The organism is Streptosporangium sp. NPDC003464 (assembly GCF_053588315.1).
Genome location: NZ_JBSFPS010000013.1, coordinates 1 through 54,576 on the forward strand (window position 1 = coordinate 1; position 54,576 = coordinate 54,576).

Here is a 54,576-nt window from a genome sequence, read left to right on the forward strand (position 1 = left end):
CACACCGGTCCTGGACGCCCGGCCCCGCGGCCACCCGCGGGCCCGGGGCCGCGGGTGGGGGAGGGCCTTACCGGGGGCGCTCTTCCCCTGTGGTCCGGCCGGCCCCGGCTACGGCATCTTCTCGGCGGCGAGCCCCAGCGGCACGTACAGGTGGGGTTCGGCGGTGACGATCGGCCATCCGGTCTGCACGGCGATCAGGCAGCAGTGCGCGGCGCACACGTCGCGGCGCAGCTCGGGGTGGGGGGCGACCAGATAGGCGGCGTTCTCGAGGTCGACCCTGTCGCTGAGCGCGTGGAGCGCGATCCCGGGGGAGGTCACCAGGTCGAAGAGTGTCTGCTGGGCCGCGGGGCGCAGGGCGATGGTCACCTGGTAGGCCGAGGCGGGGACCGCCAGGGTGGCGCCGTCGCGCGTGGCGACGTTCAGCAGCGTCCGCCGGTAGACCTCGGGAGCGGCCGAGTATTGCAGCAGCGCGGAATGGTCGAAGATCTTGCCGTTCACGCGCTGGCCCGTGCCGGGTCCTCGTCGCCGTGCCAGAACTGCTCCATGCGGGAAACGAGCGAGGGGTCGTGTCTGCGCATCTCCTCGACCGCCCGGCCGGCCTCGGCGATCTGGCCGGGGGTGGCAATGCGCACGGCCGAGACGAAGGTGCCGTACAGCCTCGCCCTGAGCTCATCGGGTCCGGGGGTCCGTGACTGCGCCTGATCACTCATGCCCTTCACCATAGCGTGACAGGTTCTTTCCCTCGCGGTTAACGCCTCTCCGGCTCCAGAGCTATTGATCTACATTGTAAAGGCGCCCGGCCGGTTCCAAGATCATTTACAGCGGACTAAAGACTCAATCCCCAAAGAACAGGAGCTTTCGCGGGCCTGAGGGGAGCGGGGTGGTTCCGACCCGGCGGGTGGGTGAGGTACGGCCGTACGGCCGCGCCCGCCGGGCCTTCTCAGGAGAGGGTGCGGGCGCGGGGGCGCAGGGCGCCGGCCGAGGCGGCCATGAAGGCGGCCAGCAGGGCGGGGATGGCCAGGGCGCCGGGCAGGCCGATGATCTCGGCGGCGCCGCCGATGATGGCGGGCCCGGCGACGAGTCCGGCGTAGCCGACGGTGGCGACCTGGGCGATGGCCTCTCCCGCGCGGGCGGGGTCGTGGTTTCCGGCGGCGGAGAAGACCTGGGGGACGATGGTGGCCAGGCCGAGGCCGAACAGGGCGAAGCCGGTGATGGCGACGGGGATCTGGCCGATGAGCAGGGCGGTGGCCAGGCCGAGGGCGGCGATGAGGCCGGAGTAGCGGACCAGGCGGACGGGGCCGAGGTGGAGGGCGAGGCGGTCTCCGGCGAAGCGGCCGACGGTCATGGCGGTGGAGAAGACGGCGAAGCCGAGGGCGGCGATGCCTTGGGGGGCGTGGAGGTCTTCGAAGAGGTAGACGGCGGTCCAGTCGACGGCTGCGCCTTCGCCGACGAGTCCGGCGAAGGCGACGACGCCCATGAGGACGATCCAGCCTGACCAGCGGGCGCGGGTGGGGGGTGTGGTGGGTCGGGTGGTGGGGTGGGGGGTGGGCAGGAGGTGGCGTCGGGCGTAGAGGGAGATGAGGGCGAGGGGGATGCCGGTGGCGGCCAGGGTGGTGCCGGCGCTGAGGTCGAGCCAGGCGAACAGTCCGCCGATGCCTGCGCCGATGAGGCCGCCGACGCTGTACATGCCGTGGAAGGAGGACATGATGGGGCGGCGGTAGGCGCGTTCGACTTCGACGCCGTGGGCGTTCATGGCGACGTCGAGGGAGGCGTTGATGAGGCCGTACAGGAACAGGGCGGTGATGAGGAGGGGGAGGGTGGGGGCGTAGCCGGGGGGGATGAGGGCGAGGGAGGTGGCGACGGCGGCGGGGGTGAGGAGGCGGGCGCTGCCGAGGCGGTCGGTGAGGCGTCCGGCGAAGCGCATGCCGATGACGAGGCCGGCGGCGATGGCCAGGAGGCCGTAGCTGAGTTGTCCGTCGCTGAGGCCGAGGTCGTGTTTGACAGCGGGGATGCGGGCGGCCCAGGCGCCGGAGGCGGTGCCGAGGAGGGTGAAGAAGTAGGACACGGCTCGGCGGGCGTTGGTGGCCTGCTGGGTGGGTGTGTCGCTCACGGGTGTCCCTGGGGGGTGGTCGGCTCAGGGTGTCGTCCGGTCAGGTGGGTTTGGTCATCCTGTTTTCAGGTGGTCTTGGTTGCTGGTGAGGGTGAGGGCGGCGGCCTGGATCTTGTCCATGACGGTGGACAGGTCGTGGAGGGTGGGGGTGTCGAGGAGTTGGAGGAGGCGGCGGAAGTCGGCGAGGCCGGCGTCGGCGAGCTGTTCGGTGAGGGCGTGGCCGGCGGGGGTGAGTTCGACGCGGCGGATGCGGCGGTCGTTGGGGTCTTCGCGGCGGGTGACGAGGCCGTGGCCGATGAGGCGGTCGACGATGCCGGTGACGGTGCCGAGGCCGACGCCGAGGTGGTGGGCGAGGTCCTGGCCGGAGGCGGAGTCCTGGAAGGACAGGATCATGACGACCTTGAGTTGGCGCATGGTGAGGTTGGAGTCGAACAGGGGTGAGGGGGGGCGGTGCTGGGCGAGGAGTCGTCCCAGGTCGCGTTGGATTGCGCCGATCCGGTGGATCAGCTGGTCGCGTTCGTCGTTCACACTCACCTCTCGCTTCCTGAGAAGGTTATCAGGATTGCTAGAGGTCGTTAAATATTCGTGCAATGCGAAGTGTTAGTGTGGGCAAAACTTATTGTGACGTCCCCTTTAGGAGTCCGCCCCCATGACCGCCTTGGCCAGGTTGAGCCTTGCCAACCGCAGCCTCGTCATAATGATCGCGGTCGTGTTGAGCGCGTTCGGCGCCTTCGCGATCCCGTCGCTGAAACAGCAGTTGCTGCCCTCGCTCTCCTTCCCCGGCGCGTTCGTGGTCGCCGCTTATCCGGGTGCCTCCCCTGAGATCGTGGAGGAGCAGGTCACCGAGCCGATCGAGAACAGCTTCCAGGGGGTGGAGGGTGTCACGGAGGTGACGTCCACCTCGGCTGAGGGGGTGTCGCAGGTTCAGGTGGCGTTCGAGTACGGCACCGACATCGACGCGGCGGTCGGGGAGATGCAGCAGGCGGTGTCGCGGATCGGCGCCCAGCTGCCGGACGGGGTGGATCCGCAGGTGCTGGCGGGCGGGACCGATGACATCCCGGTGCTGGTGCTGGCGGTGGAGGCCGGCGGTGACGAGCGGGCGATGGCTGATCGGCTTGAGCGGATCATGGTGCCGGAGCTGCAGGGCATCGAGGGTGTCCGTGAGGCCACGGTGACCGGTACGCGGGAGGAGACCGTGGTGGTCACTCCGGATGCCAAGAAGCTGGCGGCGCGGGGGTTGGCGCCGACGGCGGTGACCGATGCGCTGCGGGGCAACGGTCAGCCGGTCCCGGCGGGGAGTCTGGTGGAGGACAAGGCGTCGCTGACGGTTCAGGTGGGCCGGCGGATCGCCTCGGTGGAGGATCTGCGTAATCTCTATCTGGTGCCTGCGGCTCCGGTGCAGGCGCAGGTGCCGCAGCAGGCGCAGCTTCAGCAGCTTCAGCAGGGTCGTCAGGCGCCGGGTCAGGGTGCGGCGCTGCCGCAGCAGGTGCGGCGTCCGGCGGCGCCGCAGCCGGTGAAGCTGGGTGAGGTGGCCGATGTCGAGCGGTCGCCTGCGCAGCGTACTTCGTTGACGCGTACCAATGGTGAGCCGAGCCTCGGGGTGTCGGTGACGATGACGCCTGACGGCAACGCGGTGGCGATCTCTCATGCGGTGCGGGAGAAGTTGCCGGAGATGGTGCGGGCGGTCGGTGATTCCTCCGAGGTGACGGTGGTCTTCGATCAGGCGCCGTATGTGGAGCGTTCGATCGAGGATCTGACGACTGAGGGTCTGCTGGGGCTGGCCTTCGCGGTGCTGGTCATTTTGGTCTTCTTGTTGTCGGTGCGTTCGACGCTGGTGACGGCGGTGTCGATCCCGCTGTCGGTGGTGATCGCGTTGATGGCGCTGTGGCTGGGGGATTACTCCCTCAACATGCTGACGCTGGGGGCGCTGACGATCGCGGTGGGCCGGGTGGTGGACGACTCGATCGTGGTGTTGGAGAACATCAAGCGGCATCTGGGGTATGGCGAGGCCAAGCGTGACGCCGTTGTGGCGGGTGTGCGTGAGGTGAGCGGGGCGGTGACGGCCTCGACGTTGACGACGGTGGCGGTGTTCTTGCCGATCGCGGTGGTCGGCGGCATGGTGGGGCAGTTGTTCGCGCCGTTCGCGATCACGGTGACGGTGGCGTTGCTGGCGTCGTTGCTGGTGTCGTTGACGGTGATCCCGGTGCTGGCGTACTGGTTTTTGAAGGCGCCGGTGCTCAGTGCGGAGCAGGCGCGTGTGGTGCGTGAGGAGGCCGAGGCCAAGGAGCTGCGTAGTCCGTTGCAGCGGGCTTATCTGCCGGTTCTGCGGTTCGCGACGCGGCGGCGGCTGGTCACGGTCCTGGTCGGTGTTGTGGTCTTCGTGGGGACGATGGGGCTGGCCGGGCGGTTGGAGACCAACTTCTTGGACTCCTCGGGTCAGAACACGGTCTCCATCAGTCAGCGGATGCCGGCCGGTACGGATCTGGCGACCACGGACGCGGCGGCCAAGAAGGTGGAGGAGGTGCTGTCGTCTTTCGAGGAGGTGGAGGATTACCAGGTCAACGTGGGCTCCGGTGGCGGGTTCATGGGGGCGGCCAGTGGCGGTGGCGGTGATCGGGCCTCTTATTCGGTGACGGTGGCCGAGGGGGTCGACACCGCTGTGCTGGAGGGGGAGCTGCGTGATCGGCTCAAGGGGCTGGCGGATGCCGGTGAGATCACTGTGGGTGGCGCTCAGGGGGGTCCGGGGGGTGGTTCGACCAACCAGCTTCAGGTGATCGTGCAGGCTCCGGACGATGCGACGCTGCGCAGCGCCGCTGAGGCGGTGCGTGGTGTGATGGCCGGTCTGGGTGGGTTGCGGGATGTCTCGTCCAACCTGGAGGCCAGTGCTGAGCGTGTCGAGGTCCGGGTGGATCGCAGGAAGGCGGCGGCCAAGGGGCTGACCGAGGCGCAGATCGGTCAGTTGGTGGCGCAGCGCTTCCGTGGTGCTCCGCTGGGTCAGGTGACCGTGGACGGGCGGGCCAGTGATCTGATCGTGCGGACCGGTGAGGCGCCGCAGGATGTGAAGGCGATCGGTGCTCTGAAGCTGCCCAGTGCGGCTGGGGAGGTCGAGCTGGCGGATGTGGCGAAGGTGGCCAAGGTCGAGGGTCCGACGCAGGTGACGCGGATCGACGGTGAGCGCAGTGCGACGGTCTCGGGTACGGCCACCGGCAGTGATCTGGGCAGTGTGACGTCGGCTCTGACGGCGAAGCTGGAGGCTCTGGCGTTGCCGGCGGGGGCGGGTTTCACCATTGGTGGTGTCAGTGCCGACCAGGCGGAGGCGTTCGGTCAGTTGGGGCTGGCGATGCTGGCGGCCATCGCGATCGTCTTCATGATCATGGTGGCGACGTTCCGGAGTTTTGTGCAGCCGTTGGTGCTGCTGGTGTCGGTGCCGTTCGCGGCGACGGGTGCGATCGGTCTGTTGCTGGCGACGGGCACTCCGATGGGGGTCCCGGCGTTGATCGGCATGTTGATGCTGATCGGTATCGTGGTGACCAACGCCATCGTGCTGATCGATCTGGTCAACCAGTACCGGCAGCAGGGGCTGGGCGTGGTGGAGGCGGTGATGGAGGGTGGCCGGCGGCGTCTGCGGCCGATCCTGATGACCGCGGTGGCGACGATCTTCGCGTTGATCCCGATGGCGCTGGGTCTGACGGGGTCGGGCGGGTTCATCTCCCAGCCGCTGGCGATCGTGGTGATCGGTGGTCTGCTGTCGTCGACGCTGCTGACGCTGGTGTTGGTGCCGACGTTGTATGTGATGGTGGAGCGGACCAAGGAGCGGTTCGGCCGGCGTTCGGCGGGGGGCAGGCACGGGGCCGAGGTGAAGGTCTATGACGCCGGTGAGCTGACCGCGACGCGGTAGCGGGCTCTGCCGGGCGCCGGTGAAGGGGTGTGCCGGTCGCCGCGTGGTGGTCTTTGCGCCGCGCGGTGGCCGGCTTTTCCGGTTCGGGGCGGGGTGGTGTCGGGCGGGTGGGGGTGACCCTGTGCGGGGCGTGGTGGCGGGGCGGCAATAGACTGACGCAACGTGAGTGCCAAGCCGCGTATCCCCAATGTCCTGGCCGCCCGCTATGCCTCGGTGGAGCTGGCCCGTCTGTGGTCTCCTGAGTACAAGGTGGTGGCCGAGCGCCGCCTGTGGCTGGCGGTGCTGGCCGTGCAGGCGGAGCTCGGGGTGTCGGTGCCCGCTCAGGCGGTGGCCGACTACGAGAAGGTCGTCGAGCAGGTGGATCTGGCCTCCATCGCCGAGCGGGAGCGGGTGACCCGTCATGATGTGAAGGCCCGTATCGAGGAGTTCAACGCCCTGGCCGGGCATGAGCACGTGCACAAGGGGATGACCTCGCGTGATCTGACGGAGAATGTCGAGCAGCTGCAGATCCGCGACAGCCTGCTGGTGGTGCGGGATCGGTGTGTGGCGTTGCTGGCGCGGCTGGGGGCGCTGGCGGCCGAGCATTCGGGCACGGTGATGGCGGGGCGTTCGCACAATGTGGCGGCGCAGTCGACCACGCTGGGCAAGCGTTTCGCGTCGGCGGCCGATGAGCTGCTGGTGGCTTTCGCCCGGTTGGAGGAGTTGATCGGCCGTTATCCGCTGCGGGGTGTGAAGGGCCCGGTGGGCACCGCTCAGGACATGCTGGATCTGCTGGGCGGTGACCGGGGCAGGCTGGCGGAGCTGGAGGACCGGGTGGCGGCGCATCTGGGGTTCGCGCACCGGCTGACCAGTGTGGGGCAGGTCTATCCTCGTTCGCTGGACTACGAGGTGGTCACGGCGCTGGTGCAGCTGGCCGCGGCCCCTTCCTCGCTGGCCAAGACGGTCCGGTTGATGGCCGGGCACGAGCTGGTCACCGAGGGTTTCGCCGAGGGTCAGGTCGGCTCTTCGGCGATGCCGCACAAGATGAACACCCGTTCGTGTGAGCGGGTCAACGGCCTGACGGTGGTCTTGCGCGGGTATGCCTCCATGACCGGTGAGCTGGCGGGTGACCAGTGGAACGAGGGGGATGTGTCCTGCTCGGTGGTGCGGCGGGTGGCGCTGCCGGATGCGTTCTTCGCCTTCGACGGGCTGGTGGAGACGATGTTGACGGTGCTTTCGGAGTTCGGGGCGTTCCCGGCGGTCATCGCGGCCGAGCTGGACCGGTATCTGCCGTTCCTGGCGACGACGAAGATGCTGATGGCCGCGGTGCGGGCGGGGGTGGGCCGGGAGAGCGCCCATGAGCTGATCAAGGAGCACGCGGTCGCTTCGGCGCTGGCGATGCGTGAGCGGGGCGCCGGTAACGAGCTGCTGGACCGGCTGGCGGCCGATGAGCGTTTCCCGCTGGATGCTGCGGGGCTGGCCGGGCTGCTGGAGCAGCGGATCGCCTTCACCGGGGCGGCGGCCGAGCAGGTGGAGTCGGTGGTGGCGCGGATCGGGGAGATCACCGCCCGTTATCCGGCGGCGGCCGCTTACACCCCTGGGGCGATCCTCTGAACGCTGTGGAGCTGAGGGCCGCCGCCGAGGTGGCGGCGGCCTGCGATGACGACACGCTGGTGGTGTGGGCGGCGCAGGGCATGCGCGGCGGGGTGCGGGCGTGGGCGCTGGGGGAGGCCGTGGCGGTGGCGAGCCCGGATCTGAACCGGCGTGACCGTCTGACGGTGCGCGGTGGGGCGGGCGAGGTGGCCGCCGTGCTGCGGCTGGCGCTGCCGGAGCTGGGGCCGTCGTATCGGCTGCTGGGGGAGCGGGCGCTGGTGGCGGAGCTGTCGGAGCGGCTGCCCTGGGTGGGGCAGATGTGGTCGTTCGAGTGGATGGACTCCGGCCCGGTGGCGGCTGCGCGGGCCGCGGCGGGGCCGGCGGGGTGGCTGCGGGACGCCGATGCGGAGGTGGGCGCGCTGCTGGCGGAGGCGTCGCCGTCGTCGTGGGCGGTGCCGGGGCTGGCGGGGGTCCGCCGCTGGGCGGGGCTGCGCGCCGACGGCGGGGCGTTGGTGGCCGCGGCGGCTGATGCCTGGTCCTGTCCTGAGGTGGGGTTCGTCGCCGGGGTGGCCACCGCCGCCGCCCATCGCGGCCGGGGGTACGGCCGGCAGGTGTGCGGGTTCGTCTTCGCCGCGCTGGCGGCCGAGCACGGGCGGGTGGCGTTGATGGTCGACAGTGACAATCGGGCGGCGATCGGCCTGTACGAGGGGCTGGGGATGCGGGGCCGGACGGTGGCGGCGGCGACGTTGGGAGGGTGAGCCGGAGCGCGGTGGCGGCGGTTTCCGCGGGGTGGGGGAGCGGGGGGGAAAACCTGGTGCGTCGGGCGGTCACGCCCGGCAAAGTGGACGGAATGATGTCCAGTTTTGTGCCTGGTCTGGAGCTTTCGCGTACCTTCTATGCGCAGGTCGTGCGGCCGTTGGTCGCCGACGTTCCCCACAGTGCGGCGTTGGTCGGGCCCGGCTCGGAGGTGCTGGCGTTCGACACCGAGCGCTCCACCGACCATGACTGGGGGCCGCGGGTGGTGCTGTTCGTGGCCCCCGAGGCCGTCGGGCCGGTGCGGGAGTCGGTCACCGCGGCGCTGCCGCCGCTCTTCGGCGGCTATCCCACCGCCTTCGGCGCCGGGCACGGCGTGGAGGTCACCGGCGCCGCCGCCTGGCTGCGCGGGCGGCTGGGGTTCGATCCGCTGGAGGGGGTGGGGGCGCTGGACTGGCTGGCCACGCCCTGGCAGCGGCTGGCGGAGGTCACCTGCGGGGAGGTCTTCCACGACGGGCTGGAGGTGCTGGAGGGCGCCCGCGCCGCGCTGCGCTGGTATCCCGGTGACCTGTGGCGGTATGTGCTGGCCTGTCAGTGGCGGCGCCTGGCCCAGCGGGAGGCCTTCCCCGGCCGGTGCGGGGAGGTCGGTGACGATCTCGGTTCGGCCGTGCTGACCGCGGGCCTGGCCGATGACCTGATGCGGCTGGTGCTGCTGATGCGCCGCCGCTACCCGCCGTACGGCAAATGGCTCGGCAGTGCCTTCGCCCGCCTGCCGGGTACGGCCGAGCTCGGTGACGCGCTGTCGGGTGCGCTGGGCGCCGGGGACTGGCGGAGCCGGCAGCGGCATCTGGGCCGCGCTTATGAGCGGGTGGCCCAGATGCACAACCGGCTGGGCCTGGGCGAGATCCTGGAGACCACGACGCGGGCCTATCACCGGCGGCCGTTCGAGGTCATCGACGCCCAGCGGTTCGCCGACGCGCTCACCGCCTCGGTCGCCGACCCGTGGGTGCGGGCGCTGCCGCCGACCGGTTCGGTCGACCAGTTCGGCGGCTCCACCGATCTGCTGATGTGCCCGCGGCGGTGCCGGGCGGTGACGCGGGCCGTACTGGAAGGCGGTGAGGGGGGCGAGGGGGGTCTTTAGGCGGCGACCGGCTCGCGGGCGGCGGCCAGCATGCGCCGCTCGAACCACAGCGAGGTGAACGGGGGCACCGCGCACGCCAGGCCCAGCACGACCGTGCCGGCACTCCAGCGGGCCTCGCGGGCGGCGGCCAGCACTCCGGCGACGTACAGCACGAACAGCGCGCCGTGGATCGGGCCGAAGATCTTCACCCCGAGGTCGCCCGAGTCCACGATGTATTTGAAGAACATGCCGACGAGCAACCCCGCCCACGAACACGCCTCGGCGATCGCCACATAACGGAACAGACGCAGTGCGGTCGGCACAGCGGACACCTCTCCTCAGGTCGGGAACGCCCCCAGCTTAGGGGGAGGGGGGACAGGTCCCGCCGCCGGTGCCGGCGATCACCGCCGGCCGGAGGGGTGAGCGTCCTGCCCCGCCCGTGCCATGGCGCGGGCGGGGCAGGGGAGGGGGTCAGCTCCGGGCGCGGTCGGCGTTGGCGTGGACGGCCTGGCGGATGTAGGCGCTCAGCCCGGCCGCCACCTGCTCGTAGCCGGCCGCGAAGCGGGGGTCGGCCACATACATGTCGGCCAGGCCGCGGTGGATGTCGTAGGAGCAGTCGTAGCACCAGCGGGTGATGTGCGCCCGGTGCCGTTCGGCCAGCTCCATCGCCCGCTCGCCGTCGGCCGGCAGGCCGCCGGCGAGGGCCTCGGCGAATTCCGCCACCGTCTGGGCGGCCTCGGCCTTGAAACGCGTCCAGTCGTCCTTGGTCATCGCGGCCATGCGCCGCCGCGACTGCGTGTAGGGCTCGGTGCCGCCCCAGCGGTCACGCGCCTCAGCGTCATACTTTTCCGGGACGAAATCCCCGAAAACGGTGAAGCGTTCCTCGGGGGTCAACGAGATGTCCATGCTGTGCGCCTCCATGGCGTGTTCCACGGCCGCGGCCATCGCCCGCAGCCGGCCGATGCGCCGGGTGAGCAGCTCGTGCTGGCGCCGCAGGTGCGTCAGTGTGTCGGCGCCGGACTCGCCGAGGATGACGGCGATCTCCTCCAGGGGGAAGCCGAGCTCACGGTAGAACAGCACGTGCTGCAGCCGCTGCAGGTCCGCCTGGCTGTAGCGGCGGTAGCCGGCGGCGGTGCGCCGCCCGGGCGGCATCAGGCCGATGTCGTCGTAGTGGTGCAGCGTGCGCACGCTCACCCCGGCGAGCCGGGCCACCTGCCCGACCGAGTAGTCCATGGAGTCCACGGCGCCCCTTCGCTGTCGTCTCCTGCCGGGGTGACCCTGACCCAGCATGAACCCTCCCGTTACGGGAGGGTCAACCCGCCCCGGGGGAGCCGGCGCACCGGCTCACCCGAGGCGGCCTCCCGCGGAGCGTGAGCCCTCGGACGGAGGATGAGCCATCGGCTATCGCCAGCACCAGACCCGGCCGCAGCGCCATCCCGCGCCCGGGACGGCCCCGGTTGGGCACGTGCGGGTCCTCGTGCATGGCCCGGCCGAGGCCGTGCCCGCCGAAGTCCTCGGGGACCTCGCAGTCGGCCTGACGCCCGACCCGCGCCACGGCGTGAGCGACGCTGCCCAGGCGCCCTCCCGGCACGCACGCGGCGATCGCCGCCTGCAGCGTGGCCTCGGCGGTGGCGATCAGCTCCAGGTCGGCGCGGTGGGCCGGGCCGACCTGAAGCTGATCGCCGAGTCTGCCGCCCAGCCGTCCAGGTAGGCGCCGCAGTCGACGCTCAGCCGGTAGCCGTCAGGGACGCCGTCACCTCGACCGCGGACTTGGTCTCCACCATGTGCCGCGCTCCCGGCTGCCCGATACATATACCGGTATTGTTATCACGGTTGCTAGGGTGGTCGGCATGGTGCGACCTCCACTGACCCAGCTCGACCACGAACGCGGCCACCGCCTGGGCGCGATCCTGCGCCAGGCACGCGGCCCCCGCAGCATGGCCGAGGTGGCCGCCGCCGCGGGACTGTCGGCCGAGACCCTCCGCAAGATCGAGACCGGCCGGGTGCCGACCCCGGCCTTCTTCACCATCGCCGCCCTCGCCCACGCCCTGGGCATCTCCCTGGACGTCCTGGCCGAGGTGGCCGCCGCCGAACACGCCGCCTGAGCGGCCCCGGACGGCGGTGAACTGGCCTACATCCGTGACGGGCTCTGCATCGCGGCCGGGGTGACCAACGCGCTGAAGAGGGCCCCGGCGCGGGCGAGTCCCGCGGCCGCACGGCCTCACCAGCGCGGCCACCTCACCGGCCGCCCGAGGGCCTCCGCAGCAGCGGATGCGACCGCATCGCCACCTCCAGCTCACCGGGCAGCTCGTCACGGTAACGGCCCAGCGTCGCCAGGTCGCTGTGGCCCAGCACCCGGCGTACGGCGTCCATGTCCACCGCGTCGGCCAGCAGATGGGTGGCGGTGGTGTGGCGCAGGCCGTGCGGGGTCACCGAACGCCGCCGGTCGGGATCCACCAGCCGCTGCACCCGGTCGATCACCGCCTGCACGTCCCCCCGCGCCAGGCGCTTGCCCCGCCACGACAGCAGCAGCGCCTTGTCCGGCGACTCGGCCCGGCCCCGTGCCAGGTAGACCTCCAGCACCTGCGCGACGTCATCGGGCAGCGGCACATCACGCGTCTTGCCGCCCTTGCCGAAGATCCGCCAGTAACGCACCCCGTCGTTGGTGTAGAAATCCTCCACGTTCGCCCGCACCAGCTCCGAGACGCGCGGCCCCATCGTCGACAGCAGCAGCACGATCAGCGCATCCCGCAACTCGGTGCGCTGGTCACGCCGCCGGCTCCGGCCGTCGGCGGCCGGCCCCTCAGCGATAGGCGGCCCCTCGGCGGCGGCCGGCCCCTCAGTGGCCGGCTCCTCGGTGGCGGGCGCCTGCCCCCGCGGCACCACCCGGCCCTCAACCGCCCGGCCGTCACCGGCGCTGAGATCACGGGCCGCACCGATCAGCCCCTGGGCCTGCTCACGCGTCAGCGCCCGCCGCTCCGGACGCAACCCCCCACGCTCCCGGGCCGTGATCGTCGCCAGCGCCATCGGATTGACCTGCACCCAACCCGCCAGCATCGCATGCTTGAACAGCGCCGACACCGACCGCCGGAAGCGCGCCTGCGAGGAGGCCGACTGCAGCCCGGCACCCGGCTCGGCCCGCCGGCCGTCGGGCTTACGGGCGAAGGCCAGCAAAATCGCGTCCACGTCCTCGCCGGTCAGATCATCGAGGACCTGCCCCTCACCCGCCAGCCGTACGAACGTGGCCACATCCCGCGCGTAGACCTCCGCCGTCGCCGCCGACAGCGCACCCGTCAGCGTCTTGGCGCGGATCAGCTCCACATAACGATCGGCCGACTCCTGCACGGTGAGGCGATTCAGATCCACTGGCCGCATGGTCGCAACGACACCCTTCTCCTCCAACGCGCCGAGTCGTCGTGCCGACCGTAGCGGCCGGCACCGACAACACCCGCCCCGGGGCCCATGACGTGCCGGGGGAGCGGGCCCTCACCGCCTGCCCGCAACCTGCCCGGCCTCACCCCCGCCCACCCGCGGGAAAACCGCACCCAGACCACACCCCACCCCTACGCAGACGATCACACATGACCGCCCCCGCAGCGCCTATACGGAAGTCTCACCCTTCTCAGAAACCTCACCCCTCTCAAGGGCGATCACGGAAGGCACGGTTCCGGCGGACTCCCACGCATCCAGGGAGGCCGAGCGGGCCCGATCCGATTGCCGCGACCGTAGGATCACCCCATGCCGAATCTCGGACCCGTGGAGCTGCTGGTGCTGCTGGTGGTCATGGCAGCCCTGGCCGCCTTACTGATCACCACACTGATACGGCTCTCCACCCGCGGGCGACCCCCCACCGCGCAAACGCGGCAACAGCTCAGCGCCCCGCAGCTTCAACAGCAGGCCGGCGAGCTGATCGACGCCGGCAAACCCATCGCCGCGGTCAAACTCGTCCGCGAGCAGACCGGCCTCGACCTCAAAGACGCCAAGCGATACGTCGACGACCTGCGCGCCGGCCGGGCGCCCCGGCCGCCCCAGCCCCGCTACGGCGCAGCCCCGCCGCTGCCACCCGGTCCCGGCGCCGACCTGGCCACCCGGGTGCGCCTGCTCAGCGCCGACGGCCGCAGAGAGCAGGCCGTCCTGCTGGTACGGGGCGAGACCGGCATGAGCGAGCCCGAAGCCCGGCGCTTCGTCGAGTCCATCCAGGCCTGAACCCCGGCACGCCCCCAGGCGCTGCGCCCGCACAGCCGTCCGCCCACGGCGGCCCTGCCGGACGGGAGGGCGGGGGAGCAGCCCACCCGGACGGCACGGTGCCGTCACCCGGGCACCCGACGGCCGGCGGCTACATGTAGGGGCGGGCGACCGCGACCAGCTCGGCGACGGCGTCAGCGGTCCTGACCGGCAGCGCCGACGGGGGAGTGCGCTCACGCACGTCCTCGGTCCTGATCGCCATCACCGCCGGGGGACTGCCCAGGTCGCCGTAGCGGCCGGCGACCGCCTCGGTGATCACCTCGCGCACGCCGGCGACCACCTCCTTGGGCGAGTGCCGCACCCCCGAGATCGACAGGTAACCGATCAGCGCCGCGAAGCGCAGCTCCTCTGCCATCGACACGGTCGACCCGCCGTCATGCGCCGGCGGACCCGGCCGATCCAGCCAGAACACCCCGCCGTGCAGGAAGCCCGAATAGGACGCCTCGCCATCCCCGAGCGTCCGCACCGTGTCGGCCAGCAGGGACCCGAACTCGGCCAGATCCGCATCCGGCGGCAGATCGGTGGTGACCAGCAGCGGCACTATCAGCGAATCCAGCATCGGCAGCATCCCTCCACGAGTCGGCCCATCGTAGGATGCCGCACCGACAATCTCGGCGAGCCCGTCGCCCCCGGCGCGTCGGCACCCCAATCCGCCCCGCGCCACGCCAGGCCGCGCCACGCTGGGCTGGGCTGGGCCACGTGGCGCGGACCGGCCCGGGGCATAGCCCGCCCCGGGCCGTGCAAGCCCTCGGCAGCCCTCCGCGCCCGTCCTGTGCCCTGTGTCCCGGGAGCCGGAAGGGCGGAGACGCGGAGCCGCGGAGCCAGGGCAAGAAGACGGAGCCGTGAGCCGTGGAAGGGCCGGAGCCCCGCGATGACCTCACATTCATCCGCCCCCACGCGTTGACCAGATATGAGCAGACGCCACCGGCCGGGCGCCCGCCGCAACGGATCGGCCGTTCCCCGCACCCACCCGGCCCGGACCGGCGAGAACACCGAGAGCACCAAAACCGCCCGGACCACCGACACCAGCACCGGCAGGACACGGATCGGCCGTTCCCCGCACCCACCCGGCCCGGACCGGCGAGAACACCGAGAGCACCAAAACCGCCCGGACCACCGACACCAGCACCGGCAGGACAGCGCCATGAGAACACACACGACGATCGACTCACCGATGGGGACCCTCACCCTCGTCGCCACCGACGGCGTCCTCAGCGGCACCTACATGCAAGACCACCGCCACATGCCCGACCCCGCCACCTTCGGCCCGAAAGTCACCTCCGGCTTCGAGGAGGCCACCGAACAGCTCACCCAGTACTTCGCCGGACAGCGCAAGACCTTCACCCTCCGCACCCACCTGACCGGCAGCCACTTCCAGCGCCGCATCTGGCAGGCGCTCACCACCATCCCCTACGGACACACCGTCACCTACGCCGAACTCGCCGCCGAGATCGGCAGCCCCGAGGCGATCCGCGCCGTGGGCGCCGCCAACGGCGCCAACCCCATCGCCGTCGTGGTGCCCTGCCACCGCGTCCTCGGCGCCGACGGCAACCTCACCGGATTCTCCGGCGGCCTGGCCCGCAAACAGTTCCTGCTCGACCTCGAACGCCCCGCACCCTGGCGACAAGGACAACTCTTTTGACACCACCACCTCACATCCGACCCGCCCGCGACGTTTACCCAACGTGAGACAGCATCCCTTCGAAACGATCGTGGCCGAGCACGGGCCTGCCGTGCTACGCGTGTGCCGCGCCGTCCTGGGCCCCACCACCGCCGCCGAAGACGCCTGGTCGGAGACGTTCCTGTCGGCGATGCAGGCATACCCCACCCTGCAGGCCGACAGCAACATCGAAGCGTGGCTGGTCACCATCGCCCACCGCAAAGCCATCGACCAGCTCCGCGCCGAGAAGCGACGGGCCGTCCCCACCGAGCACCTGCCGGAGACACCCGCCAAGGACGGCGTGCCCGGCGAAGGGGAGCCGGAGCTGTGGAAGGCCCTGCACGCCCTGCCGCTCAAACAGCGCCAGACCATCGCCTACCACTACCTCGCCGGCCTGCCGTACGCCGAAGTCGCCCACCTCCTGGGCGGCAGCCCACAGGCCGCCAGGCGAGCGGCCGCCGACGGCATCGCCAAACTACGCAAGAGCTACCTCGAAGGAGAGGACCGATGACGACCACACCCGCGACGCCGGCCGGCGACGGCGAGCTGCTGGCCCGCCTGACCGAGACCGACCAGGCCACCCAGGAGCGCCTGCACGCCCGCCTGGCCGCGGCCGCCGAACGCGCCGGGATCCTCGACGTCGCCTACCGCACCCTCGACACCCCCGTCGGGCCGCTGCTGCTGGCCGCAACCGAACGCGGCCTGGTCCGCGTCGCCTACGCCCGCGAGGACCACGACAAGGTCCTGCAGCAGCTGGCCGGCAGCCTCAGCCCCCGCCTGCTACGCGCCCCCGCCCGCCTGGAGAACGCCACCCGGCAGATCGAGGAGTACTTCACCGGCCGGCGCAACCTGTTCGACCTGCCACTGGACCTGCGCCTGGCCCACGGCTTCCGCCGTACCGTCCTGACGCACCTGAGCGAGATCGGCTACGGCACGACCGCCAGCTACGCGGCCGTGGCCGCCGCCGCGGGCAGCCCGAAAGCCGTACGCGCCGTCGGAACCGCCTGCGCCACCAACCCCCTGCCGGTCATCGTCCCCTGTCACCGCGTCGTACGCAGCGACGGCACCCTCGGCCAGTACGTCGGCGGCACCGACGCCAAGAAAGTCCTGCTGGCCCTGGAGGCCACCCCATGAACACCGCACCCCACCGGCGGGCGTCCGGACGGGCGGCGCGGACACCTCACCCCGGCAGGGACAGCAACCACTCGGCCTGACGTCCGGCCGTACCCGGCCGAGCACGGGGACGGTCCAGAAGCACCAGCCGCCCCACAGACAGTCGGCCAGGTCACCCTCTCCCGTCCCGAAGACAGGCCCACACCCGCCGCCGCCCCCTGCCGGCCGACACCACACCGGCCCCGCCCCCAGACGGACAACCGAGCCGCGGCGGAGCGGACGCGCCGGCCACGGTGGACGATCCGCGGCCGATACGTTGAAGTTGCCACCATGAAACAGCGGGGGAGCAGACCCAGACACACGACGACGGGCGCGATCTCACTGATCGGAGGAGCGGCCGCCGGCGGCGCCGCGCTCCTGACCCGGCAGGCGGCCGCCCCCGACCTGACGGCCTACGTGCCACTGCCCGGCGTGCTGGGCCTGACGGCCGTGGTGCTCGCGGCCCTGGGCGCCGGCCTCATCCTGAAACGCCCCGGCCCGGCCGACCACACGCGGCTACGCGTCCTGCCGTGGTGGTGGGTCCTCATCGGCGCCGTACTCATCACCGTGTCCATCTGGGCCACCACAGCCGCCCTGCTGTCGCTGGCCGACAGCGCGCCACAGGCCGCCAGACGCGTGGAGCTGCGGGTGGAGGCGGTGAAGACCGGCCTGACCGTGGGCGCCGGAGCCGCAGGACTGGTGGCGCTGCTGCTCGGAGCGCGCCGCCAGTGGCTGGGGGAGCGCACCCAGGCCCACCAGGAGTACGACGCCGCCGAAAAACGCCTCACCGAGCTCTACACCAAGGCCGGCGACCAGCTCGGGCACGACAAGGCCGCCGTACGGCTGGCCGGCCTGCACGCCCTCGGACGCCTCGCCCACGACACCCCCGGGCACCGCCAGACGATCACCGATGTGATCTGCGCCTACCTCCGCATGCCCGCCACCCCGTCCGGGACTCCAACCGGGCCCCCGGACCCCGCCGACCACCAGGAGGCGGCCACACCCCCCGCCGACCCCCAGGAACTCCAGGTCCGCGCCACCGCCCAGCGGATACTCGCCGAACACCTGCGCTGGAGCAGGGACGAGCCGCTGCCGCCCGGCACCTTCTGGCCCGGCATCGACCTCGACCTCACCGGCGCGCATCTGCTCGACCTCGACCTCAGCCGGTGCCGGATACGCCAGGCGACCTTCGACGGCGCCACCCTCGAAGGACTCACCCGCTTCGACGGCGCCACCTTCGACGCAGAGGCGACGTTCACCGCGGCCGTCTTCACCCGCGGCGCGGATCCACGCGAGGCCAACCACAGGGCGGGATTCGAAAAGACCCTGTTCAACGGCACAGCGACCTTCCGCGCAACCGTCTTCGCCCTCCGCGCGGACTTCACCGGCGCGACCTTCGGCGAGGCAGCCCTGTTCGGCCAGGCCGAATTCGCCGACCGGGCGGTCTTCCGGGCCGCCTCCTTCACCGCGCAGGCGTCCTTCGGCGCGGCCGCCTTCAACGGCGAGGCCGTCTTCCGGCAGGCCGCCTTCTCAGGCGGAGTCTCCTTCCAGCAGGCCGTCTTCGCAGACGCCCCCGCCCTGTGGGAGGCCACGGCCCAGATCTCCTGCGCCGCCGGACGCCTGTGGCCCGAAGGCTGGAGGGAGGACCCCCTGGGCGACGGATCCGGCCGGGCCCAGCTGATCCAGCCGCCCCCGCAGAGCAGCGGACCACCCGGCGAGCCGTCCGGCGTGGGATCGGTGCCGGCGCCCGACACCGACACCGATCCCACGCCGGCGCGGGATCGACCCGCCGCCGAGACGTGAGCGCGGTCACATCACCCCCTGCCGATCCGTGTCACCGCGGCACCGGGAAAAAGGGGGGCGGCCATCGGTGACGCGACAGGGGCGGCGCCCAGCACGGTCCCTGATGATCACAGGCCGGGCCGGGGCGTCAGGGGACACGTCCTGGTCGTCATCAACGGGCCGGTCGGCAGCGCGGCCGGAACGAGCTCACCGGCCAGGGCCGGCAGGTGCGGGTGGCCGCCTCGACGTGGCCGGTGACCTCACCGGTGTGGACATGGTCAACTTTCCGTCCGGTGCGCCGGAGGCCCGATCCGGCCACGCCTCGGGCAACGTCGAGCTGGTGTGGTGTGGGCCGGGACGCCGAAGGTGTGTCCGGTCCGGTCTGTCCTAAGGCGGGGCAGCGGGAGATGCCTCGAATATGGTCATTTTTATACCAAACAGAATTCACCTTCTGTCTGGTATGAGATTGATGGGTGCCGATAGGGGGGCCGGGATGGACTGTCCCGTCCCATCCGAACTGATCCGGTTGACCTCTCCTGCATGGCCTGGCCCGGATTCCGCGTACGGTCTTGCGCGATCCGTCCGGTGGGCGCCGCAGGCGGGCCTGCCGTGCGGGGCGAGAAAAATGATCTTCGGTCCATGGTCGGCGGGATGATGATCTTCCGGTCCGCGCCCGGCGGGATCCGGTCCGTCTTCCTCTGTTCCGTTCTTCCACGGTAAGCCGGAGCAATCTGCAAGTTTCCCGCAGTAAGTCCGATTCGTACTGCTTTCGGGCTGGAGGCCGTGCGGCCGCGTTCCCTGAGGTCGGTCGCCGCGCCCGGTCGTCGCCGTTCCCGCGGCCGGGGCGCGTGCCGCCGGCGTAGGCGCAGGGCGCTTGCGGGGCGCCGGGGTCGGGTGCCGGGTGCCGCTCCGGGGCGTGGTGCGGTTTCGGGTGTGCGGGGTGGCCTGCCTCTGCCGCTGTCTCTTGCTGCCAGGTTTGGCCTACTCCCCCGCGCGATACCGTGTCGGGGCATTTGACGCTATGTGTCCAATATATGACAGTGTGTGTCAGGTTCTGTGATGTCAGACAGAGGCAGGCGGGCCGGGGGCCGGACGCCGGTGCCTGGCTGACGGCGGTCGTCAGCCGCATCGCCTGGACCTGTTTGTCGGTGACGTCCGGGCCGGCCGTGGGCTGGGGCGTTACCGGTAGTGGTGCCGCCGCTCCCCCGGTCTGCGGGACCGGGTCGGTGGCTCGACGGGCGGCGCCGCCCGTGACGTTCGGGACGTGGGCGGCTCGTCAGGGCTGCAGGTCGGTCACTCCTTTGCCGCTCGGTATGTCGAGCGGTACGGAGACCTGGTCATGCGCGATCAGCCAGTTGCCGTCGATCTTCCGGAAGCAGAAAGTGGCCCGGACCCACATGCCGTCCGTCGCCGTCCTGTTCTTCAGTGTGCCGCTCAGCCGGCCGAAGCAGTGGCCGAACGCCACGTCGTCGCCCACGGTGAGGGTCAGGTCGCGGATCTCGTAGTTCACGTCCTGGAAGAGCGTGAAGACGTTGTTCCAGTTCTTCAGTTTCGCCTCTGTCCCTACGTGCTGCAGTGGCGGTTCGATGTCGAAGGAGACGACGTCGGGTGTGTAAAGCCGCTTGAGGCCCTCGAGATCCTTGGTCCGGAGTCCTTCGACTATCTTGTCGATCTGCCGGCGGATCTCGGCCCGGTCCGTCTCGTGCTGCGTAGGCATTGCTGCCCGTCCTTTCCGTCCGGTGTGGAGTCTTGGCTTCTCACCGGTACGACGACGCGGCGCCCCGGGATGTCAGGCCTGCGGCTGCCGTGCCGGCTCCGGAGTTGTTCGAGGTCGTTGCGCTTGGGGTCGGTCGGTGTTCCAGTCCCAGTTGGTGATCGTGGTGCGCATCAGGCGGGCGGCGGTCGGCAGGTGGCTGTCGGCGCCCCAGTACAGGGTGACTCTGCGGCGGCAGTCGGGGTTGTCGACGGCGATCCAGGTGAGCGGGGCGCGTGTGGCGCTGTGGCGGGCGAAGGCGAAGTGGCGGGCGAAGTTTGGGACGAGGCCGATGCCGAGTCCCGCGCCGATCAGGCCGGCGATGGCGGTGAGCTCGTCGACTTCGCAGACGATCTTCGGTGTGAGGTCTCTGGCGGCGAAGAGCCGATCGAGCAGGCGGCGTAGCCAGTGGCCTTCGCGGGCGGTGACGAAGGGTTGGTCGGCGAGTTCGTCGATGCTCACCGATGTGCGGTCGGCGAGGGGGTGATCGAGTGGTGTGCCCACTCCTACCGCTTCGTCGAACAGGGGTGTCGATTTCAGGCCTTCGGCGTGGATCGGTTGTGAGGCGACGCACAGGTCGACGTCCTGGGCTCGCAGGAGGCGGGTCATGTCTTCGGCCAGGGACCAGTGGAGCTCGATCTCGATGGAGGGGTGGGCTTGTTTGTAGGCCGCCAGTGGGCCGGTGAGGGTGAGGAAGGTCTCCGATGCCAGTCTCACGGTGCCCGGGCCCTGGTTGCCGGCTTCGGCGACGGCGCGTCGTCCGGCTTCGAGTTCGCCGAGGGAGCGTTCGACGTGATCGCGGAAGAGTTTGCCGGCGTCGTTGAGCCGGAGCCGGCCGCTGCGGTTGAACAGTGGTGTGCCCAGTTCGCTCTCCAGGCGGGCGATGGTGCGGCTCAGTGAGGGCTGGGCGATGTGGAGTTCGTCGGCTGCCCGGCTGAGGTGTTCCAGTCGTGCGACCACCATGAACTGCTTGAGCGTGTTCAGGTCCATCATGACTCCCGGGACATAACAGCATAGCAATATTGATCTTAGACAAGATAACTTGCGAGCCATATCGTCGGGGTCGTTCACGGATCGGGAACGGAGTGAGGAGGGATTCACATGCTCACCGTGGCCGCGCCCCGGACGGCTCTGACGGGATGGATGCTGCGGACCGTCGTCAGCGCGCACGTGGTGGCGATCGCCGGCCAGCCGGTGTTCGCCGGGATGTATCTGACCGGTGACTACGGCGCGCTGAGCCTGCATGCGGTCGGCGCCGACGCCGTCACCTCCATCGGGTACCTGCAGGCGGTCGTCGCGGTCGCGGTCTGGGTCCGGTTGCGTCAGGTCTGGCCGTTCCTCACCGCGATGGCGGTGGTGGCGGCCGAGACGGTGCAGTACTTCGCCGGGTTGGACGGCGCGCTGTGGTTGCACCTGCCGTTGGGGGTGATGACCGTCGTCGCGGTCGTGGTGCAGTTCATCGATGTGTGGCGGCGGCCTGTCCTTCGTGAGGGGGCCGGGGGTGCGTGACGGCGGTGGTGTGAGCAGGCGGCGGGCGCTGGGCATCGGCGGGGCGCTCGGGGTGGTGGCGGCCGGCGGGCTGTCGGTCTCGGCCGCGCTGGCCCGGCGGCCGCCGGTCACCGGTGCCGAGCTGCGCAGCGCCGTGCCGCTGCCGCCGCCCTTCCGGGTGCCGTTGCCGATTCCCGCCGTGCTGAGGCCGGTCAGCACCTCGGGTGGCGTCGACCGTTACGAGATCACTCAGCGTGAGGCGAGTGCGGAGATCCTGCCCGGGGTGAGGACGCCGCTGTGGACGTATGAGGGCACCTTCCCGGGGCCGACGATCGAGTCGCGTCGCGGCCGGCCGGTCACCGTGTCGCACCGTAACACCCTGCCTGTGCCGACCGTCGTGCATCTGCACGGCGGTCGGACCCCGGCGGCCTCCGACGGATATCCGACCGACCTCGTCGTGCCCGAGGGCTGGCACGGCGCCGCCGTGGGCGTGGGGCACGGCTCCGGGCACGGCTCCGGGCACGGCATGCAGGATCCGCGGGCGGTGCTGACCACGCTGACGCGGGACTACACCTTCCCGCTGGAGCAGCGGCCGGCGCTGCTGTGGTATCACGACCACCGGATGGACTTCACCGCTCCGGCGATCTGGCGGGGGCTGGCCGGGTTGCACCTGGTGCGTGACGACGCCGAGGACTCGCTCGGCCTGCCGGCGGGGCCGCGTGAGCTGCCCCTCATGATCACCGACCGGGCGTTCGCCGCCGACGGCAGTCTCGACTACCCCGCTCTCGACCCCACGCTGCGAGAGCGGCCGGGCGTCGGCGGGCCTTATCTCGCCGGGGTCCTCGGCGACGTCATCTTGGTCAACGGCGCCCCGTGGCCGGTGCACGAGGTCGACGCGGCCCGCTACCGGCTGCGTGTCCTGAACGCCTCCAACGCCCGGCACTACGAGCTGGAAGCGGTTCTCGACGACGGGCGCCGGCTCGACCTCGTCCAGGTCGGTGCCGATCAGGGACTGCTCGCCGCGCCGGTCGTCCACCGGTTCCTGCCGATCGCGCCGGCCGAACGCTACGACCTGGTCGTCGATTTCTCGCATGTGCCGGTCGGCGGCCGTGTCACGGTCGTCAACCGGTTGGGTTCGGGGCGTACTCGCGACGTGATGGCCTTCCGTGTCGTCCGCAGGGCCGTCGACGGCAGCCGTATCCCCCGCGTCCTGTCTGCCGACCTGCCGCTCTGGCGGCGTTCGGAGGCCGTCAGGGTGCGCCAGTTCGCCTTCCGCGCGGGGCGGATGCGTGCGGGTCACGGCTGGCTCATCGGCGGTCTGCCGTTCGATCCGGCCCGCACCGATGTCACCGTCCGGCTCGGCGACGTCGAGGTGTGGCGGTTCGTCGCCGACGTCCATCATCCCGTCCATCTGCATCTGGTCGGTTTCCGGGTGCTCTCGCGCAGTGGCGGGCCGCCGCTGGCCCATGACGCGGGGCTGAAGGACACCGTCTCGCTGCGTCCCGGTGAATCCGTGGAGATCATCTCCCGGTTCGACGGTTATCGAGGCCGTTATCTGTTCCACTGCCACAACGCCGAGCACGAGGACATGGGCATGATGGCCAACCTTGAGATCGTCTAGGCGGCGTGTGCTGTGCCTGGTGGTCCGGGCGTCGTCGGGGCGGGTCTCGCCGGTGTGGAGTCCGGGGTGGCGTGGGGTGTCGCGGGTCAGGGGTGCAGGATGAGGCGTCCGCGTACTGTGCCGGATTCGATCCGCCGGTGGGCGTCGGCCGTGGCCGACAGGGGCAGGTGTCCGGCGATCCGGGGGGTGAGGGTGCCGGTCCGGAGCATCCGGTTGATCAGTTTGGCGGCGTCGGCGAGGTCGTCGGCGCGGGCTCTGCTGATGACGAAGCCGAGCAGGCTCTGGTCGCGGGTGTAGAAGGGGCGGGCCGGTAGGCGGGGTGTGTTGTCGGCCGCCGCGGTCAGCAGGATCTTCCCTCCGGGGGCGGTGACCTGTACGGCCAGGTCCAGGTCGTGGTGTCCGGAGGTGTTCCAGAAGATGTCGATGCCTTGTGGGGCCAGTTCGGTGAGTCGGCGGGCGAGGTCGGTGTCTCGGTGGTCGACGGTTGCCTCGGCGCCGTTGGTGTGGCAGTCGGGGTGGTCGGCGGGGTGGGCGGCGGCGATGACTCGGGCTCCTGCGGCGGCGGCGATCTGGGTGGCGGCGCGGCCGACGTTGCCGGCGGCGCCGGCGATGTAGACGGTCTGGCCGGGGCGTAGCCGGGCGTGGACGAACCAGCCGAGGTAGGCGGTGGCGGCCGGGTGGGCGACTGCGACGGCGGTGTCGGGGTCCGCCTGTGCGGGCAGGTGGTAGAGGCGGTCGGCCGGGACGAGGGCGAATCTGGCGAAGGAGCCTTGCCGGCCGTCGTGGCCGAGGCTGTTGCACCAGACTCTGTCGCCTGGCCGGAAGGGCACTGTGGGTGAGCCGGTGAGGCGTACGGTGCCGGCCAGGTCGCGTCCGAGGATGAAGGGGAAGGGGGTCGGGGTGGGGTAGCGCCCTGATCGGATCAGGGTGTCGACGGGGTTGACGGTGAGGGCTTCGACTTCGACCAGTGCGTCGTTGGGGCCCGGTGTGGGGGTCGGTAGTTCGCCGTAGGTGATGAGGTCTGCTCCGCCCAGGGCGTTGATGTGGGCGGTGGGCATGGTGTCGGGCAGGTGGGGCGGGGTGTCGGTGCTCATGGTCACCAGTATTGGCAGGTGGGTGCCGGTTGGTTGTCTGCCCGGGGGTGGTTGTGGTCGGTGTCGTGGGGGTCTGTGGCGGGGTGGGGGGAGGTTGGTCCGGTGGGGTCAGCCGGTGGAGGTGTGCAGGCGTACTTCGTCGGCCAGGCGCTGGAGGCTGTCGTCGAGGGTGTGGTCGATGTCGTCGCCGGGTGGGGCGTGTTCGTCGTCGAAGAAGGACAGGTGGATGGTGACCTCGCTGGCTCCGGTGCCGCTGTCGGCGACCTGGAGCCAGCCCGCGTAGCGGCCGTCGTCGCGGGTGCCCCATTCGATGCGGAGCTGGTCGGGGTCGGCTTGCATGAGGGCGTGGGCGTCTTGTCCGGTGCTGTCTTCGTGGACGGTGACGGCGGGCAGGATGTCGGGCCGTACGTGCAGGTCCTGTGGGAGCCAGTGGTCGAGGCGGTCGAGGTCGCGTGCGTGGTCGAAGACTGTCTGTGCCGGTGCGGGCATGGTGCGGGAGCGTTCGTGTTCGCTCATGGGTCTCACTCCTCGGTGTGGGTGCCGTTGAGTGAGCGCTTACCCGTTGGGGGCGGGTCCATCCGTGGGGTGCGGGCCGGGGGTGGCGGGGGTCATGCCGGTGGTGGGGTGGGGCGGATTTTCCTGACGAGGCGTGCGGCGGCGCGGTGGCTCATTCCGGTCTCGCCGCGGACGAGGAAGACGGCTTGGTCGAATTGGCCGGTGGCTTTGAGGTGGAGGATCTGCTGGAGGAGTTCGGGGCCGATGCCGCCGCCGACGAGGGTGTTGCGGGGGCGTTGGGCGATCCGTACGGCGAGCACGATGAGGCCGATGATCACTAGTGCGAGGACCGCCGTCAGAAGGAGGATGACGATCAGGTTCGACATGGGGTGAGCGTACCCGGCGGGGGGTGGGGTGGGGCGGTGTCGGCGGGATTGTTGTCGGGTGGGGTGCGGTTCATCGCGGGGTGTGGAGCAGGAGCAGGGTGTAGGCGGCGATGGAGCAGCTGTCGGTGATGACGCCGTTGATGATCATCTGTTCGAGGTCGGTGCGGGGGAACCAGCCGTGGCGCATGTCTTGTTCGGTGTGTTCGCGGTTGGGGGTGCCGGGGGTGAGGGCGGTGGCCAGGAAGGCGTCGAAGCGCTGGCCGGTGTTGCCGTGGGCGGTGTCGAGGCGGCCGAGGTGGGTCATGGAGGCGGCGGTGAGGCCGGTCTCCTCGGTGAGTTCGGTGTGGGCGGTGTCGAGGGGTGAGGGGCTGTGGGGGACGCTGCCCTGGGGGAAGCTCCAGCTGCGGCGGCCGATGGGGTAGCGGTATTCCTCCACGAGGTGGAAGCCGTCGTTCTCCATGGGGATGACGAGGGCGAAGTCGGGTCTGTCCAGGACGCTGTAGATGCCGTGGGTGCCGTCGGGGTGTTGGATGCGGTCTTCGCGCAGGGTGATCCAGGGGTTGGTGTAGACGACGGTGGAGTCGAGGGTGCGGATGGTGGGTTCCGGTGGGGTGGTCATGGTGCAGGAGCCTACTGGCGGGGCCGGGGTGGGGTTTCGGGAAGGGTTGTGGCCGGTCCGGGGGGTGCCCGGCCGCCGGGGGGCGGGGCCGGGCAGGCGGCGGCGGGGCGGGGTTCTGGCGGGCGGTCCCCTCTTCGGTGACCGCTCGGCGGCCGCTCGGCGGCCGCTGGGTGGTCGCGGTCAGGCGGGGGTGTAGGCGGTCGCGGAGACGACGGCGGTGACGGGGAGCGGCTGGTAGATGTGGGGGAAGGCTTCCGGGGCGTCGCCGGGGACCTCCATGCGGACGTCGAGGCCGGTGGGGTCGATGGTCAGCAGGGTGAGCGGGTCGGTGACGTCGCGGTAGAAGCGCTGGATGACGCCGTGCAGCTGGGCGTGGTCGGCGCAGGCGTGGATGAAGCCCTCCTGTTCGAGGGTGCGGCCGAGGGTGGAGTGGCGATACTCCCCCGTCTTCTGGGCGGCCTCCCAGTCGGCGGTCAGGGCCAGGTGCAGGATGGTCATCGGGTGAGGGCCTCCACGGCTCGGTCGACGTCGTCGTCGGTGGTGTACAGGTGGAAGGACGCGCGGACCTTTCCGGCGCGTACGGCGGCGCGGATCCCGGCGGCCTCCAGCCGTTCGTGGGCGTCGGGAACGTCGACGGTGACGATCGCGCTGCCGGTGGCGGGCCGGCCGAGGGCGGTGAGGAAGCGGCCGGCCAGCGCGGTGTTGTGGGCGTGGACGGCGGGGACGCCGATCCGGTTGAGCAGGTCGATGGCGGGGGCGGCGCCGACCTGGCTGAACCAGGCGGGTGACAGGTCGTAGGCGTGGGCGCCGTCGGCCAGGCGCAGGGGCGGTCCGTAGTAGGAGCCGCCGGGGTCGGCGCCGGCGTACCAGTTGGCGGCGACGGGGCGCATGTGCCGGCGGGCGCGGGGTGACAGGTAGGCGTAGGTGGCGCCGCGGGGGGCCATGAGCCATTTGTAGGCGGCGCAGACGAGCACGTCGAAGCGGGTGGCCTCGACGGGCAGCCAGCCGCAGGCCTGGCTGGCGTCGGTCACGACGAGGGCGTCGTGGGCGCGGGCGGCGGTGATGATGTCCTCGGCGGGGGCCAGGCGGCCGTCGGCCGACTGCACGAGGCTGAAGGCGACCAGGTGGGTGCGGTCGTCGACGGCTTCGGCCAGGTGGGCCATGGGGACGGTGCGCAGGTCGGCCGAGACCGCCCAGGGGAACAGGTTGGAGGTGAACTCCTCGGTGGGGGCCAGGACGTGCGCGCCGGGTGGGAGGGTGGCGGCCAGCGGGGAGAGCATCTGGGAGACGGTGGCGCCTGTGGCGATGTCGCCGGGGTCGGCGCCGACGAGGGTGGCGAAGGCGGTGCGGGCGTGGCCGGTGGCGGCGTCCCAGGGTTTCCAGTCGCTGCGGCCGCTCTGCCAGTCGGCCAGGACGCGTTGCAGGTCTTCGAAGGCGGTGCGCGGGGGCAGGCCGTAACTGGCGGTGTTGAGCCAGCCGGGGTCGGGGTTCCACAGTGTCCGCGCCTGGGCCAGGTCCATGTCCGGTACTTTACGGGTCCGGCCGTCGGGTGGTGGTGTGCCGGTGGGGTGGTGGCTGAGGGGTTCGGGGGCGCCGGTGACCGTCGCGGCCGGGGGCGGGGCCTTCAAGGGGTCGCGGGTGATCGTGTCCGCCGAGGTGTCGCAGCGGTGGGCCGGGGTGTCGCAGTGGCAGATCGCCAGGCTCGCCGTGGCCCCGTGCCGTGCCCTGGCCGGCTGAGGTCGTCCCGGCCGGTCAGGGCGGCCGCCTCGCCGCCGCGGGTCGAGGGGCGGGCTCAGCGGCGGGCGCGCCACTCCCGCTGCAGGATCGCGTAGATCACTTCGTCGGTCCACTCCCCCTTGACCATCTCGTTCTCCACCAGGTGCGCCTCGCGGCGCATTCCGGCGCGTTCCAGCACCCGGGCCGAGGCGGTGTTGCGTCCGTCGAGGCGGCCGGTGATGCGGTGCAGGTCCAGGCCGTCGAATCCCAGCTCCAGCAGGGCCTGGGCCGCTTCGGTGGCGTATCCCCTGCCGTGGTGGTCGGGGTGGAAGAGGTAGCCGATCTCTCCGCTGCGGTGCAGGCGGCTGTGCCAGAACAGCACCGCGTCGCCGATCAGTTCGCCGGTGGCGGTCAGTTCCACCGCCAGGGCCAGTGCCTGGCCCTCCTCCAGCAGCGCCGACTGGGTGATCTTGGTTTCCAGGGCCTGTCTGACCTGCTCGAGGTCGCGGGGTTCCCAGTAGAGGTAGCGGGCGACCTCGGGCAGTGACTGGAAGGCGTGCAGGGCGTCGAGGTCTGCGGGGGTGAAGGGGCGCAGGGTCAGCCGCTGGGTGCGGATCGGGTGGTGGGGCTTCAGCATCCGGTCAGGTTAGGGCGGCCGGCAGGCGGTCGGCCACGTATTTAGCCCGCCCGCCTCAGCCCGCCCCCGCCTGTGCCCGTGCCGGAGCGGGCGCGAGTGCGGGCGGGCGGCGTTTTTACCGGGTGAGGCGTTCCAGCAGCCGTGGATGGCCCGACAGTGCGGCCGACAGCGTGTCGGTGATCAGCGGCGCGTAGGCGGCGCGGTCCACGGCCGCCCAGTCGATGGGGCCGTGCGGCGGCTGCGGATCATATTCGATCATGAGCTGGACCTGGCGGGCGGTCTCCTCCCCCGCCAGGCGTCCGACCAGGTGCAGCGCCATGTCGATGCCCGCCGCGACCCCGGCGGCGGTGACGTACGGGCCGTCGTGCACGACGCGCTCGCCGACCGGGACCGCGCCGAGCTTGGCCAGCAGGTGCAGGGCCGCCCAGTGGCTGGTGGCGCGGCGGCCCTGAAGCAGGCCGGCGGCGGCCAGCAGCAGCGACCCGGTGCACACCGAGCCGACCACCTCGGCGGTCGCGGCGGCGGCGCGGATGCGCTCCAGCAGCCCGTCGTCGGCCATCGCGGCGAAGGTCGGCCCGTTGCCGCCCGGGACGATCACCGCGTACGGGCGGTCGAGCTGGTCGAAGGTGTGGCTGGGGGCCAGCCGCAGCGGGGTGTCGGTCTGCAGGGGCTGGAGGGTCTCGGCGGCCACCACCACCTCGTAGGAGGGGTCGAAGAAGGCGAACACCGACATCACCTGCAGGGGGCCGACCAGGTCAAGGGGGGTGATCCCGGGGTAGAGCACGAACGCGACGGTCTTCACATCTGTCCTTCCGGCTGCGGGTTCTGGTGGGTCGGTGTGGACACCGGTGCGGGCCGGTGCGGTGCCCGCGCCGGTGTCGGCGCCGGTGTCCGGGTCCGGCCGTCTTCACCCTCGCCCGCTCCGGCGCGGGCGCCAAGCCGCCCGCGCCGGCATGTCTGTTTTCCTGTGGTCCCTGTCTTTCGGACAGGTAGGGTCGGGGCGTGGAGGAGCGGCTGTTCGTGATCGTGGCCTATGCCGGCGCCGAGCTGCTGGACATCGCCTGCGTCTCCGACGCCCTGGACGTGGCCAACCGGCTCGGCGCCGGTCCGCCGTACCGGATCCGGATGGCCAGCCCGGGCGGCCGGGACGTGGCCTGCGGCTCCGGGCTGGTCCTGCGGGGGCAGCAGGCGCTGGAGCGGCTCTCCGGGCCGCTGGACACGCTGCTGGTCGCCGGTGGCCAGGGGTATGAGGCGGCCGCCGCCGACGTCCGCCTGGTGGGGCATGTGCGGAGGCTGGCGCGGGAGAGCCGCCGGGTGGCCTCGGTGTGCACCGGGGCCGGTGTGCTGGCGGCGACCGGGCTGCTGGACGGCCGCCGCGCCACCACGCACTGGGCCTACGCCGGCGTGATCGCCGGACGGTATCCGAGGGTGCGGGTGGATCCGGCGCCGATCTACATCCGTGACGGGCGTTTCTGCACCGCGGCCGGGGTGACCAGCGCGCTGGACCTGACGCTGGCGCTGATCGAGGACGACCACGGCGCGGAGCTGGCCCGCCGCGCGGCGCGCGGGCTGGTGACCTACCTGCAGCGGCCCGGCGACCAGCGGCAGATGAGCATGTTCGTGGCCGCGCCGCCGCCCGACCATGATCTGGTGCGGGCCCTGGTCGGGTATGTCGGCGCTCATCTGGACGCCGACCTGTCGGCGGCGGCGCTGGCCCGGCGGGCGGGGGTCAGCGGCCGTCATCTGGCCCGGCTGTTCGCCGGCCGGTTGGGGCAGAGCCCGGCGCGGTATGTGCGCGGCGCGCGCGCCGAGGCGGCGGCGCAGTTGCTGGCCTCGACCTCGCTGCCGGTGGCGGCGGTGGCGCGCCGGTGCGGGTTCGGCTCGGCCGAGACGTTGCGGCAGGCTTTCACCGACCGCTACGGCGTGCCGCCGGCCCGCTACCGGCAGGCCGCCGGCGCGGGCCGCTGAGCAGCGCCGCAGCGGGTCCCCCTTGCGGGCGGTGTCGAAAACGTGTTCCACTGATCGGCATGCGATGGGAGGCGCCTGCCCTGCTCGCCGGGCCGTCGGAGGCCCGGCCGCGGATCGAGCGCACCGCGGTGACCCGGGTTCACGGTGGGCTGACCTGTTACGAGGTGCAGGCCCGTGGCGCGCTGGAGCGCACCGCCGAGGGGTGGGCGCTGAGCCCCTACCGGGGGTGCGCGCAGGCCTGCCGTTACTGCGCGGTCCGGCGCGGCCACCGTTACCTGGGGCTGGACACCGGCACCGGCTTCGACTCGCGGATCGTGGTGCGGACCAACATCGTGCGGCGGCTGCGGGCGGAGCTGGCCTCCGCCTGGGACGGCGAGCACATCCGCGTGGGCATGGCCGGTGACTGCTACCAGGGCGCCGAGGAGATCTACCGGCTGATGCCCGGTGTGGTGGCCGCCCTGCGCGAGGCCGGGGCGCCGTTCACCGTGCACACCAAGAGCACGCTCATCCTGCGCGACGCCGGGCTGCTGGCCGCCGCTCCCGGGGCGGGTGTGGTGGTCTCGATCGCCTTCGTCGACGATCAGATCCGCCGCACCGTGGAGCCCGGGGCGCCGGGCGCGCAGAAACGTCTGGAGCTGGTGGCGGAGCTCAACGAGCGTGGTGTGCCGTGCGGGGTGGTGATGGCGCCCATCCTGCCGTTGCTGACCGACTCCCCCGACCAGTTGGCCGCCACGGTGCGCCGGGCCGCCGACGCGGGGGCCGTCAGTCTCACCCCGCAGGTGCTGCGCCTGCCGCCCGGTGCCCGGGAGTGGTATCTGGCCTGGCTCGATGAGCACCATCCGGCGCTGGCCGGGCGTTACGGCGAGCTGTACGCCAGGGGGGCCGAGGCCGATCCCGGTTATGTCGGCCGTGTCACCGGGCAGGTCCTGCAGCTGGCCGCCCGTTACGGCATGAGCCCGACCCGTCCTGAGCAGCCGCTGCCGCTGGCCCTGTCGGCCCATCGGCAGCTCACCTTGCTGTGAGGCCCGCCCGCCGGGTCCGTCCCCGGTGGGGTCGCCTCCGGTGCGGGTGGCCTCTTCGGGGGCGGTCCGGCCGGCGGGTGCCGGTGGGGCCGCCCCCGAAGGGGGCTCAGGCCAGGGCGCTGCCCTTGGCCCACTGCTTGAACGACAGCTGCCAGAAGCCCCAGCCGTTGTTCCACTCCATCTTCCGGTCGGTGCCGGTGATGGTGATCACGTCGCCGCGCTGGACCTGGTTGTAGTACCAGCGGGCCTGGTCGGGGCGGGAGTTGATGCAGCCGTGGCTGACGTTCTGGCGGCCCTGGGCCCAGACGTTGTTCAGCGCGTGGACGTATTCGCCGCTGTTGGAGAAACGCACCGCGTGGTTGATCATCAGGTCGTAGTAGCCGGGGTCGCCCTTCTTGCGGCCCGGTGAGATCATCCGCTCGGGGTTGGCCTTGCCCATCGCCAGGTGCACGCCGCTGGTGGTGGTGTATTCGCGGGTGCTGGCGTTGCCGGCGCTGATCAGCATGGTCTGCACGACCTTGCCGTCCCGCTTGACGATCATCTTGTGCTTGCGGGTGTCGATGGTGGCGATCTGGGCCGCGCCGATCCGGATGCTCTTGGTGAAGTCCTTGACCCCGTACATGTCCTTGCCGCCCTGTACGCCGTTGAGGCGGGCGGTGAAGGTCACCTTCTGGTGGGGCTGCCAGAACTTGGCGGTCCGGTAGATCACGGTGGTGTCGTTGATCCACCGCCACGCGCCCTGGGAGGGCTTCTCCGAGGTCACCTCCAATGCCTGTTCCACTGCGGCCTTCTGGCTGACCGGCTGGTTGAAGGTGACGATGATCGGCGCCCCCACGCCGACCTTCTCCCCCTTCAGTGCCGGGGTCACGTCGGCCACCGCCAGCTCGACCTTCGGTTTGAGTGTCGTGAAGGAGCTGCTGGCGGTGGTTCCGCCCACGGCGCGTGCCGAGACGGTGTATTCGCTGGAGGGTTTCAACGGGGCCTTGGAGACCCATTTGGTCCGGCCGGCGTCGAAGGCGCCGGCCAGCGGCTTGCCGCCGCTCTCCACGGTTACCTGCTCAAGTGACCCGTTGGCGGCGGTGACGACGACCTTCTTGTCCGGTCGCACGGTCGCGCTGCCCTGGGTCGGGCTGATCTTTATCACCGGCGCGGCCGGTGTGGTGTTTGCCGCGGCGCGCTGGCCGTCGGCGGCAGGGGCCGTCGGGGCCGACCCGCCGGAGCAGGAGGTGGCAAGTACGGCCGCCGCCGCCACCGCCAGTCCGGCCAGCGGTGTCCTCAGACCACGACGTTCCACGTTTAACACAACTTTCTCCCCCACTACAGCAAACTGCGTTTAAAGACCCTAATAGGAGATGCGCAGGTAGTACACCTGGTTGAGGAGAGTTCGGTCACATTTAGGTCACTTTGCGGTGTGAATAACATGCCGCCCGGGACTTCGGGGAACACGAGGGGCCGGGCCGGGGCGCCCGGTGCGGTCATCGCTGCCTTCACCTGGGCCGATGCCGCCTGCCCGGCGTGGGCCCGCGCTCCGGCGGACGCCGGGCGGGGATCGGGGGCGGGGCCCGGGCGGGTGGCGCCGCCGGCCGCGGCGGCCGCCGGCCGGCCCGTCCCGTCCCGGGGCCGGAAAGCTAGGCTGCCGGAAAGCTAGGCTGACGTGATCGACCCGGAACGGAAGGCGTGGTGATGACCGCAGTACGGCCGGTCGGTGACATCGATCGCACGCACCAAGACCCGTCCCGGGTGCCGGGCGAGGAGCTGCTGCGCGCCATCGTGGAGGCCTCGGCCGAGGGCGTGGTGCTGTGCGGCGCCGACGGCGCCGTTGTCATGGTCAACGCCGCGGCGGCGCGGATGGCGCCGGAGGTCTCACCCGGCCGTCCCGCCGCCTCGGGCGCGGCCGCCGGGCTGTTCGACCACGACCACCCCGAGGGCCAGGACCGGGAGGTCGGCCACGGGCAGCGGCTCCTGCGGGTGCGCCGGGAGGTCTTCGGCATCGCCCATCACGCCTGGTACCTGCGTGACGTCACCGCCGAGTCGGCCAGGACCGGCGCGCTGCTGGCCGAGCGCCGGCGCACCGAGTTCCTGATGGAGGCCGGCCGCAGGCTGTCGGCCTCGCTCAACACGCGCCGCTGCGCCCGCACCACGGTCGAGCTGGCCGTCTCCTTCCTGGCCGACGTCGCCATGGTGGTGCTGCCGCCGGCCGGGCGCCGCCAGGCGAGCTGGCTGCGTTCGGCCGGCGGGCGCCAGGCCCTGCAGGAGGGCACGGTCACCACCGCCTCCACCGCGCAGGTGCCCGGCCTGGCCGAGGCGCTGGCGGGCTTCCCGCCCGTGCCCAGCCGGTGGCTGGACCCTGCCCAGGTGCCCGGATGGCTGCTGCCCGAGGAGTTCGGCCAGGCCCAGCACCTGCTCGTCACCCCGCTGCCCGGCAACGGCGTCCCGGCCGGGGCGCTGGTGCTGGCCCGCCGTGAGGGCGGCCCGGCCTTCGAGGAGGAGGCCGAGACCTTGGTGCGGATCTTCGCCGCCCGCGCGGGCGCGGCCATCTCGGCCGCCGCCCTGTATCAGGAGCAGAGCGCCACCAATGCGATCTTGACCAGGGACCTGCTGCCGCCGGCCCTGCCGGCGCTGCCCGGCCTGGAGCTGGCGGGCTCGCTGCGCGCCGCCCAGCAGGCCGCCCTGATCGGCGGCGACTTCTACGACGTCTTCCTTCCCGCCCCCGGCGAGCCGCTGGTGGTCCTGGGCGACGTCTGCGGCAAGGGCGCGCGCGCCGCCGTCCTGGCCGGGCAGGTCCGCCAGTCGCTGCGCGCGCTGCTGCTGACCGAGACCGACCCCGGGCGGCTGGCGTCACTGCTCAACCGCTCCCTGCTGGCCTCCCCCGTCCCCAACTCCTATCTCACCCTCGTCCTGGGCGCGCTGCGGGCCGGCGCCGACGGCCGGGTACGCATGGACCTGGCCGTGGCCGGGCATCCGGCGCCGCTCGTCCTGCGCCGCGACGGCACCGTGCGGGAGGTCGCCGCCGGCGGCCCGCTGCTGGGCGCGTTGGAGAGCGTCACCGTGACCCCCCTCACCGTCGAGCTGGCCCCCGGCGAGGTGTGCCTGTTCTACAGCGACGGCATCACCGAGGCCTTCGGCGGCCCCAGCGGCCGTGAGATGTACGGCGGGCGGCGGCTCAAGGACGCCCTGTCCACCTGCGCGGGCATGCCGGTGGCGGCGGTGGTGGAACGGCTGGAGCAGCTCAGCACCGACTGGCTGGGCGGCGACGTCCAAGACGACCGGGCGCTGCTGGCCGTACAGGCCAGGCCCGCGCGGTGAGCGCCACCGGCCTGTCCCCCGGGGATCTGCGCACCGCCGGGGAGCACTACCTGGAGCGCATCGGCCGGGCCGACGAGTTCGGCGCCGTCGACCTGGTGCTCGGCCTGCTGGGCGAGGGCGTGCCGGCCGAGAGCCTGCTGCTGGAGCTCATCGCGCCCGCCCAGCGGCGCGTCGGCGAGCTGTGGGCGGCCAACCGCTGGTCGGTCGCCCGCGAGCACGGGGCCACGGCCGTCAGCGAGCGCGCCGTCGCCGCGATCACCGCCCGCATCCGGCCCGAGCCCACCCTCGGCCGCGTCACCGTCGCCTGCACCGACGGCGAATACCACGCGCTGCCCACCCGGCTGCTGGCCGAGGTGCTGCGCCTGCGCGGCTGGCGGGTCGACTTCCTGGGCGCCAGCGTGCCCGGCCCGCATCTGATCACCCACCTGCACCAGACCGGGCCCGACGCGGTCGCGCTGGGCTGCGCCCTGCCCACCCGCCTGCCCCGGGCCCACGCCACGCTCACCGCCTGCCAGGCCGTCGGCGTGCCCGTCCTGGCCGGCGGATCCGGTTTCGGCGCCGACGGCCGCTCGGCCCGGCTGCTGGGCGCCGACGGCTGGGCCCCCACCGCCGATGCCGCCGCCGACGTGCTGGCCGGCGGCCTGCCGGACTTCCCCGCGCCGCCGCACGCGCCGGCCCACCTGGCCGACGAGGAGTACACCCACCTGACGCGGCGCCGCGGCGAGCTGCTCACCGGCGCGATGAGCGCCCTGGCCGGCGCTTACCCGCCGATGGCTGCCTACAGCGCCCACCAGCTCGACTCCACCGCCGAAGACCTCGGTCACATCCTCGACTTCCTGGCCGCCGCCCTCTACGTCGACGACGCCGCGGTGTTCACCGGCTTCATCACCTGGACCGGCGGCGTGCTGCGGGCACGCGGGGTCCCGGCCAGGGCGATAGAGGTGGGATTGCGTATTTTCCACGATGAGCTGCGAGACTTTCCCCGTGCCCGCCGCATGCTGGTCCAGGGGATCGAGGCGGCACACGACCCCGGCGCCGATTTGGAGATCTGACGATAGATGCTCGAGAAGACCCCGCTCCGTACCGAGGTGCAGAGCACCGACGCGGGCACCACGCTGCTGGTGCTCGCCGGTGATCTGGACTACGACACGGCCGCCGAGCTCTTCCCCCTGGCCCAGGAGCTGCTGGCCGGGCAGCCGCGCCGCCTGGAGCTGGACCTGTCGGGCCTGGAGTTCGTCGACTCCTCCGGGGTGGCGGCCCTGATCAACGTCTACAACATCGCCCGCGAGCACGGCGGCACCATGCGGATCGTCGCCCTGACCTCCTACCTGCGCCACCTGTTCAAGGTGACCGCCCTGGACCAGGTCTTCGACCTGCCGCCCGCCCAGTAGCGCCCCGGCCCGGGCCCGTCCCGCCCGCGGGCGGCGGCCGCGCCCCGGCTCCGCACGGGGGCGCGGGTGATTGCCGGCGACACACCGCGGCAGAAGCCGATCTCGCCGATCCTTACCGCTTAACCTGCGAAAACAGGATCACGCGCAGGCCGGTCCACCCACCATGCCGTGGCCGTGGCCGGTCCGGGCGCGCCGGCGCCCGGTCGCAGAGGAGAAGGCACATGCGAAAGACACTCATCGCCGCCCTGGTGGTGCTGAGCGCGGCGGCGGGCACCACCGCGCCGGCGCTGGCCGGCAGCCGGCCCCGCCTGGCGGTCGTCGGGCTGACCGACGGCCAGCGCCTGGTGCTCTTCCAGGCCAGCTCCCCCGAGAAGGTCCACGACCTGGGTGCGGTCCGCGGGCTCCAGGGCGACAGCGCCCTGGTCGGCATCGACTACCGGGTGCAGAACGGCAGGCTGTACGGTGTCGGCGACCAGGGCGGCGTCTACGTCCTGAACCGCTCGGCCGTGGCGACCAAGGTCTCCCAGCTGACCGTGGCGCTGAGCGGCACCGGTTTCGGCGTCGACTTCAACCCCGCCGCCAACCGGCTGCGCGTGATCAGTGACACCGGGCAGAACCTGCGGCACAACATCGACGATCCGGCCGGCACCCCCGCCGCGGGACAGACCGTGGCCGACGGCCCGCTGACCAACCCGCCCGTCCCGCCGGCCACCACGGGCGCCACCGCGCTCGGCGTCTCGGGGGCCGCCTACACCAACAACGACCTCAGCCCGGCCACCGCCACCACGCTGTTCGACCTCGACACCGGCGCCGACCGGGTGAGCCTGCAGTCTCCCGCCAACGCGGGCACCCTGGCGCCGGTCGGCGCCCTGGGCGTGGCCGCGACCGGCGGCGCGGGCTTCGACGTCTACAGCTCGGTGCGCGGCGAGGTCACCGTCTCCAACAGCGCCTTCGCCACCTTGAGGGTCGGCGACGGCTACCGCTTCTACGGCGTGGACCTGCTCACCGGCGCGGCCGACCTCTACGGCTCCTTCCCGCGCCACCGCCAGGTCGTCGACATCGCCCTGCCGCTCGACCGGAACTGACCGGCTCCGCCCCTCTCACCGGGGGGCCGGGGCCGCGGCCTCAGCGTGGCTCCGGCCGCCACAGCCGCTGGACCTGCCCGTAGGAGGGCACGTCGTCGGCGACCGGGCCGCCGGCGGCCACCTCCAGCGCGGTGGTGACGGCCGCCCGCAGCGCGGTGCGGAACAGCAGGGAGCCGTAGCTGATCCGCCGCACGCCCAGGGCCGCCAGTCGCGCCGGCGGCACCTGCGGCTGGATGAGCACGTTCAGCGGCACCGCGGCGGCGGCGACCAGCGCCTGCACCTCCCGCTCCCGGGCCGCCCCCGGGACGAACACCCCGTCGGCCCCCGCGCCGGCGTAGGCCTGGACCCGCCGCACGGCTGTGGCCAGGGCGTCGGGCGCGCCCAGCCAGAACGGGTCGGTGCGGGCGTTGACGAACAGCCGCGGCACCCGTTGCTTGATCGCGCCGATCAGCGCGACCTGCTCCGACACCTCCGCCAGGCCGCGGCCGCGGCCGTCCTCGATGTTGATCCCGGCGACCCCGGCGTCGGCCAGTTCCTCGGCCAGGTCGGCCACCTGGGCGGGTGAGCCGCCGAAGCCCGCCTCGATGTCGACCGTGACCGGCACCTGCAGCCTGGCGATCCCGCGTGCCAGCGCCACGGTCTCGGCCCGGGTGGCCTGCTCGGCGTCCGGCTTGCCCGCGGCCGCGGCCACTCCCAGGCTCGTCGTCCCCACCGCCGCGAACCCGGCCGCCGCCAGCGCCGCCGCCGAGGCGTGGTCCCAGGCGTTGGGCAGCAGCAGGGGCTGGTGGCCGTGGTGCAACGCCCTGAACCGCTCGGACATCGTCGGCCCGGCCGCCGTCACCGCCGCACCGCCTCGATCACCCCGGCCGCCAGCGCCAGCGCGATCTCCCGCCCCGGGCAGGGGCGCGGCCCCGCTCCGAAGGTCAGGTGCTCCTGGGTGCGGCCGGGCCGGAAGCGGCCGGGGTCGTCGAACACCTCCGGATCCCGGTTGGCCGCCGCCACATCCAGCAGTACGGGCGTGCCGGGCTCCGCACCGCCCGCCGCCCGGCCCGGCCCCGTCACGACGCGGCGCAGCACCCGCACCGGTGGGTCGTGGCGCAGCGTCTCGGCCAGCAGGTCCTCCACCGGGCAGGCCGCGGTGCCGGCCGCCAGCGCGTTGCGGATCAGGGTGGCCGTGGAGTCGCAGGCCTGGGCCAGCAGTCCGGCCAGTACGGCCAGCCGCTCCGGCTCGGGGTCGCCCAGCAGCCTCGACAGCCGGGCCAGGCCCGCGTCGGCCGCCGCCGCGGTCGCGGCGGGGTGGGCGGCGTCTGCGGCGGGGTGGGCGGCGCCCGGGGTGGCGGCGTGCCCGGTGCCTGCGACCTCGGTGCTTGCCGGGGCGGGGGCCGGGGCGGGCAGGTAGGCCGGGGCGAACCGTGCTACCGCCCGCGCCGCCTGCCCGCCCTCTTGCGCCCGGACGCCGAGCGCGACGGCCAGCACCTCGACCGGGATCAGCTCGATCGGGACCGCCCCGGCCTCCCGCGGGGCCGAGGAGGCCCGCCGGAAGGCCGCGGCGCGCAGCGCCGGCGCCCGCAGCCCGGCGAGCACCTCCTCGGCCGCGGCCCGGCGCCGGGCGTGCAGGGGGCCGTCGGCGAAGCGGCTGACCGCGCCGCGCAGCCAGGCCACGGTCAGGGCGGAGGGCGGGCGGGCCGCGGGCACGACGGACAGGCCGGGGTCGGCCAGGAGCGCGCGCACCTCGTCGTAGCGGCTGACGACCAGCGGGTGTGAAGTCATGTCCCGAGGCTAGAGGCGGGAGGCTTCGGCGCCCGCCGAAGTGTCGGCCGGTCATGATGGGCAGATGACATCTACGACGCCGATCCCTCTTGCCGTACTGGCCGGGCTGCTGGCCGACGCCACCCGGGCGCGTTTCTGCCTGGCGCTGCTGGACGGGCGCGCCTGGACCGCCGGTGAGCTGGCCCGGCACGCCGGGGTCGCGGCCTCCACGGCCAGCGAGCACCTGTCACAGCTGGTGGAGGGCGGCCTGCTGGCCGAGGAGCGTCAGGGACGCCACCGGTATCTACGGCTCGCCGGGCCGCAGGTGGCCCAGCTCATCGAGGACCTGACGGCCCACGCCGAACGCGCCGAGAGCGCCGCCAGGCCGCCGACGCTGCGCGCGGCGAGCGCGGCCAAGGCGATGGCCGCCGCGCGGACCTGCTACGACCACCTGGCCGGAAGGCTCGGCGTGACCATCACCGACGCGCTCACCACCCGGGGGCTGCTGCGCCAGGACACCGGCTTCGCGCTCAGCGACGAGGGACTGGCCTGGTTCGAGGGGGAACTGCGGGTGCCGCTGCCGCCGCCCACCGGCAGGCGCCCCCTGGCCCGGCCCTGCCTGGACTGGACCGAACGCCGCCATCACCTGGCCGGCTCCGCCGGGGCCGCGCTCTGCGCGACCGCGCTGGAGCGCGGATGGGTGAGCCGGATCGGCTCCGGACGCGCGCTGCGCGTCACCGGGGCCGGCCAGGAGGCTCTGGGCGCGCTGCTGGGCCTGGACGGGCTCACCGGTGAGGCCGCCCAGGTCACGGCGAGCGCAGCCGGTGGGTGAGGCTGGTGTGGCGCCGTCCCGCGCCCCGGGTCCGCACCGCCTGGGCCAGCGCCCGGCGTGAGCCGACGATGACGACGAGTTTCTTGGCCCGGGTGATGGCGGTGTAGAGCAGGTTGCGCTGCAGCATCATCCACGCGCTGGTGGCCAGCGGGATGACCACCGCCGGATACTCGCTGCCCTGGGAGCGGTGGATGGAGACCGCGTAGGCGTGCGCCAGCTCGTCCAGCTCGTCGAAGGCGTACTCGACGTGCTCGTCCTCATCGGTCAGCACGGTCAGCTTGTGGTCGTCGGGCTTGATGTCGACCACCATGCCCACGGTCCCGTTGAACACCCCCGCCGCGCCCTTGTCGTAGTTGTTGCGCAGCTGGGTCACCTTGTCGCCGACCCGGAAGACCCGGCCGCCGTAGCGGCGCTCGGGCATGCCCTCCCGGGAGGGGGTCAAGGCCTCCTGCAGCGAGGTGTTGAGGTTGCCCGCCCCCGCCGCGCCCCGGTGCATCGGCGCCAGCACCTGCACGTCCCGGCGCGGGTTGAGGCCGAACTTGCGCGGGATCCGGTTGGCCACCACGTCCACCGTCAGCGCCGCGATCTCCTCCGGCTCCTCGCACGGGAACAGGAAGAAGTCGTTCATGCCCTCCAGTGCCGGCGGCAGGCCGGTGTTGACCCGGTGGGCGTTGGTGACCACGCCCGACTCCTGCGCCTGGCGGAAGATGTGGGTCAGCCGGACCCGGGGGATCTCCTCCTCGGCGGCCAGCAGGTCCCGCAGCACCTCGCCGGCGCCGACCGACGGCAGCTGGTCCACATCCCCCACGAACAACAGGTGCGTGCCCGGCGCGACGGCCTTGACCAGCTTGTTGGCCAGCAGCAGGTCCAGCATCGAGGCCTCGTCGACCACGACCAGGTCGGCGTCCAGGGGGTTGTCGCGGTCGAAGGTGGCATCCCCGCCGGGGCGCAGCTGCAGCAGCCGGTGCACGGTGGTGGCCTCGTGGCCGGTCAGCTCCGCCAGCCTCTTGGCCGCCCGGCCGGTGGGCGCGGCCAAGATCACCTTGGCCTTCTTGGCGCGGGCCAGGGTGACGATGGAGCGTACGGTGAAGCTCTTGCCGCAGCCGGGGCCGCCGGTCAGCACCGCGACCTTCTCGCACAGTGCCAGCCGTACGGCGTGGGCCTGCTCGGGGGCGAGGTCGGCGCCGGTCCGCTGCTGCAGCCACTGCAGGGCCGCCTCCCAGTCCACCGACCCGAAGACGCCCAGCCGGTCGTGGCCGGAGGCCAGCAGGGCGCGCAGCGAACCGGCCAGCGACAGCTCGGCGCGGTGGAAGGGGACCAGGTAGACCGCCGGGACGGTGCCGTCGCCGACGGGGACCTCCTCGCGGACCACGCCCTCCTCGGTGACCAGCTCCTCCAGGCACCGGACGGTCAGCTCGGCGGGGACCTCCAGGATCTTCACCGCGTCGCCGACGAGGTTGGGCGCCGGCAGGTAGCAGTGGCCGTCGTCGGCGGCCTGCGACAGGGTGTAGCGCAGCCCCGCCTTGACCCGCTCGGGGCTGTCGTGCGGGATGCCGACGGCCTGGGCGATGGTGTCGGCGGTCTTGAAGCCGATCCCCCACACGTCGTCGGCCAGCCGGTAGGGCTCGCTCTTGACGACCGTGATGGAGGCGTCGCCGTACTGTTTGAAGATCCGTACCGCGATGGAGGTCGACACGCCGACCCCCTGCAGGAAGATCATCACTTCTTTGATGATCTTCTGTTCCTCCCAGGCGACGCCGATCATCTTGGTCCGCTTGGGCCCGAGGCCGGGGACCTCGACCAGGCGCTCGGGGGCGGTCTCGATGATCTGGAGGGTGTCGGCGCCGAAGTGGTCGACGATCCGCTCGGCCATCTTCGGCCCGATGCCCTTGATCAGTCCGGAGCCCAGATAGCGCTGGATGCCCTGGACGGTGGCGGGCAGCACGGTGGTGTAGGACCACACCTCGAACTGCTTTCCGTACTTCGGGTGGGAGGTCCAGCGCCCGGTCAGCCGTAGCGACTCGCCGGGCTGGGCGCCCAGCAGCGGCCCGACCACGGTCAGCAGGTCACTGCCCGAGCGTTCGGTGGCCACCCGGGCGATGGTGTAGCCGGTCTCCTCGTTGGCGTAGGTGATGCGTTCGAGGACGGCGTCGATGGATGCCGTAGGGGGACCACCCGATCCAGGCTTCACGGAAAACCTCTCTCTAACCTTCCCGGGCCAGGGTAGAAGGGTAGAGCAGTGGCCGGCGACCGCGATGGGCCGCCGGGGACCGGAGCCCGGCTCCCCCAGGGCGCGCTCCGGTCCCGGCCTTCCCGCAGTCCAGGGGAGATTTCCACCGGACCTGCCTGACCCGCACTGATGCGGGCCTGTTCCGTTTGTCGATCACTTCCGCGCAGGACGCCGTGGACACGCCCCCACCTGATCAACCCTGCTCGCTGGGAAGGCCGCCCTGACGTAGGTCACCTACGTGTGCGGAGGGCCTGGACGGCGGCGGTGATTCCCTTCTTGTCGTAGCTGCTGGTGGGCATGGTGGAGCCGTGGGCGTGGCGGATGACGCCCTGGGAGTCGACGAGGATGCTGCCTGACTGCTGCATCGAGCCGAAGACCTTCCTGCTCAGGCCGATCATCTCGTGCGGGGTGCCGTGGCGGCCGGTGAGGACGGGGAAGGGGATCTGACGCTTGGCCTTCCACTCGGCCGCGGCCTGGCGGTCCTCGGGGACCGCGACAAGCACTCGCACGTTGTCGGCGGCGAGCTCGTCGCGGCGCCGGATGAGGTCCTGGACGTGCCGGTAGCAGACCGGGCACGACGTCGACCGCATGAAGTAGACGAGCACAGCGTGATTGCCCTGGTAGTCGGACAGGCGGACGGCCTGGCCGTCGGTGTCCTCCAGCACGACGTCGGGCGCGGGCGATCCAGTTTCAAGCATGGCGGAAATCCTCTTCAACTCGGGTTGTGAAAACCGTCATCCCATAAGAGGCCCCCACGCCGCGAAAGGATTCACCGTCTCGGGATCGATCTCGCTCGGCGCACCCCCGAGCCGTACGCCGGCAATCGGGCCGGCGCCCTCCTCGTGCTGGGCACCTCGGCGTTGACCGCGTCGTCGGCTGTCGGCTCGACCGACGACGGCACCGCAATGATCATGTCGTGTGTCGGGCTGGTGGCCTTCTCCATGCACACGCGGCCGAGCCCACTGGTGATCATTACGATGACGGGTGCGACGGTCATGGCGGCCACCTCGTCGTGCGTGTTCTCGGAGCGGTCAGCCGGTGACTGGCCGACGCGCTGCTGAGCGGCAAGCACGATCTGAACGGTGGGTTGGAACAAGTACGGCGGGCCCGTCGGCCGGCCGCCGGGGGCCTGTCCGAGGCACGACACGCGGTGGCAGATCGCCACGTCGCCGTTCATCGGCGAGTCGACGGTCAAGACGCACATCAACGACGCCTTCGCCAAGATCGGAGCCCGTAGCCGCAGCGACGCGACACGCTACGTCTACCGGCAGGAGGTGGCGGAGGGCTGAAAACGGTCAGAGCAGCCGGATCGTCCTGCCGATCCGGTCGAACAGGGCCTGCTTGCCGTCCTGGTCGGTGCTGAGCGTGACGGTGCAGGTCCTGCCCTGGGCGGGCAGGTAGAACTGGGTGCCTTTGACCTGCATGCCGCCGGCCGGGAAGACGTAGACCATCCGCGCCGCCTCCGTGCCGCCGACGGGCACCTTGGTCGCTTCGATGATCTTGGCTCTGATCTGTTGCAGCTCGCCGGTGGCCGCGCTGATCAGTTGGTCGGTCGAGGCGTCCGAGCTGGGCTGGCAGTAGCCGTTGAGGTTGGTGGTGAAGCCGTTGGGCGATCTGTGCCTCGATCCGGGGTCGAAGGCCCAGACGGCCTTGTTGGTCACCAGCGGCTGCAGGTCCCGCTGGGCCCGCTCCAGCGCCTTGCCCGACAGGCCGCTGCGCTTGAGTCCCTGCTGGAGGTCGTCCTTGGTCAGGTCGAGCGCGACCCAGGAGTCGGGGACCGCGACGGCGAGCCCGTTGGCGGTGCTGCCGACCAGTTCGAAACCGCCGGGCACGGTGGCGGCCCCGCCGCCGCCCGTCGGATGTCCCGGGCTCCCGGTGGGAGTCGCCGTGGGGGTCCCCGTCGGGGCCTGCGCCAGGTTGACGGGGCCGCCGCCTGCGCAGGCGGCGGCCAGCGCCAGGCACAGCGCGCCCGTGGCCGCCGCGATGGGATAGCGCTTACGCACCAGACTGCCCTCCTCGCGGGCCTCGCGGGGAGGCCCGATGCCGATCGACCGGTGAAACCGCATGGTGAATCGCCACAGGGGGACCTCCCGCACCGGAACCGCCTCGTCCCGGCCGGTAGGGGCAGCCCAACCGATGACAGGCGGCGCCTGTGCTCACCCGTCGCTGCTTGACGTGTCGCAGGAGCGCGCAGCGCAGCTGCGTGTGTTCCTGTTTTCGCAGGTTAAGCGGTAAGTGTCGGTGAGGCCGGGTTCCGCTGCGGTGTGTCGCGAGGGATTGGGGGCGGCGGGGCGGGCGGCGGGCCGCCGCATCGCCGCAGCCGAACATTACGGGTCTTCCCAGCGTCGTAACAGGGCGGTAGGACAGGGATACGCCGGAGACGTCGGGGGCGGCGCCGGACATCGGCAGCCATGACGGGGAGACCAGCATGACCGTACGGGTGATCATCGAGGAAGTCGGCCGTCCGGGGCTCTCGGCCGAACGGGTGCGGCAGGTGGCGGGGGCGCATCCCGCCGTGCTCGCGCACCTGCGCACCACCGAGGTCCACCGGCTGATCGTGGGGGCCGCGGCCGCGCTCGGGCACGATCCGGACGGGCGGGCGCCGTTCCGGGCGAGTGTGTTCGACCCGGTCTCCAACCGGGGCGTCGAGCTGCGCGGCACCGTGGACCGGCCCGAGCAGGCGCAGGTCCTGCCCAGCTCCTACCGTCCCAACCCGCGGCCGCAGGAGCTCAGGGCGGCCGCGGCGATCCTGCGGGCCGACGGGCGCTTCCCCGCCGGGGACGACGTGCTGATCTATCAGCCGATGCCGCCGCTGGCCGACCTGGACAACCCCGACGGCACCACCACCCGCCGCCCCACCCTGGGCGTCTATGACCCCTCCGGCGCGGTCAGGCACCGGATCGTCGCCGTCGACGTCGCCGCGGGCAGCGTCGACTGGTCCCCGGCCGGGGTCTCCGTCGCGATGCATCCGGGCGACTGCGAGTCGCACCTGCCCGAGGGCGTGGAGAGCCTGCGCGACCGGGGCGGACCCAACCAGGTGCGGCTGCGCGTGCTCGACGGTGACACCGAACTGTGGAACATGATCGTGGTACGGCCCCGCGCGTCGGCGCCCAGCGGCCCCGGTGACGGTTCCGGGGTGGAGCTGCGGCAGGTGCGCTACCGGGGCAGGATCGTGCTGCGCCAGGCGCACGTGCCGATCCTCAACGTCCAGTACGAGGAGGACGGCGTGACCTTCCGCGACTGGCAGAACCAGGAGACCCGCTTCTCGGCCACCGGCAGCGACCCGGTGGGCTGGGGCTGGCGGATCTGCACCCAGCCGCCCAGGACCATCCTGGAGCGGCCCGGCAACGACGCCGGCAACTTCCAGGGGGTGGCCTTCCACCACGCCGACGGCGAGCTGAGGATCGTCAGCGAGCTGGCCGCCGGCTGGTACCGGTATGTGTCAGAGTGGCGCCTGGCCGACGACGGCATGATCAGGCCGCGGTTCGGCTTCGCCGGGGTGCGCAACCCGCGCACCTGCATGCGCCACCGCCACCACGTCTACTGGCGCTTCGACTTCGACGTCGAGGGCGCGGCCAACGACGTGATCGAGCAGTTCGACGACACCGGCTCGGTCATCCCCGAGCCGGTGCCCATCGTGCAGGAGGTCATGCGCAAGCGGCGTCATCCCGCCCGGTTCTGGCGGATCACCGACGGTGCCAGCGGCCGTGGCTACCAGATCCACCCCAGCGAGCACGACAACACCGCCGACCCCTACGGCGTCGGTGACCTGTGGTTCCTGCGCCACCACCCGGCCGAGCTGTACGACGGCAACCCCGGTGCCGACAACCGGGCGATGCTGAACCGGTTCGTCAACGGGGAGAGTCTCAGCGGCGTCAACGTCGTCGTCTGGTACGCCGGGCACTTCCGGCACGACCAGAACGCCCCCGAGCCGCATCAGGGTCACGTCGTCGGCCCCGATCTGGTCCCCGTCACCTGACGGGGGCGGGTGGCGGGGCCGCCGGCCGGTGCCCCGCCAAAGACGGAGGACCCACCGGAGGCCGACCGGTCAGGTCATGTCCCAGAGCAGGCGGTAGTAGGCGATGCGCTCCGGGTCCGGGGTGATCCCGTAGGCGTCGTACATGACGCCGTCGTGTCCCGGGCCGTAGTTCCACTCCATGCTCCACGCCGCGACGGCCAGGTCGGCCCATCGGTCGGCCACCCCGAGCGAACCGAGATCGACGTGCGCGGCGAACGTACCGTCGCCGTGCAGCAGCGTGTTGGGGACGCACGCGTCCCCGTGGCAGACGACCAGGCGGTCGATCGGGGGCGGCTCCCCGATGCGCGCCCGGGCCTGCGCGAGTTCGAGGTGACGGTGCTCAGGGAACCAGTCGGCCGGTCCCTTGCCGTCGGCGATGCGCTCGTCGGCGCGTGCGAGCCGTCGAGCGACGCTCCATTCGAACGGGCACCGCTCCACGGGCAGGGCGTCGTGGAGCAGGCGCAACCCTCGGCCGATCGCGGCCGCCGCGGTCGCCGGGTCGACGATCCACCGGGGGTCCACCGCCGACAGGCCCGGGAGCGCCGCCGTGACCAGCCACGCGCCGTCGGCGTCGGCGCCGTGCTCGACGACTCGCGGGACGTTCGCCCACTGCTGCGCCCAGGCCAGGCGCTCGGCCTCGCCGGAGAGGTCGATCTCCGGGGTGCCGACGGCGACCCACTTGGCATATCTGGTGCCGTCGTGCCCGTTTCCGAGGCGGAAGGTCAGGCCACCGAGCTCGTTGCGCCACACCGGGGTGATGGTGTCACCGCCGGCGAGCGCCGCGATGACGTCGGGGACGGCCACGGGGCCGGTCGGGATCTCGGAGATGACGGGGTGGCTCATGGAGACAGGATCCTTCCCGGGGGCGGTGCCGGTGACAACTGGTTTTCGGGGGGAAGGGCCCGCCGGGTCCGGCCCCGGTGGTCCTCAGCCCCGGCTCCTGCCGGTCGACGGGGTGGGGGCCGATGGCCTCGTCCGGCGCGGGGTCATTCCTCGACGGCTCCGCCCACGGCCCGCAGATGATCACGGAAGCTCAGGGAAGGCTCCTGCCGGCGCCGGGCGAGGTAGGTGTCGAAGCTCAGCTGAGCGCGTAGGGAGACACCTGCGCGGATCCGTTCGGCCTGGTGCCGTTCGGTGTCGCGGATCGTCTCGGCGAGCGTGAGGAGGTCCGCGGCGCGAGAGGCCGGCACGAAGAGCACGCCGTCGTCATCGCCCAGGACCACGTCCTCGCCGCTGACCGTCAGATCTCCCACGCCGGCCGATCCCAGCGCGTCGTGGGGGCGGGCGTCCAGGCGTAGCGGGCCGGTCGGGAGCGCCCCCAGGCTGAAGACCGGCAGCCCGATCGCCCGTATGTCGGCCGTGTCGCGGTGCAGCCCCCAGATCACGATTCCGTCCAGCCCGGCAGCCTGAGCCTCCAGGACCACCAGATCACCGACGCACGCCTCGTCGAGCCGCCCGCCGTTGTCGACCACCAGCACATCGCCGGGCGCGGCCCCTTCGAAGGCCTCCAGGAAGACGTCGACGCTGCCGACGTGCCGAGCAGGGCACACGCGCCCGGCCAGGCGGCTCCCGGGCGCTACGCTCCGCAGGTGCGCCGGGGCGCACCGCACCGGGACCCGGGCGCGGATGCACGCGTCCGCCAGATGGGCGGTGGTCAGAGTCGCAAACCGCCGCCGAAGCTCTTGGCGATCCATACCGTGCTTCCTCCCGCCGTCCGCCCGAGGTGTCGTCGTCCTCGAGGCTCGCATGTCGAGGACGCGACATCAATCGGCGGGGTGCCGGATACGGCACGGGCCGGGATCCGCGCCTTCCGGCTGCGGGTCCCGGCCCGTGGCGGGTGCTGAGGTCAGGCCGGGACGATGTTCTCGGCCTGCGGGCCCTTCTGGCCCTGCGTGACGTCGAATGACACCTTCTGGCCTTCCTGCAGCTCGCGGTAGCCCTGGCCGACGATGTTCGAGAAGTGAGCGAAGACGTCAGCGCCGCCGCCGTCCTGCTCGATGAAGCCGAAGCCCTTTTCCGCGTTGAACCACTTCACGGTGCCGGTAGCCATGTCGATCTCCTCCTGTAGGGGCAGAGCCGGAATCCGCACTGCACGGATTCCGTGTCGCCGCGATGAGCCCATCCGGAGATGACCGGCAGAACAAAAATGCACCTGAGGGTCACATCCCGTCAGGTGCACACAGAGTTTCATGGGTACCACAACCGCAACTGGGTTCACCGTAGCACCTGCGCGGGCCGGCGTACGAGCAGGTCCGGTCACGGCCCCGGGCCACGTGCGCGCACCGGGCGGCGAGGCGGGGCGCCTGCTCCGGTGTCCGGCCGGCCGGCAGCTTCTCCAGGCCGTCCGCGACTACGTGCGCGACCAGCGCCTACCGCCCGGCCGGCCGTACCGGGGCCCGGGCGGTGCCGGTGGCCGCGGCGGCTGCGACGGGCCGGACGGGCGGCGCGGGCAAGCCGGTGCGGGGCGGTCCGGAGGCTCAGTGCAGGGCGATCGCCGCCCAGGGACTCTCCGGGTCGCTCATCAGCGCCCGGTGGGCCTCCAGCACCGTTGTGTACCACTCCCCGAACGTCTCCTCGTCGAAGTGGAGGCAGCGGCCCAGGACGTATCCGGCCGAGAACTCCGCCCATGAGCCGTAGACGCTCTGGACGCTCTTGCCCGCCCTCTCGATCGCGGCGTGCATCTCCTGCTCGGTCGCGTACCGGGCACCCCGCCCCCAGCGGGCCATCATCGTGGCGCGGCCCAGGTCCCAGGCGGCGACGGACCGCACATACCCGTCGGGTGGCAGCAGTCCGTCGGCCCTGAACCGTGCCTCGTAGCGTGTCACCTCGCCCACCAGCCCGCGTAGCCGGGCGACGAACCCGTCGAGCTCGTCAGGGTCGGTGCCCTCCTCCGCCTGCCGGCGTATGGAGGTCTCGACGAGGTCGCGCCACGCCACGGGATCGACGCGCCCGCCTCCGAGCCGGACCCGCGTCCCGAGCACGAAGTCCCAGACCCAGGGGCTGACCTCGCAGGTGAGCAGCCGCTCCTGTGTGCTGTGCCAGTCGTCGCGGGTGAAGACGTTCCAGGACTCCGCCAGCCGCTCGACCTCGTTGCTGTAGCCGGCGCCGTGCCAATGGAGCGTGTTCCAGGCGTCTCCGTTGGAGTAGCACAGGTGTGCCCCGCAGGCCAGGCCGCGCAGCATCGCCTCGTCCGCGGGGGCGCCGGTCCGGCGCGTCTCGACGCGGTCGCACAGCTCATCGGGGCGGAACAGCTCCTCGTGGAGCTCGCCCCAGATCTCCCGCTCCTCCTCGTCGGCGAGGATCCACTGGGCACACGGCGTCTCGGCGTTGACGGCCAGGATCTCCACGTCGTCGGGCCAGATGGCCGCCAGGCCGCCGAGGGTGACGAATTCGTACACCACCTCGGGATGCGGCCGGGGCAGCACGCCCACCGTGTACGTGAGCACGACCCGGCGCCCGTCGTCCAGCGTCGCAAGCGTCACCGGCCGCCGCCCTCGCTCGTCGGCGACGGCCTCCAAGGACACGGGCCGGTAGAGCCCTTCGGCGGCGACGGATCGCAGGTATTCGTACCCCGCGCGGTCGTCTCCCGCCTCGTCCTCCCGGCACAGCTCATACAGCCGCTGCTCGCGGGCGGCGGGAGCGCGCCATGGACTCCCGTCCTGAGGATCTTGCAGGGAAGGGAGTATTTCCTCGTGCATCTCGTCACCGGTGAGCATGAGCGAAAATATAGCGAGACTCCGCTCGGCCGTTTCCGGCCTCGGCCGGGACATCGGCCGCCCCTCGTCGGCAGCCGGTGGGGGGCCTAGCCGGCGCGCCAGAGCGCTCCGCGGGACTGTTCCGCCGAGGCGACCGAGCCCAGCGCGTAGATTCCGTGGTCGGTGGCCACCAGGTCGGTGACGTGCGGCTCCGTGCCCTGGTCGGCGGGCGGGCGCTCCCTGGTCCAACGCCCGCCGCTGAGGTGCCACAGCGTCGACTCCGTCGTCACCGTCCACAGCCCGCCGTCCCCGTCCGGCACCGCGTCCACGAACGCGCCGTCGAAGTTCTCCCGGTGGAAGGGGCCCCACGTGCAGCTCCACCTGCCCTGCGCGTGGCGCAGCGCCACCAGCCGTCCGGCGTTGGTGTCCTCGCCCTCCTCCAGGTAGTGGGTGCCGAACGCCGCCGCCCCGAGCACCCATGTCTCGTCCGCGCCGACGACCGCGACGGCCTGCGGGTAGAAGGCGCCGCCCTGAGTGTCATGGATGGCCTCCTCCGCGTTGATCCGCAGCGCGAACTCCACCACCTGCGGCGTGCCCTGGCGCAACCGCACGGCCTTGGACCCCGCGGCGGGCACGGCCCAGACCTCCTTGCCCTCCTCCGAGCCGAACAGCCGATATCCGGCGGATGCCCCCTCGACGCCCTGGTCGGCGGGCAGGTCCATCCGCTCCCAGCCCGTGCCGTCCCAGTGGACGGCGGTGGCGCCGGAGCTCACCCAGCCGCCGTGCGCGTCGGCGGGGCGGTCCTCTCCCCCCTGATCCGGCACGGTCCTGTCCTGGTCCGGCACGGTCACCGTCAGCTCCCGCCACCCGTCGCCCTCACGCACGCCCCCCTTCCACGCCTCCGCCCCCGGGCTGACCGCCCAGATCCCGCCGTCGGGACTCGTCGCCAGGGCCTTGACGCCTTTCATCCCGGGCGGCACGGCCGTCGTCTCCCAGCGGCCGTCCTTCCACCGGACCGGCGTCGCGGGGTTCTCCCCCGTGTCGCGCAGCGCCCACAGCGTGCCGGCCGAGGCCGCCGCGCCGCCGCGGAGGGCGCCCTCCTCGGTCACCGAGAGCAGCTCCCAGCTCGGCCGGACGGAGGCCACCTGGAACCCGTCGGCGATGCGGGCCGGCTCCGGACAGTCCTCCCGCGAGACGATCACCGCCTGCGCGCTCCCGCCGACGGGCGAGGCCATCGGCACGGCCACGGGGGCGGCCGCCCCGGTGGGCGTGCTCGCCGGTTCTTCCGCCCCTGACGCGCACCCGCCTGAGACCAGCGCGAGCGACACCGCCACCACCGCACCCACCCGCCGCATGAAGCCTCCGCCCTCGTCCATGTCGGTCTGAGGAGACTGCTGACGCCTGTCCTCAGAAGTCGATCATGACTCTCGGTCGCGCTGATCCATCGTACTTACCGGTCGGAGCCCTGAGGCGGTTCCTCGGTCGGGAACAGGATCAGGCTCATCAGGCGGGGGACGCGGCCGGGGCCGGGCCGGTTGGCCGCCCGGGCGGCGAAGACGGCGCGTAGCTCGTCGGCCATCTCCGTGATCTCGTCATGGCTGAGCCACACAACGCCCTGCCGGTAGCCCACGGAGTCGGCGGTCGGGTCGGCGCCGTCCCGGTCGAGGTAGGCGTTGAACTCGGCGAGCAGGGCGGCCATGGCCGCGGCGAAGCCCCGGCGGTGCTCCTCCAGCGTCATCGACGCGCCCGCGCGGGCGTCGATCGCGGTCCGCTCGCCGCGTAGCCGGTAGTGGCGTTCCACGGCGCCGCGCACGCGCTGCTCGTCGGCGACCTCCAGCACTCCCCCCTCGGCCAGCAGGCCGACGTGCCGGTAGACGGTGGTCTTGGGGACGTCGGACAGGCGGGCGCACAGCTCGGCCGTGGTGCGGGCGCGCCCTCCGGACATGGCGTGCACGATGCGCAGCCGCACCGGGTGCAGGAGCAGGTCAAGCGTATCCACGCCCCCTAAGGTCCCATATCTGGTACCGTTCCCAAAATTGGGAACGCATGAGAAGGGGCTCGCGATGACCACGGACACCTCGGCGGCGGCCCGGCTGAACAGCCGGGCGGTGCTGCCGCTGCGCACGCTGGACCCGGCCCGGCCGCTGGACGACCTCGAATGGCTGGACGAGGCCATCGGTGACGCGCGGGTGGTGGCGATCGGCGAGAGCGCGCACTACAACCGCGAGTTCTTCCAGCTCCGCCACCGCCTGCTGCGCTACCTGGTGGAGCGGCACGGGTTCAGCGCCTACGCGATGGAGACCGGATCCGTCGAAGGACGGCTGGTCGACGGCTGGGTCCGAGGCGGCGGTGAGGACCGGCTCGGCCGGGTCATGGCGGACGGCCTGACGTCGCTGATGGGACTGTGGACGCCGATGCGCGCCCACCTGGAGTGGATGCGGCGGCACAACAGCGGCGCCGCGCGCCCGGTCGGCTTCCACGGGATCGACCTGCCCGGCTCGATGGTCTCCCTGCTGCCCGGACTGGACGCCGTGATCGCCTACCTCGCGCGGGCCGACCCCGAATTCCGGATCGACCCGGGCGTCCGGGAGACGGCCGCCGCCTTCGCGGCGCCGTCCGCGTTCTCCGCGCCCGCGGCCATCGCCGCCTACGGGAAGCTCGCACCCCAGGCCAGGGACGCACTCACCGCGGGCCTGGCCGACCTCGCCGCGCGCATGACGGGCCGACGCCTGGACTACCTCCGCCGGACCACCCTCGACGCCTACGAGCGCGCGCTCCACGCACTGCGCGTCACGGTGACCCTCGACGCGATCATCCGCGCGATGGCCCGCGGCGACCAGCAGACCGTGATGTTCGACCGCGACGCCGCGATCGCGGACACGGTCGGACGGATCCTGCGCGGCGAGGAGCGGATCGTCCTCGCCGCCCACAACGGCCACGTCCAACGCTGGCCCTGCGCCATTCCCGGCACACCCGCGGCGACGTCGATGGGCATGCATCTGGCCGATCGATTGGGTGAGGACTATCTCGTCATCGGCACGACCTCGGGGACCGGCCAGACCCTCAACGCGGCCGCCGACTTCTTCACCGGCACGCTCTTCACCGCGATGGAGGCGCCCCGGCCCGGCAGCCTTGACGCGCTCATGGACGCGAGCCACGACGGCCCCTTCGCGACCGACCTCCGCCGACTGTCGCCGGCCGACGCCGACGCCGTCCGGGCCGCCTCGCGGCAGCGCGCCGGCAACGGGACGTCCTACTCCGACCTGAGCCCGCTGGACGCCTTCGACATCGTCGTGCACCTGCCGTACGTCACGGCGGCCGAGCCCGACGCCGCCGCGCTCGCCCACTCACCCCGGGACGTGCAAGAGGCGTTCTCCCGGTGGAAGCCGGAGTGACACCGGCCGGTCCCGGGCGCCGGCGCCGAGCAGGAGGTCGATGAGGGCGGCGCCGCGGGCGTGTCCCTGACGGGATCAGCTCACCGTGGAGAGGAGGCTCGAGCGCAACGCCTCCGCGTTGGCGGCCAGGAACTCCCCGAACGTACGGGGCGAGCGGCCCGTGAGGTCCCGCACCGCCGTCGTCGTGGCCGCCAGGGAGCCGGTCGCCACCTGCCGGGAGAGCTCGGCCACGTCGTCGGCGAACCGCGCCGGCACCCCCTTCTCCCGCAACGCCGCGGCGAGCTCGTCAGGGGGCAGCTGGACCTGGCCCACGGTGCGGCCCAGCACGGCCGAGATCTCGCGCGCGATCTCGGCGTAGGTCAGCGCCTGCGGGCCCGTCAGCACGTACGTCTCGCCCAGGCCGTGCGGTCCGGTCAGCAGGGCGGCGGCGCAGGCGGCGATGTCGTCGCAGTCGACATACGACACCGGGGCGCCCCCGTAGGCGTCCACGAGCCTGCCTCCGACGGTGAAGGCGCCGGCGCCGGTGAGGAAGTTCTGCATGAACCCGCTGGGCTGCAGCATCGTCCAGGCCAGCCCGGACGCCTTGAGGTGCTCCTCGATCTCCCAGTGCGCGCCCTCGGCCAGCCTGCCGCCACGGTGGGCGTGCCAGACCGACACCTTCACCACCCTCGACACCCCGGCGGCGCGTGCCGCGTCGATGGCGGCCTTCTGCTGGCGGATCATCGGCTGCGCGCCGTCCGCCGGCTGGGCTCCGCCCGCGTTGAGGAAGAGCCGGTCGACACCTTCCATGGCGGGCACGAGCGAGGCCGGGTCGTCGAAGTCGCCCACAACGGTCGCACAGCCCAGGGCCCGCCCCTTCTCCTGGTCGCGGACCATGGCCTTGACCGGCGCCCCCCGGCTGAGGAGGGCGCGTACGAGAGGCGTGCCGATGGAGCCGGTGGCTCCGGTGACCAGAATCATGATGTGTCCTCCGAAAGGCGGCCGACGACGGAAAGGCAGCCGACGATAAACTGAGGTTGCCTCGAGAACACTATCTTGAGGGTGCCTCGAATTACTGGGACCTCACATGACCGACAGCCGCCGGCCCCGCGCCGACGCCCGCCGCAACTACACGCGACTCCTGGACGAGGCCGACGCGGCCTTCCGGGAGAGAGGCGTTCAGTCCAGCCTGGAGAGCATCGCCCGCCGCGCCGGCGTGGCCATCGGCACCCTCTACGGCCACTTCCCCACCCGCCGGGCCCTGGTCGGCGCGCTGCTCCGGGAGCGTCACCAGGCCCTGTTCGAGCTGGGCGACCACCTTCTGGCCCACCCCGCGCCGGACGCGCTCTCCACCTGGGTCCGCGCGGCCACCGCGCACGCCGCCGGCTACAGCGGCCTGGCCGCCATGCTCGCCGACGGCCTGGACGACGAGGCCTCGGAGTTGCACACCGCCTGCCTGCGCATGGCCGACACCGGGGAACGGCTCGTCGCCCGCGCACGCGAGGCGGGCGCCCTCCGCCCCGACGCGACAGGTGCCGACATCACCGCTCTGGTGACCGCCGCCGCCTCCCTGCACGAGCACCTGTCCGCGGCCGACTCCGAGCGCCTCGTCACTCTCACCCTGGACGGCCTCGCCCGCGACCCCGGCGCCGCCAAGGACGCGTCACCCGCCCCGGAGGGGCGGACGTCCGGGACGGGCGGGCGCCGTACTGCCGCCACAACCGCATGAGCACCGGATCTGCGGGGGCGCGCCCGCTCGGGCGCGGGGCCGGGGAGAGCGTCGTCTCAATCGCGGCAGTGGTTGT

At 72.2% G+C, this 54,576-nt stretch carries 57 protein-coding genes; 24 read left to right on the forward strand and 33 right to left on the reverse strand.

Annotated features, from left to right (window positions below; translation table 11 throughout):
* Positions 1-108: 108 nt before the first annotated feature.
* The 4 genes from ACWDS7_RS04985 to ACWDS7_RS05000 all read right to left on the reverse strand — a co-directional run bounded on the left by ACWDS7_RS04985 (position 109) and on the right by ACWDS7_RS05000 (position 2,644).
* Positions 109-498 (reverse strand): hypothetical protein, encoded by a 390-nt coding sequence (locus ACWDS7_RS04985; RefSeq protein WP_306871162.1) that lies wholly within the window; start codon positions 496-498, stop codon positions 109-111.
* Positions 495-710, reverse strand: coding sequence for a hypothetical protein (locus tag ACWDS7_RS04990; protein ID WP_451928164.1), 216 nt, complete (start codon positions 708-710; stop codon positions 495-497). The genes ACWDS7_RS04985 and ACWDS7_RS04990 overlap by 4 nt, the downstream gene beginning before the upstream one ends.
* 230 nt (positions 711-940) lie before the next feature.
* Positions 941-2,110 carry an MFS transporter gene (locus ACWDS7_RS04995; protein WP_451928165.1) on the reverse strand — a complete coding sequence of 390 codons (1,170 nt, stop codon included), beginning with the start codon at positions 2,108-2,110 and terminating at the stop codon, positions 941-943.
* Positions 2,111-2,164: 54 nt separating this feature from the next.
* Positions 2,165-2,644: a MarR family winged helix-turn-helix transcriptional regulator gene (locus ACWDS7_RS05000; RefSeq protein ID WP_306871168.1), complete on the reverse strand. Its 480-nt coding sequence runs from the start codon at positions 2,642-2,644 to the stop codon at positions 2,165-2,167.
* Positions 2,645-2,759: 115 nt separating this feature from the next.
* Between ACWDS7_RS05000 and ACWDS7_RS05005 the strand changes: the two genes are divergently transcribed.
* The 4 genes from ACWDS7_RS05005 (at position 2,760) to ACWDS7_RS05020 (ending at position 9,474) form a co-directional block, all read left to right on the forward strand.
* Complete coding sequence (locus ACWDS7_RS05005) at positions 2,760-6,008, forward strand: efflux RND transporter permease subunit (RefSeq protein WP_451928166.1); 3,249 nt, start codon at positions 2,760-2,762, stop codon at positions 6,006-6,008.
* Positions 6,009-6,170: 162 nt separating this feature from the next.
* Positions 6,171-7,601: an adenylosuccinate lyase gene (gene purB / locus ACWDS7_RS05010; RefSeq protein ID WP_451928167.1), complete on the forward strand. Its 1,431-nt coding sequence runs from the start codon at positions 6,171-6,173 to the stop codon at positions 7,599-7,601.
* A gap of 5 nt (positions 7,602-7,606) precedes the next feature.
* Entirely contained in the window at positions 7,607-8,338 is a 732-nt protein-coding gene (locus tag ACWDS7_RS05015; protein WP_451928168.1) for a GNAT family N-acetyltransferase, read from the forward strand.
* A 188-nt stretch (positions 8,339-8,526) separates the two neighbouring features.
* A complete protein-coding gene (locus ACWDS7_RS05020) occupies positions 8,527-9,474 on the forward strand; it encodes a DUF4037 domain-containing protein (RefSeq protein ID WP_451928169.1) in 948 nt (315 codons plus the stop codon).
* Here the strand turns inward: ACWDS7_RS05020 and ACWDS7_RS05025 are convergent.
* From ACWDS7_RS05025 to ACWDS7_RS05035, 3 genes are all read right to left on the reverse strand, one after another.
* A complete protein-coding gene (locus ACWDS7_RS05025; RefSeq protein WP_306871179.1) occupies positions 9,471-9,776 on the reverse strand; it encodes a DUF3817 domain-containing protein in 306 nt (101 codons plus the stop codon). The genes ACWDS7_RS05020 and ACWDS7_RS05025 overlap by 4 nt on opposite strands.
* 148 nt (positions 9,777-9,924) lie before the next feature.
* The gene (locus tag ACWDS7_RS05030) at positions 9,925-10,686 is read right to left on the reverse strand and encodes a MerR family transcriptional regulator (protein WP_451928229.1); all 762 of its coding nucleotides are present in this window, start codon (positions 10,684-10,686) and stop codon (positions 9,925-9,927) included.
* Between the two features lie 79 nt (positions 10,687-10,765).
* Complete coding sequence (locus tag ACWDS7_RS05035) at positions 10,766-11,173, reverse strand: M24 family metallopeptidase (RefSeq protein ID WP_451928230.1); 408 nt, start codon at positions 11,171-11,173, stop codon at positions 10,766-10,768.
* A 130-nt stretch (positions 11,174-11,303) separates the two neighbouring features.
* On the opposite strand from ACWDS7_RS05035, the gene ACWDS7_RS05040 reads away from it, so the two are divergent.
* Positions 11,304-11,558 (forward strand): helix-turn-helix domain-containing protein, encoded by a 255-nt coding sequence (locus ACWDS7_RS05040; RefSeq protein ID WP_306871184.1) that lies wholly within the window; start codon positions 11,304-11,306, stop codon positions 11,556-11,558.
* A gap of 133 nt (positions 11,559-11,691) precedes the next feature.
* On the opposite strand, the gene ACWDS7_RS05045 is transcribed toward ACWDS7_RS05040, so the two are convergent.
* Positions 11,692-12,828, reverse strand: a complete 1,137-nt coding sequence (locus ACWDS7_RS05045) for a tyrosine-type recombinase/integrase (protein ID WP_451928170.1) — start codon at positions 12,826-12,828, stop codon at positions 11,692-11,694.
* Between the two features lie 363 nt (positions 12,829-13,191).
* On the opposite strand from ACWDS7_RS05045, the gene ACWDS7_RS05050 reads away from it, so the two are divergent.
* On the forward strand, positions 13,192-13,659 hold the full coding sequence (locus ACWDS7_RS05050; protein WP_451928171.1) for a hypothetical protein: 468 nt from the start codon (positions 13,192-13,194) through the stop codon (positions 13,657-13,659).
* 130 nt (positions 13,660-13,789) lie between these two features.
* On the opposite strand, the gene ACWDS7_RS05055 is transcribed toward ACWDS7_RS05050, so the two are convergent.
* Positions 13,790-14,257 (reverse strand): hypothetical protein, encoded by a 468-nt coding sequence (locus ACWDS7_RS05055; RefSeq protein WP_451928172.1) that lies wholly within the window; start codon positions 14,255-14,257, stop codon positions 13,790-13,792.
* Positions 14,258-14,842: 585 nt separating this feature from the next.
* On the opposite strand from ACWDS7_RS05055, the gene ACWDS7_RS05060 reads away from it, so the two are divergent.
* The 4 genes from ACWDS7_RS05060 (at position 14,843) to ACWDS7_RS05075 (ending at position 18,313) form a co-directional block, all read left to right on the forward strand.
* Positions 14,843-15,340, forward strand: a complete 498-nt coding sequence (locus ACWDS7_RS05060) for a methylated-DNA--[protein]-cysteine S-methyltransferase (RefSeq protein ID WP_451928173.1) — start codon at positions 14,843-14,845, stop codon at positions 15,338-15,340.
* A 43-nt stretch (positions 15,341-15,383) separates the two neighbouring features.
* Positions 15,384-15,869 (forward strand): RNA polymerase sigma factor, encoded by a 486-nt coding sequence (locus ACWDS7_RS05065; protein ID WP_451928174.1) that lies wholly within the window; start codon positions 15,384-15,386, stop codon positions 15,867-15,869.
* Positions 15,866-16,492, forward strand: a complete 627-nt coding sequence (locus tag ACWDS7_RS05070) for a methylated-DNA--[protein]-cysteine S-methyltransferase (RefSeq protein ID WP_451928175.1) — start codon at positions 15,866-15,868, stop codon at positions 16,490-16,492. The genes ACWDS7_RS05065 and ACWDS7_RS05070 overlap by 4 nt, the downstream gene beginning before the upstream one ends.
* Before the next feature lie 309 nt (positions 16,493-16,801).
* On the forward strand, positions 16,802-18,313 hold the full coding sequence (locus ACWDS7_RS05075) for a pentapeptide repeat-containing protein (RefSeq protein WP_451928176.1): 1,512 nt from the start codon (positions 16,802-16,804) through the stop codon (positions 18,311-18,313).
* A 1,255-nt stretch (positions 18,314-19,568) separates the two neighbouring features.
* Here ACWDS7_RS05075 and ACWDS7_RS05080 read toward each other — a convergent pair.
* Both ACWDS7_RS05080 and ACWDS7_RS05085 read right to left on the reverse strand, forming a co-directional pair.
* The gene (locus ACWDS7_RS05080; RefSeq protein ID WP_451928177.1) at positions 19,569-20,009 is read right to left on the reverse strand and encodes a YybH family protein; all 441 of its coding nucleotides are present in this window, start codon (positions 20,007-20,009) and stop codon (positions 19,569-19,571) included.
* Between the two features lie 72 nt (positions 20,010-20,081).
* Entirely contained in the window at positions 20,082-21,038 is a 957-nt protein-coding gene (locus ACWDS7_RS05085) for a LysR substrate-binding domain-containing protein (protein WP_451928178.1), read from the reverse strand.
* A gap of 108 nt (positions 21,039-21,146) precedes the next feature.
* Here ACWDS7_RS05085 and ACWDS7_RS05090 point away from each other — a divergent pair, with 108 nt between their 5' ends.
* Both ACWDS7_RS05090 and ACWDS7_RS05095 read left to right on the forward strand, forming a co-directional pair.
* Positions 21,147-21,554 (forward strand): hypothetical protein, encoded by a 408-nt coding sequence (locus ACWDS7_RS05090; RefSeq protein WP_451928179.1) that lies wholly within the window; start codon positions 21,147-21,149, stop codon positions 21,552-21,554.
* Positions 21,547-23,154, forward strand: coding sequence for a multicopper oxidase family protein (locus ACWDS7_RS05095; RefSeq protein ID WP_451928180.1), 1,608 nt, complete (start codon positions 21,547-21,549; stop codon positions 23,152-23,154). The genes ACWDS7_RS05090 and ACWDS7_RS05095 overlap by 8 nt, the downstream gene beginning before the upstream one ends.
* An 86-nt stretch (positions 23,155-23,240) precedes the next feature.
* Here the strand turns inward: ACWDS7_RS05095 and ACWDS7_RS05100 are convergent, their stop codons facing one another.
* From ACWDS7_RS05100 to ACWDS7_RS05125, 6 genes are all read right to left on the reverse strand, one after another.
* The gene (locus ACWDS7_RS05100; protein WP_451928181.1) at positions 23,241-24,248 is read right to left on the reverse strand and encodes an NADPH:quinone reductase; all 1,008 of its coding nucleotides are present in this window, start codon (positions 24,246-24,248) and stop codon (positions 23,241-23,243) included.
* Positions 24,249-24,356: 108 nt separating this feature from the next.
* On the reverse strand, positions 24,357-24,764 hold the full coding sequence (locus ACWDS7_RS05105; protein ID WP_451928182.1) for an SRPBCC family protein: 408 nt from the start codon (positions 24,762-24,764) through the stop codon (positions 24,357-24,359).
* Positions 24,765-24,856: 92 nt separating this feature from the next.
* Positions 24,857-25,129 carry a hypothetical protein gene (locus tag ACWDS7_RS05110; protein WP_451928183.1) on the reverse strand — a complete coding sequence of 91 codons (273 nt, stop codon included), beginning with the start codon at positions 25,127-25,129 and terminating at the stop codon, positions 24,857-24,859.
* A gap of 70 nt (positions 25,130-25,199) precedes the next feature.
* A complete protein-coding gene (locus ACWDS7_RS05115; RefSeq protein WP_306871223.1) occupies positions 25,200-25,748 on the reverse strand; it encodes an NUDIX domain-containing protein in 549 nt (182 codons plus the stop codon).
* 180 nt (positions 25,749-25,928) lie between these two features.
* On the reverse strand, positions 25,929-26,246 hold the full coding sequence (locus tag ACWDS7_RS05120) for a DUF952 domain-containing protein (protein WP_451928184.1): 318 nt from the start codon (positions 26,244-26,246) through the stop codon (positions 25,929-25,931).
* A complete protein-coding gene (locus tag ACWDS7_RS05125) occupies positions 26,243-27,268 on the reverse strand; it encodes an aminotransferase class V-fold PLP-dependent enzyme (RefSeq protein WP_451928185.1) in 1,026 nt (341 codons plus the stop codon). The genes ACWDS7_RS05120 and ACWDS7_RS05125 overlap by 4 nt, the downstream gene beginning before the upstream one ends.
* Before the next feature lie 43 nt (positions 27,269-27,311).
* Here ACWDS7_RS05125 and ACWDS7_RS05130 point away from each other — a divergent pair, with 43 nt between their 5' ends.
* A complete protein-coding gene (locus ACWDS7_RS05130) occupies positions 27,312-27,485 on the forward strand; it encodes a hypothetical protein (protein ID WP_451928186.1) in 174 nt (57 codons plus the stop codon).
* A 55-nt stretch (positions 27,486-27,540) separates the two neighbouring features.
* On the opposite strand, the gene ACWDS7_RS05135 is transcribed toward ACWDS7_RS05130, so the two are convergent.
* Complete coding sequence (locus ACWDS7_RS05135; RefSeq protein WP_451928187.1) at positions 27,541-28,101, reverse strand: GNAT family N-acetyltransferase; 561 nt, start codon at positions 28,099-28,101, stop codon at positions 27,541-27,543.
* A 115-nt stretch (positions 28,102-28,216) separates the two neighbouring features.
* Positions 28,217-28,903 carry a DJ-1/PfpI family protein gene (locus ACWDS7_RS05140; RefSeq protein ID WP_451928188.1) on the reverse strand — a complete coding sequence of 229 codons (687 nt, stop codon included), beginning with the start codon at positions 28,901-28,903 and terminating at the stop codon, positions 28,217-28,219.
* A gap of 200 nt (positions 28,904-29,103) precedes the next feature.
* Between ACWDS7_RS05140 and ACWDS7_RS05145 the strand changes: the two genes are divergently transcribed.
* Together ACWDS7_RS05145 and ACWDS7_RS05150 are read left to right on the forward strand one after the other, a co-directional pair.
* Entirely contained in the window at positions 29,104-30,069 is a 966-nt protein-coding gene (locus ACWDS7_RS05145) for a GlxA family transcriptional regulator (protein ID WP_451928189.1), read from the forward strand.
* A gap of 59 nt (positions 30,070-30,128) precedes the next feature.
* Positions 30,129-31,091: a radical SAM protein gene (locus ACWDS7_RS05150; RefSeq protein ID WP_451928190.1), complete on the forward strand. Its 963-nt coding sequence runs from the start codon at positions 30,129-30,131 to the stop codon at positions 31,089-31,091.
* A 106-nt stretch (positions 31,092-31,197) separates the two neighbouring features.
* Here ACWDS7_RS05150 and ACWDS7_RS05155 read toward each other — a convergent pair whose 3' ends face one another.
* Positions 31,198-32,385: an Ig-like domain-containing protein gene (locus ACWDS7_RS05155; protein ID WP_451928191.1), complete on the reverse strand. Its 1,188-nt coding sequence runs from the start codon at positions 32,383-32,385 to the stop codon at positions 31,198-31,200.
* Positions 32,386-32,774: 389 nt separating this feature from the next.
* Between ACWDS7_RS05155 and ACWDS7_RS05160 the strand changes: the two genes are divergently transcribed.
* From ACWDS7_RS05160 to ACWDS7_RS05175, 4 genes are all read left to right on the forward strand, one after another.
* A complete protein-coding gene (locus tag ACWDS7_RS05160) occupies positions 32,775-34,397 on the forward strand; it encodes a PP2C family protein-serine/threonine phosphatase (RefSeq protein ID WP_451928192.1) in 1,623 nt (540 codons plus the stop codon).
* Positions 34,394-35,449: a cobalamin B12-binding domain-containing protein gene (locus tag ACWDS7_RS05165; protein WP_306871247.1), complete on the forward strand. Its 1,056-nt coding sequence runs from the start codon at positions 34,394-34,396 to the stop codon at positions 35,447-35,449. The genes ACWDS7_RS05160 and ACWDS7_RS05165 overlap by 4 nt, the downstream gene beginning before the upstream one ends.
* Before the next feature lie 6 nt (positions 35,450-35,455).
* Positions 35,456-35,788 (forward strand): STAS domain-containing protein, encoded by a 333-nt coding sequence (locus tag ACWDS7_RS05170; protein ID WP_451928193.1) that lies wholly within the window; start codon positions 35,456-35,458, stop codon positions 35,786-35,788.
* Positions 35,789-36,009: 221 nt separating this feature from the next.
* The gene (locus ACWDS7_RS05175) at positions 36,010-36,873 is read left to right on the forward strand and encodes a DUF4394 domain-containing protein (protein WP_306871252.1); all 864 of its coding nucleotides are present in this window, start codon (positions 36,010-36,012) and stop codon (positions 36,871-36,873) included.
* A gap of 40 nt (positions 36,874-36,913) precedes the next feature.
* Here ACWDS7_RS05175 and ACWDS7_RS05180 read toward each other — a convergent pair whose 3' ends face one another.
* Complete coding sequence (locus ACWDS7_RS05180; protein WP_451928194.1) at positions 36,914-37,693, reverse strand: isocitrate lyase/PEP mutase family protein; 780 nt, start codon at positions 37,691-37,693, stop codon at positions 36,914-36,916.
* 17 nt (positions 37,694-37,710) lie between these two features.
* Entirely contained in the window at positions 37,711-38,643 is a 933-nt protein-coding gene (locus tag ACWDS7_RS05185; protein WP_451928195.1) for a cytochrome P450, read from the reverse strand.
* Between the two features lie 64 nt (positions 38,644-38,707).
* Here ACWDS7_RS05185 and ACWDS7_RS05190 point away from each other — a divergent pair, with 64 nt between their 5' ends.
* A complete protein-coding gene (locus ACWDS7_RS05190; RefSeq protein ID WP_451928196.1) occupies positions 38,708-39,454 on the forward strand; it encodes an ArsR/SmtB family transcription factor in 747 nt (248 codons plus the stop codon).
* Here ACWDS7_RS05190 and recD2 read toward each other — a convergent pair.
* The 3 genes from recD2 to ACWDS7_RS05205 all read right to left on the reverse strand — a co-directional run bounded on the left by recD2 (position 39,429) and on the right by ACWDS7_RS05205 (position 42,756).
* Positions 39,429-41,645: an SF1B family DNA helicase RecD2 gene (gene recD2, locus ACWDS7_RS05195; protein ID WP_451928197.1), complete on the reverse strand. Its 2,217-nt coding sequence runs from the start codon at positions 41,643-41,645 to the stop codon at positions 39,429-39,431. The two genes, ACWDS7_RS05190 and recD2, sit on opposite strands and share 26 nt — an antisense overlap.
* A gap of 269 nt (positions 41,646-41,914) precedes the next feature.
* Complete coding sequence (locus ACWDS7_RS05200) at positions 41,915-42,382, reverse strand: peroxiredoxin family protein (RefSeq protein ID WP_451928198.1); 468 nt, start codon at positions 42,380-42,382, stop codon at positions 41,915-41,917.
* Between the two features lie 71 nt (positions 42,383-42,453).
* Positions 42,454-42,756, reverse strand: coding sequence for a hypothetical protein (locus ACWDS7_RS05205; RefSeq protein ID WP_451928199.1), 303 nt, complete (start codon positions 42,754-42,756; stop codon positions 42,454-42,456).
* Positions 42,757-42,766: 10 nt separating this feature from the next.
* Here ACWDS7_RS05205 and ACWDS7_RS05210 point away from each other — a divergent pair, with 10 nt between their 5' ends.
* A complete protein-coding gene (locus ACWDS7_RS05210; RefSeq protein ID WP_451928200.1) occupies positions 42,767-42,973 on the forward strand; it encodes a LuxR C-terminal-related transcriptional regulator in 207 nt (68 codons plus the stop codon).
* Positions 42,974-42,979: 6 nt separating this feature from the next.
* Here the strand turns inward: ACWDS7_RS05210 and ACWDS7_RS05215 are convergent, their stop codons facing one another.
* Positions 42,980-43,687 carry a hypothetical protein gene (locus tag ACWDS7_RS05215; RefSeq protein ID WP_451928201.1) on the reverse strand — a complete coding sequence of 236 codons (708 nt, stop codon included), beginning with the start codon at positions 43,685-43,687 and terminating at the stop codon, positions 42,980-42,982.
* Between the two features lie 425 nt (positions 43,688-44,112).
* On the opposite strand from ACWDS7_RS05215, the gene ACWDS7_RS05220 reads away from it, so the two are divergent.
* Positions 44,113-45,663: a hypothetical protein gene (locus ACWDS7_RS05220; RefSeq protein ID WP_451928202.1), complete on the forward strand. Its 1,551-nt coding sequence runs from the start codon at positions 44,113-44,115 to the stop codon at positions 45,661-45,663.
* Positions 45,664-45,732: 69 nt separating this feature from the next.
* Here the strand turns inward: ACWDS7_RS05220 and ACWDS7_RS05225 are convergent, their stop codons facing one another.
* From ACWDS7_RS05225 to ACWDS7_RS05250, 6 genes are all read right to left on the reverse strand, one after another.
* A complete protein-coding gene (locus ACWDS7_RS05225; RefSeq protein ID WP_451928203.1) occupies positions 45,733-46,545 on the reverse strand; it encodes a phosphotransferase in 813 nt (270 codons plus the stop codon).
* A 143-nt stretch (positions 46,546-46,688) separates the two neighbouring features.
* Entirely contained in the window at positions 46,689-47,396 is a 708-nt protein-coding gene (locus ACWDS7_RS05230; RefSeq protein ID WP_451928204.1) for an RraA family protein, read from the reverse strand.
* 152 nt (positions 47,397-47,548) lie between these two features.
* Entirely contained in the window at positions 47,549-47,752 is a 204-nt protein-coding gene (locus ACWDS7_RS05235; RefSeq protein WP_451928205.1) for a cold-shock protein, read from the reverse strand.
* Positions 47,753-48,179: 427 nt separating this feature from the next.
* The gene (locus tag ACWDS7_RS05240; protein ID WP_451928206.1) at positions 48,180-49,418 is read right to left on the reverse strand and encodes a DUF1266 domain-containing protein; all 1,239 of its coding nucleotides are present in this window, start codon (positions 49,416-49,418) and stop codon (positions 48,180-48,182) included.
* 86 nt (positions 49,419-49,504) lie between these two features.
* Positions 49,505-50,752 carry a hypothetical protein gene (locus ACWDS7_RS05245; protein WP_451928207.1) on the reverse strand — a complete coding sequence of 416 codons (1,248 nt, stop codon included), beginning with the start codon at positions 50,750-50,752 and terminating at the stop codon, positions 49,505-49,507.
* Between the two features lie 95 nt (positions 50,753-50,847).
* Positions 50,848-51,396, reverse strand: coding sequence for a helix-turn-helix domain-containing protein (locus ACWDS7_RS05250; protein WP_451928208.1), 549 nt, complete (start codon positions 51,394-51,396; stop codon positions 50,848-50,850).
* 64 nt (positions 51,397-51,460) lie between these two features.
* On the opposite strand from ACWDS7_RS05250, the gene ACWDS7_RS05255 reads away from it, so the two are divergent.
* Entirely contained in the window at positions 51,461-52,792 is a 1,332-nt protein-coding gene (locus ACWDS7_RS05255; RefSeq protein WP_451928209.1) for an erythromycin esterase family protein, read from the forward strand.
* A gap of 75 nt (positions 52,793-52,867) precedes the next feature.
* Here ACWDS7_RS05255 and ACWDS7_RS05260 read toward each other — a convergent pair whose 3' ends face one another.
* A complete protein-coding gene (locus ACWDS7_RS05260) occupies positions 52,868-53,752 on the reverse strand; it encodes an NmrA family NAD(P)-binding protein (RefSeq protein WP_451928210.1) in 885 nt (294 codons plus the stop codon).
* Positions 53,753-53,858: 106 nt separating this feature from the next.
* Here ACWDS7_RS05260 and ACWDS7_RS05265 point away from each other — a divergent pair, with 106 nt between their 5' ends.
* Positions 53,859-54,500, forward strand: coding sequence for a TetR/AcrR family transcriptional regulator (locus ACWDS7_RS05265; protein ID WP_451928211.1), 642 nt, complete (start codon positions 53,859-53,861; stop codon positions 54,498-54,500).
* The last annotated feature ends 76 nt before the right edge of the window (positions 54,501-54,576 follow it).

Coding starts and splice junctions, on each gene's coding strand:
- ACWDS7_RS04990 (WP_451928164.1), bottom strand. CDS start 710: ATGAGTGATCAGGCGCAGTCACGGACCCCCGGACCCGATGAGCTCAGG.
- ACWDS7_RS05005 (WP_451928166.1), top strand. CDS start 2,760: ATGACCGCCTTGGCCAGGTTGAGCCTTGCCAACCGCAGCCTCGTCATA.
- ACWDS7_RS05030 (WP_451928229.1), bottom strand. CDS start 10,686: ATGGACTACTCGGTCGGGCAGGTGGCCCGGCTCGCCGGGGTGAGCGTG.
- ACWDS7_RS05040 (WP_306871184.1), top strand. CDS start 11,304: ATGGTGCGACCTCCACTGACCCAGCTCGACCACGAACGCGGCCACCGC.
- ACWDS7_RS05045 (WP_451928170.1), bottom strand. CDS start 12,828: ATGCGGCCAGTGGATCTGAATCGCCTCACCGTGCAGGAGTCGGCCGAT.
- ACWDS7_RS05050 (WP_451928171.1), top strand. CDS start 13,192: ATGCCGAATCTCGGACCCGTGGAGCTGCTGGTGCTGCTGGTGGTCATG.
- ACWDS7_RS05055 (WP_451928172.1), bottom strand. CDS start 14,257: ATGCTGGATTCGCTGATAGTGCCGCTGCTGGTCACCACCGATCTGCCG.
- ACWDS7_RS05060 (WP_451928173.1), top strand. CDS start 14,843: ATGAGAACACACACGACGATCGACTCACCGATGGGGACCCTCACCCTC.
- ACWDS7_RS05070 (WP_451928175.1), top strand. CDS start 15,866: ATGACGACCACACCCGCGACGCCGGCCGGCGACGGCGAGCTGCTGGCC.
- ACWDS7_RS05075 (WP_451928176.1), top strand. CDS start 16,802: ATGAAACAGCGGGGGAGCAGACCCAGACACACGACGACGGGCGCGATC.
- ACWDS7_RS05080 (WP_451928177.1), bottom strand. CDS start 20,009: ATGCCTACGCAGCACGAGACGGACCGGGCCGAGATCCGCCGGCAGATC.
- ACWDS7_RS05085 (WP_451928178.1), bottom strand. CDS start 21,038: ATGATGGACCTGAACACGCTCAAGCAGTTCATGGTGGTCGCACGACTG.
- ACWDS7_RS05090 (WP_451928179.1), top strand. CDS start 21,147: ATGCTCACCGTGGCCGCGCCCCGGACGGCTCTGACGGGATGGATGCTG.
- ACWDS7_RS05100 (WP_451928181.1), bottom strand. CDS start 24,248: ATGAGCACCGACACCCCGCCCCACCTGCCCGACACCATGCCCACCGCC.
- ACWDS7_RS05105 (WP_451928182.1), bottom strand. CDS start 24,764: ATGAGCGAACACGAACGCTCCCGCACCATGCCCGCACCGGCACAGACA.
- ACWDS7_RS05110 (WP_451928183.1), bottom strand. CDS start 25,129: ATGTCGAACCTGATCGTCATCCTCCTTCTGACGGCGGTCCTCGCACTA.
- ACWDS7_RS05115 (WP_306871223.1), bottom strand. CDS start 25,748: ATGACCACCCCACCGGAACCCACCATCCGCACCCTCGACTCCACCGTC.
- ACWDS7_RS05120 (WP_451928184.1), bottom strand. CDS start 26,246: ATGACCATCCTGCACCTGGCCCTGACCGCCGACTGGGAGGCCGCCCAG.
- ACWDS7_RS05125 (WP_451928185.1), bottom strand. CDS start 27,268: ATGGACCTGGCCCAGGCGCGGACACTGTGGAACCCCGACCCCGGCTGG.
- ACWDS7_RS05135 (WP_451928187.1), bottom strand. CDS start 28,101: ATGCTGAAGCCCCACCACCCGATCCGCACCCAGCGGCTGACCCTGCGC.
- ACWDS7_RS05150 (WP_451928190.1), top strand. CDS start 30,129: ATGCGATGGGAGGCGCCTGCCCTGCTCGCCGGGCCGTCGGAGGCCCGG.
- ACWDS7_RS05160 (WP_451928192.1), top strand. CDS start 32,775: ATGACCGCAGTACGGCCGGTCGGTGACATCGATCGCACGCACCAAGAC.
- ACWDS7_RS05170 (WP_451928193.1), top strand. CDS start 35,456: ATGCTCGAGAAGACCCCGCTCCGTACCGAGGTGCAGAGCACCGACGCG.
- ACWDS7_RS05175 (WP_306871252.1), top strand. CDS start 36,010: ATGCGAAAGACACTCATCGCCGCCCTGGTGGTGCTGAGCGCGGCGGCG.
- ACWDS7_RS05180 (WP_451928194.1), bottom strand. CDS start 37,693: ATGTCCGAGCGGTTCAGGGCGTTGCACCACGGCCACCAGCCCCTGCTG.
- ACWDS7_RS05185 (WP_451928195.1), bottom strand. CDS start 38,643: ATGACTTCACACCCGCTGGTCGTCAGCCGCTACGACGAGGTGCGCGCG.
- ACWDS7_RS05190 (WP_451928196.1), top strand. CDS start 38,708: ATGACATCTACGACGCCGATCCCTCTTGCCGTACTGGCCGGGCTGCTG.
- ACWDS7_RS05200 (WP_451928198.1), bottom strand. CDS start 42,382: ATGCTTGAAACTGGATCGCCCGCGCCCGACGTCGTGCTGGAGGACACC.
- ACWDS7_RS05220 (WP_451928202.1), top strand. CDS start 44,113: ATGACCGTACGGGTGATCATCGAGGAAGTCGGCCGTCCGGGGCTCTCG.
- ACWDS7_RS05225 (WP_451928203.1), bottom strand. CDS start 46,545: ATGAGCCACCCCGTCATCTCCGAGATCCCGACCGGCCCCGTGGCCGTC.
- ACWDS7_RS05230 (WP_451928204.1), bottom strand. CDS start 47,396: ATGGATCGCCAAGAGCTTCGGCGGCGGTTTGCGACTCTGACCACCGCC.
- ACWDS7_RS05235 (WP_451928205.1), bottom strand. CDS start 47,752: ATGGCTACCGGCACCGTGAAGTGGTTCAACGCGGAAAAGGGCTTCGGC.
- ACWDS7_RS05240 (WP_451928206.1), bottom strand. CDS start 49,418: ATGCTCACCGGTGACGAGATGCACGAGGAAATACTCCCTTCCCTGCAA.
- ACWDS7_RS05245 (WP_451928207.1), bottom strand. CDS start 50,752: ATGCGGCGGGTGGGTGCGGTGGTGGCGGTGTCGCTCGCGCTGGTCTCA.
- ACWDS7_RS05255 (WP_451928209.1), top strand. CDS start 51,461: ATGACCACGGACACCTCGGCGGCGGCCCGGCTGAACAGCCGGGCGGTG.
- ACWDS7_RS05260 (WP_451928210.1), bottom strand. CDS start 53,752: ATGATTCTGGTCACCGGAGCCACCGGCTCCATCGGCACGCCTCTCGTA.
- ACWDS7_RS05265 (WP_451928211.1), top strand. CDS start 53,859: ATGACCGACAGCCGCCGGCCCCGCGCCGACGCCCGCCGCAACTACACG.